The organism is Rhodococcus sp. HM1 (assembly GCF_023218075.1).
In the GTDB taxonomy this organism is placed as follows: domain Bacteria; phylum Actinomycetota; class Actinomycetes; order Mycobacteriales; family Mycobacteriaceae; genus Rhodococcus.
In genome coordinates, this window is record NZ_JALPTB010000046.1 from 1 (window position 1) to 53,288 (window position 53,288).

Sequence of the window (53,288 nt, forward strand, 5' to 3'; positions counted from 1 at the left end):
GTAGAACGGTTCGTCGCACCGGAGTTTCCGGGTCGGTACGACCTCGTCGGCGAACGTGGTGACGTCGAGCGCCGGATTGAGGGTCAGGGTGACGATGTCGGGCACGAACTGTCCTTCCGTCCGAGGTGGTGGGCTCGGGTGTCAGCCCGTTGGTGTCAGCCCAGTGGTTTGCGGAGCGCGGCCATGAACATGGCGTCCGTGCCGTGCCGGTGCGGCCACAGCTGGACGCCGGGGCCGGATCCGAGCCGCGGCACCCCCGGGACGAGTTCGCGGGTGTCGAGTTGTTCGACGTCGTGCCGGCGCACCGCGTCGGCGACGATCGCGACGGTCTCGGACACGTGCGGCGAACACGTCGCGTACAACACGACGCCGCCGGGTCGCAGCAGCCCGATCGCCGAGGCCAGCAGTTCCTTCTGCAGCCGCACGAGTTCGGCGACATCGCCGGGCTGCCGCCGCCAGCGGGCCTCGGGACGGCGACGCAGCGCGCCGAGACCGGTGCACGGGGCGTCGACGAGGATCCGGTCGTAGCCGGCGTCGAGACCGGGATCGCGGCCGTCGGCGACGTGCACCGTGACGGGCAGGCCCCGGGTGGTCTTGCGAACCAGGTCGGCGCGGTGTTCGACCGGTTCGACCGCGTCTACGGTGAAGCCGTCGAGGTCGGCGAGGGCACCGAGCAGCGCGGCCTTGCCACCGGGTCCGGCGCACAGGTCGAGCCAGCGGCCGTTGTCGTTCCCCTCGAGCGGCGCGAGCGTGAGGGCACGGGCCACGAGCTGGCTGCCCTCGTCCTGCACCGCGGCCATGCCTTCGCGGACGGCGTCGAGCCGGCCGGGGTCGCCGTGCTCGAGGTGCACCGCGTAGGGCGACCAGGGACCGACCTCGCCGCCGGTCGCGAGCGCGAGTTCCTCGGCGGTGATGACGCCGGGCCGCGCCACCAGGTGCACGATCGGCCGGGCGTCGTCGGCGGCGAGGACCTCCGCCAGTTCTCCGGCGTCGGCGCCGAGCGAGTTCGCGAACGCCTGGGCGATCCACACCGGGTGCGGGTACCGGAACGCGAGGTGTCCGACGGGATCGCGTTCCTGGTCCGGGGCGAGGTCGGCGACCCATTCGTCCTCGGTGCGCTCTCCAACCCTCCGGAGCACCGCGTTGACGAAACCTGCTCTGCCGGAACCGAATTCGGAGCGGACGAGGTCGACGCTGGTCGTGACGGCGGCGTGCGGGGCGATGCGGGTCCGCAGCAACTGGTAGGCACCGAGGCGCAGCGCGTCGAGCAGCGGGCCGTCGATCTCGTCGACGGGACGGTCGGCGGCGGCGGCGATGACGGCGTCGAGCAGACCCTGCGCGCGGGCCGCGCCGTAGGTCAGTTCGGTGGCCAGCGCCGCGTCGCGGGTGTCCAGGTGGCGCTCGCGCAGCAGTCCCGGCAGCACGAGGTTGGCGTAGGCGTCGCGCTCGCGCACCGCGCGCAGCACGTCGCGGGCCGCCAGGCGCGCCGGGTCCACCGCGGACTGCGACGGCCGCCTTGCCTGCCGCGGCTTGCTGTTGCGGTCGCCGGGACCGCGCTGCGATCGGCGGGCCGGTCTGCGGGATTCGGTCACTGTGCACGCACCTTCGGGTCGAGTCGGGCACCGCGGGCCCAGTCGGCGGCGATCATCGCCTTCTTGCCGGGCGGTTGCACCTGCCCGAGTTTCACCGCGGTCGTGGCGGTGCCGACGAGCACCCCGTTCTTGCGGATCGCGATCTCGCCGGGTTCGAGGGTCTCGTCGGTGACCGTCACCGGCCCGACCTTCACCCGCAGCTCACCGATCATCGTCCAGGCTCCCGGCGCGGGCGTGACCGCGCGGATGCGCCGGTCGACGACATGTGCGGGATGCGTCCACGTGATCCGGGCGGATTCGACGGTCACCTTCGATGCGTACGACACGCCGTCGGCGGATTGCGGGACGGCGGTGAGCAGTCCGTCCTCGAGGCCGTCCAGCGTCGATTCCAGCAGCCCCGCTCCGGAGTCGGCGAGGCGGCCGAGCAGGTCCCCGGCGGTGTCGGTGGGCCGGATCGTCTCGGTGACCACCCCGTACACGGGGCCGGTGTCGAGGCCCGCCTCGAGGCGGAAGGTGGTGGCGCCGGTGATCTCGTCGCCGGCGGCGATCGCGGCCTGCACCGGGGCCGCGCCGCGCCACGCCGGCAGCAACGAGAAGTGCAGGTTCACCCAGCCGTGTTCGGGAATGTCGAGCACGGGCTGCGGCAGCAGCGCCCCGTAGGCGACGACCGGGCAGCAGGCCGGGGCCAGTTCGGTCAGCCGGGCCACGAACTCCGGGTCCCGCGGCGAGGCCGGGGTGAGCACCTCGATGCCGTGTTCGTCGGCGAGTTGCCCGACCGCCGATCGCACCACCTTGCGGCCGCGCCCGGCAACCGTGTCGGGGCGGGTGACGACGGCGACGACCTCGTGCCGGGGCGATTCGATCAGCCGGCGCAGCGACGGGACGGCGGGATCGGGAGTGCCCGCGAAGACGACGCGCATGTCAGCGCACCGCCGGGATGCGCCGGATCGGGCGGCCGCGCCGCGGTGAGGTGAGGAACGGGACGACCGAACTTGTCACGAATGCTGCTCCCGGGATTCGACGATGGTGCACCACAGTCTAAGGACCGACCCGGTCCGGAACGGACACCCCGGCCGACACGCGGCCCGTCGGTCAGAAGTTGCTCTCCAGGATGACCTCGGGGATGCCGGTGCCCAGCGCGACCGGCACACAGGGGGCGAGACCGTAGTGGTCCGGGTCGAGGGTCTGCCGGATCAGGCTGAGCGTGAAGTTGTCGTAGGGCATGTTGAAATGTCCGGTCAGGTTCTGCGGGCACAGATCCTGGACCACCAGATTCACCGCGCCGGGCCCGTGCAGGGCGACATTGCTCGACGGCTGGATCACTTCGTCGACGCTGGTGCCGATAGTGGTGTAGTCGACGCCGGGCACGGTGTCGGTGGGGTTGTTCAACTCGGTGAGCAGTTCCGATCCCTGTGCCTGCTGCACGAGCGCGATCGAGAACTGTTCGGCGACGATGTCGGACGCGCCGGGGATCTGCTCGGCGATGGGTCCGAGACCGTAGAAGGTGCCGCCGTAGCTCGGGGAGGCCACCCCGACCCACCGCTCGACCGCGGAATCTCCCCCCAGCCGGTTGATGTAGTAGCGGGAGACGGTCGCGCCCTGCGAGAACCCGACGACGTCGACCTTCTCGGCGCCGGTCTCGGCCCGCACGAGGTCCACGAAGTCCCCGAATTGCCGTGCACTGACCCGGATGTCGCCGGTGCCGTAGTTGTCGGCGTCGGCTGCCTTCCCGTAGTTCAGCGCGTACACGCACCACCCGGAGTCGGCGAGCAGCGGCGCGAGCGCCGCGAAGTCGGTGTAGCTGTTGGAGTCGGTGCCGTGCGCGAGCACCACGGGTCGCGGGTGCTGCGCCGACGGGACGCAGTCGAAGTCGTTGCTGCCCGGTGGGGCCGCGTCGGGGTGATCGTCGGCATAGGCCGCTGCCTGGGCGGAACTCCCGGCCGGGGGTGCGGGGGCGCGGGGCACGCTCGCGGTAGATCCGTCCGGCTGGGCAGTGGCCGAACCACCGGCGATGATCAGGGCGGCGCACGCGGCCGCGAGTACTGCGCTGGTTCGTCGCCCGCCGCCCATGTTCGCGCCTTCCGACCGCTCGACGTGTCGGGATTCGCCATCGCGGCGACGGCGCAATCCTGTGAAGAGTGTAAAGGGATCCGGCTCGGCGCGGAGGTTGTGCGGACCACCGCTGCCGACCGCGTTCCCGCGGGTCACGGCCCACGTTTCGAACTCCCGCGTTCGGGTACCGCCGCAGGCATGACCGACATCGACCGCATCCGCGAACCCTGGGGCACCCGCACCCCCTACGGACCGGGCGAGCCCTGGCCGATCCGGGTGGACTGCTATCTGGCCGACGGACTGGGCGAGGACGACGTCGACAACTGGGTGCAGTCGGCGACGATTCTGCACTCGAACGGCGACGGTCTCGACATCGCCGTCAAGGACGGCCGGATCGTCGGGGTCCGCGGGCGCGCGGTGGATCGGGTCAACCACGGCCGGCTCGGGCCGAAGGATCTGTTCGGGTGGCAGGCCAATCACTCGCCCGACCGGCTGACGACTCCGTTGATCCGCCGCGACGGCGCGCTCGTGGAGACCGATTGGGACACGGCGATGGATGCCGTCGCCGAGCGCACCCGCGAGTTGCTGGCCGAGCGCGGCCCCAGTTCGATCGGCTTCTACACGACCGGGCAACTGTTCCTCGAGGAGTACTACACGCTGGCGCTGATCGGGCACGGGGGTATCGGCACCAACCACATGGACGGCAACACCCGGCTGTGCACCGCGACCGCGGCCGCCGCGTTGAAGGAGTCCTTCGCGTGCGACGGGCAGCCCGGCTCCTACACCGACATCGACCACGCCGACGTGATCGCCCTGTACGGGCACAACATGGCCGAGACGCAGAGCGTGCTGTGGAGCCGGGTGCTCGACCGGCTGGCGGGCCCGACTCCCCCGGCGGTGGTGTGCGTCGACCCGCGCGCAACACCCGTGGCGCGGGCCGCCGCCGTGCACCTCGCGCCCAGGCCGGGCACGAACGTGATGCTGATGAACGGGCTGCTGCACGAGATCGTGCGCAACGGATGGATCGACCGCGACTACATCGAGGCGCACACCGTCGGCTTCCCGGAGCTGCAGAAACAACTCGAGGACTATCCGCCCGAACGGGCTGCCGAGGTGTGCGACGTGCCGCTCGACGACCTGCTGGAGGCGGCCCGCATCCTCGGCGGCGCCGAACGTCTGGTGTCCACCGTGCTGCAGGGCTTCTACCAGTCGCACCAGGCCACCGCGGCGGCAGTGCAGGTGAACAACGTCCACCTGATCCGGGGCATGCTCGGCAAACCCGGGTGCGGGGTGCTGCAGATGAACGGCCAGCCGACGGCGCAGAACACCCGCGAATGCGGCGCCGACGGGGACCTGCCCGGCTTCCGGAACTGGGCCAACGACGAGCACGTCCAGGAACTGGGGCGGCTGTGGAACATCGACCCGATGCGGATCCCGCACTACACCGCGCCGACGCACCTGATGCAGATGCTGCGCTACGTCGAGGACGGCTCGATCCGGTTCCTCTACGTCAGCGGCACCAACCCGGCGGTGTCGCTGCCGGAACTGGGCCGCATCCGGGAGATCCTCGCCCAGGAACGGCTGTTCCTGGTGGTGCAGGACATCTTCCTGTCCGAGACCGCCCAGCTCGCCGACGTGGTGCTCCCGGCCGCGACGTGGGGCGAGAAGACCGGCACGTTCACCAACGTGGACCGCACCGTGCACCTGTCGGAGAAGGCCGTCGATCCGCCCGGCCTGGCCCGCGCCGACCTGGACATCTTCGTCGACTACGCCCGTCGAATCGGGTTGCAGGACAAGGACGGGCAACCCCTGGTGAAGTGGTCCACTCCCGAGGAGGCGTTCGAGGCGTGGAAGCGCTGCTCGGCGGGGCGGCCGTGTGACTACACCGGTATCACCTACGACCGGCTGCGCGGCGGCAGCGGCATCCAGTGGCCGTGCACCGAGGACAGTCCCGACGGCACCGAACGCCTCTACGAGGACGGGAAGTTCTGGAGTACACCGGACTATTGCGAGAGCTACGGCCGCGACATGGTCACCGGTGCGCCGCTCGAACCGACCGAGTACAAGGCCATGAACCCGCTGGGAAAGGCGATCATCAAGGCGGGCGAATACCTGCCGGCGCACGAGCTCGTGTCCGAGGAGTTTCCCTACCACCTCACCACCGGCCGCACGCTGTATCACTTCCACACCCGGACGAAGACGGGCCGCGCGCCGCAACTGCAGCAGGCCGCCCCCGAGGTGTGGGTGGAGATGTCGGCCTCCGACGCCCGGCGACACGGCTGGTCGGAGGGAGATCTGTTGCGCATCACCACCCCTCGGGGCCGGGTGGACGCGAAGCTGCGGATCTGCGGGATCCGTCCGGGGGTGTTGTTCGTGCCGTTCCACTACGGCTACTGGGACACCCCGGGCGGTCACGAACCCGGCGACGCCGAGGGCCGGGCCGCGAACGAGCTGACCCTCACCGACTGGGACCCGGCGTCCAAGCAGCCGTTGTTCAAGGGCGGCGCGGCCCGCGTGGAACGTGTCGAAGCCGGCGACGGCACACCGTCCGCCGCGCCCACGACCACCGCCTCGGAGCCGGTGGGCGCAGCCGTCCCGCAGACCGGCGGCGGCCCCGACGCGACCGCGACCGAGACGTTCGTCGAATCCCCCACAGGCGCAACGAACACCGGAGGTGCGCAATGAACAACAAGGTGGGACTTGCGATCCGGGAGTTGCACGAGTCGGAGAACGACCTGGCCGGCCGGCTGCTGCAGATCTCCGACCGGAACAAGGCCGATCACGAGATATTCCATCTGGGACAAGATCTCGCGCGATGGTCGCAGCAGCACGTCCGGGAACTCGCCCGCCTCGGGCAGGATTACGACCTCGACCTCGATGCCGAGCCGGCGGAGGACCACAGCATCCTCGCTGCCCTCCGCCGGAAGGGTAGCGAGCTGGTCGGCCGGCATCACGATCCCTCGCTGCTGTTGCTGCGGGACCTGCGGGAGATCCACCGCACGGCAGCCGGGGTCTCGCTGGACTGGGAGATCCTCGCCCAGACCGCGCAGGCGCTGCAGGACCGCGAACTGCTCGCCACCGCCGAACGCTGCCATCCACAGACCCTGCGTCAGATGCGCTGGGCGAACGCGAAGCTCAAGGAGAGCTCCGCGCAGATCATGGTGACCGGGTGAGGTGAGCGCCCCACCCCGCAGCGCAACCGAGGTCGCGTTGCGTGACCTTCGTTACGTCCCCGCGGGAACCATTCGCCGGGCGCGGTTCGTCCTATTCTGTGACGACCCTTTGTCACCGATCACAGAGAGAGCCATGCGACGCGCCAAGCGCAAACCTCGAAGACCCCGACCGCCCCACGGTGACGGATATCCCGCCACCCCAGGATCGGCATCGACGTGCTGACCGCCCTCGGAATCCTTCTCGGAATCCTCGTAGTCCTCGCGATCACCGCCCTCACCGGCTACTTCGTGGCCCAGGAATTCGCGTTCATGGCGGTGGATCGTTCCCGCCTCAAGGCACGCGCGGAATCGGGTGACGCGACCGCTGCCCGCGCCCTGGGCGTCACCCGCCGCACCTCGTTCATGCTGTCCGGCGCACAGCTCGGTATCACCGTCACAGGCCTGCTCGTCGGCTATGTCGCCGAACCGCTCATCGGCAGCGGCCTCGGCGAGTTGTTCGGCGGCGTCGGTGTTCCCACCGCCGTCGGGGTGGCCGTCGGCACCGTGCTCGCGGTGCTGTTCTCCACCGTCGTGCAGATGGTGTTCGGCGAACTGTTCCCGAAGAACCTGGCCATCGCCCGTCCCGAACCGGTCGCGCGGAAGCTCGCGCTGTCGACGACCGTCTACCTGAAGTTGTTCGGCTGGCTCATCACGCTGTTCGACGCGGCGTCGAATCTGCTGCTGCGGCTGTTGCGGATCGAACCCGTTCACGACGTGGAACATTCGGCAACCGTCCGCGATCTCGAGCACATCGTCGCCGAATCCCGCGACACCGGAGAGCTGCCGCCGGAGCTGTCGACACTGCTCGACCGCATCCTCGACTTCCCCACCCGCACCGCCGAGCACGCCATGATTCCGCGCGCCCGGGTGGATGTCGTCCACGTCGACGAACCCGTCGACCGGGTGCTCGCGACGATGAGCACCGGCCACACCCGTTACCCGGTCGTGGGTGCCTCCACCGACGACCTGCACGGTGTGGTGCACCTGCACGACCTGCTCGAACTCGACCGGACCGACGGCCCCGCCGGCTCCGTGCACCGGCCCGCGGTGATCGTGCCGACCACACTGCCGCTGCCGGACGTCCTCGCGCGCCTCGGCGAGGCCCACGAGGAGATGGCGCTGGTCATCGACGAGTACGGCGGTTTCGCGGGGGTCGTCACCGTCGAGGACATCGCTGAGGAACTGGTCGGCGAGATCGCCGACGAGCACGATCCCGAGGCCGACACCGCGGTGATCGTGCGTGCCGGCGACGGCTGGACGGTACGCGGCACCGCGCATCTCGACGAGGTCGGCCGAACGCTCGGCCGGACGCTGCCCGACGGCGACTACGAGACCGTCGCCGGGCTGGTCATCGCCGAATTCGGTGGCCTGCCCGCCGTCGGCGATCGCGTCGAGATCGCCCTGGACGCGGATCCCGCCGACCTGGTGAGTGACGATCGCCTCCCCCGCCGCACCCTGGTCGCCGAGGTGCGGGCCATCGACAAGCACGTGCCGTCCTCGCTGCACGTCACCGTCCGCACCGAGCCCGAGGTGAACATCGATGAGTAACCCCTGGATCGTGGCGGCCGCGACGGTCGCGTTGATCGCGGCCAGTGCGTTCTTCGTCGCCGTCGAGTTCGCGCTGATCGCCGCGCGACGGCACCGCCTCGAGGACGCCGCCCCGCACAGCCGTGCCGCGCGGGCCGCGTTGCGCAGCGCGACGGAACTGTCGGTGCTGCTCGCCGGCTCCCAGCTCGGCATCACGGTGTGCACCCTGGCACTGGGTGCGGTGACCAAACCGGCCGTGCATCACTGGCTGACCCCGCTCATAGCGGGTTGGGGTGCCCCCACGTGGCTGGCCGATGTCGCCGGGTTCGTGCTCGCGCTGATCACCGTGACGTTCCTGCACCTGGTGGTCGGTGAGATGGCACCGAAGTCGTGGGCGATCGCGCATCCGGAGAAGTCGGCGACGATGCTGGCGATCCCGATGCGGGTGTTCATGTGGTTCACCCGACCGGTCATCGTGCAGCTGAACCGGATGGCGAACCGGTGCCTGCGCAGGGCCGGGGTGGAACCGGTCGATCAGGTGGCCACCGGTCAGGATCCGGATGCGTTGCGGCACCTCGTCGAGCATTCGGCCACGGTGGGCACTCTCGACGAGCGCTACCACGGCCATCTGACGAGCGCCCTGGAGCTGGAAGTGCTGACGGTCGGCGACATCGTCGCCCCGAACGACCGGCCGAGCAGCGTGCCGCCGGATGCGTCGGGCGCCGAGATCCGGGAGACCGCCCGCCGAACCGGGCACCTGCGGTTGCTGGTGCGCGGCAACGGTCACGTCGACGGGGTCGTGCACGTGCGCGACAGCCTCCACGCACCCGAGGTGAGCGCGGGTGAGCTGATGCGGCCCGCGCTGACCGTCGAGGCCGCGGTCCGGGTGTACGAGGCGTTGCGGACCATGCGGGAAACCCGCAACCATCTCGCCACCGTCACCGACGATGGGCAGGTCGTCGGACTGATCACGATCTCGGACGTGCTCCAGCGTCTCCTCGTGCGCTGACGCGCCCGTGTGCCTTTGTGGCGGCCCCAACCGCCACAAAGGCACACCGTTACCCTTCCGGATGCTCCGGGTCGATGGCGCACAGTCGCAGGGCCCGGAGCTCGCCGTTCGACAGTGCGGACGGATCGACGCCCCTCATCAGCTCCCTCCACGCCGCGAGCGCGACATCCGTGACGATGTCCATGTCGGCATCGCGGAAGCGTCGACGCTTACCGTTCTCGAGCAACCGGTATACCCGCGCGGTCCGGAGCAGCAGCGTGTGTTCGAACTCGATCTGCTCGTTCCGTTTTCGCGCGGCACGCTGCGCCGACCGGGCGGCTGCCTCGGCCAGGAGTTCGGCGCACCAGTCCGGAATGGGTTCGAGGCCTCGCAACCATCGCCGCGCGGTCGCCACGTCCAGCGGTCCCTCGATCCCGTGCCACCGCATGGCAGCGGCAACCTTTGCAACCCGCAGCCCGAGTGCCTCGGCCACCGGGACCGGGCACAGTGCACGGTCGGCGCGCCTCGCCGCCTTCCGGTTCCGCACGCGTTCGTCACGACTGTCCATCGAGTTCCCCTGCAGGTCGGTCGATGCCCCAGGCATATGCCGTTCGCTCGGGCCGACGGTATCTCCCGGCTACGACACCCCGTCGCCCCGAACAGCCCGGGAACCGTAGAGGGTGTGGCCCCCGCCGCGCATCAAGCGTTTCGGTGCGCGCACGGCTGGTCCGACGCGGGCCGGAACCACGCGCTCACCCGGCCGATCAGCTCGGGATCTCCTGCCGCCGTGACCGAGCGGTCCCCGAACGCGTCCGCCCAGTCGCGCCTGCCCCGGGCGAGCGCGAGCAGCGCCGGCATCGAGGACTCCAGGTACACATAGCGACTCACGTCGAGGAGCGGGTCCGTGAGGCACCCGTACGGTGCGGCACCTCGCTGCAGCACGAGCCAGTATCGGCGGTCGTGCCGGTGGTGCAACCGCAGTTCCAGGACGACGGGCCGCTCCGGCGCACGATCTGGATCCGCCCGCTGCGCCAGCCAGCCGAGCACGATGTCCGGGTCGCGGTCCAGCATGTCGGGATCGTCCGGGAGCCAGGTCTCCGCCCACGCCCGCAGCGAGCCGAGTGTCGCCGTCAAGCCTTCCCCGACCTCCGTGAGGCGGTACGCGGGGTGCGGATCCGGGCCGGCACAACGCGACACCAGCCCAAGCGTCTCCAGGCGGCGCAACCGGTCGGCGAGCACCGAGCGCGAGATGCGACCGGGCAGCCCGGTGGCCAGTGCGTTGAATCCCTGCGGCCCGAACGTCCCCAGCTGCCGCACGATGAGCAGACTCCAGCGGTCGCCGAGGTGCTCGATGGCCTTGGTGAACGAGCAATATCCGACGAACTCGCTCGAGCCCACGACACGAGTGTCCCACCGTCGGACGCCGTCGGACGGTTCGAACTTCGAACTGGCTCTCCCCCGTCGAGGGCGCGGATTCTGACAGCAGCACGAAGTTCGCCCCAGGAGTCACGATGGCCACCCAGCTGAGCAAACCGCAGGTGCCGCGGCACCCGGATACGCTACGAGCCAGGTACAACCGGATGGTCCGGGCGGCCGGCGCCGAGGGTCGCTTCGTCCGGACGCGCACCGGTCGGGTTCACGTGATCGAGTCCGGTTGCGGGCCGCCGGTCGTTCACCTGCACGGCAACAACACCTCGTCGCTGTCCCACCTGATGCTGCTCGACCACACGACGGCAACGCACTCCTACCTCGTCGACCGGCCGGGATTCGGACTCAGCGATCCGGATACGTTCCCGCTCAGCAACTTTCGACAGTGCGCGGTCCGGTTCGTCGACGGCGTCCTCGACGAACTCCGTCTCGGGTCGGCGGTGCTGGCCGGAGCCTCGGGAGGCGGATGCTGGTCGGTCTGGTACGCCCTGGACCGCCCCGAGCGCGTGCGCGGTGTGGTCCTGCTCGGATCCGTCCCGTTGTTCCCCGGCGCCCGGATTCCGCCGGGTATCCGGCTGATGGCGACACCGATAGTGGGCTCCTTGCTCACTCGCACGGTCACACCGGGCCGTCGGATGCTGCTCCACCTGATGTCCTCGGTGGGCGAGGGCGACACCATCCTGCGGTACCCGGACCTACTCGACTCACTCGTGGACGCAGCGCACGACCCGGTCGCCACCGCCGCCAACATCGCCGAGTTCCGGGCGTTCCTGTCGCCGTTCGGTGTCCGATCCGGGACCCGGATACGTCCCGACGAGCTGCGTCGTCTGTCCGTTCCCACCCTGATGATCTGGGGTGACCACGATCCCGTCGTGCCGGTGGCCGACGCGCGGGCGGCCGCCGATCTGATTCCGAACGCCCGCCTCGAGGTGCTGCCCGCGGGACACGTCCCACAGCTCGGCCACCCCGCACGGGTGGCGGAGCTGATCGACGAGTTCACCCTGGGTGGTGTGCCTTTCTGACGGCCCCGACCGCCACAACGGCACACCGCTCAAATCCGCAGCGGATCCATCTGGACGCGCAGCGGCCCGTCGGCGCGGCGGGCGGTACGCGCGGCCTGCGCGTCCCGCAGTGCCCGACCGAGCTCCCGACCGCGGCCGCGGCCCACGCGGACGAGCATGCGGTGCACCTCGTCGGGTTCCGGATCGTCGGCCCCGAACGGCAGCCGCTGGCCGGGTGGCAGAGGCACCGGGCCGAGCACTTCGGCGCCCTCCGGCAGGACCGTCGCCTCGAGCAGCCCCGTGACCGCGGCGGCGCTGCCGTCGATCGCGGCCATGTGCACGGTCGGCGGGAATCCGACCTCGGCGCGTTCGTCGAGCTGCGACCGCGCGTGCCCGACCGGATCCCAGCGCACCAACGCCTGCACGGTCGGGATCCCCGAGTCGGCGACGACCACGACCTGACCGCCGTCGCGGAACGGACGGACCAGCGACGACGCGGTCAGCCAGCGTCGCATTGTTTCCTCGGCGGCACGCAGGTCGGCGCGGCCGAGCAGCGCCCAGCCGTCGAGCAGCAGCGCCGCCCCGTATCCGCCGGGTGCGATCGGCTCGGCGCCGACCGTCGAGACCACCAGCACCGGCCCCTCGGGCGCAGAGACCTTGACGTCGGTGCCACCGGAGGTCACCACCGGCACGCCGGGAAAGGCCCGGCCCAGTTCCTCGGCGGTCCGTCCGGCACCGACGACGACCGCGCGCAGCGACCGCGCGCCGCACACGTGACAGCGGTGGGTGGCGTCGGCGACGCCGCACCAGCGGCACGCCGGGATCGCGGCGCCGTCCGGGCCGCCTGCCGTGGGCAGCGCCAGCGGGCCGTTGCAGTGGCGGCACCGCGCCGGGGCCCGGCACTTGCCGCAGGCCAGCGCGGGGACGTAGCCGCGGCGCGGGACCTGCACGAGCACACCGCGGCCCGCGCCGAGCGCCGCGCGGGCCGCGGCGAACGCGATGGCGGGGATCCGGGCGGCCCGCGCCGCCGGGTCGCGGGCGAGCGCGTGGTCGCTGTCGGCCAGGGCCGTCACCTTCGGCGCCCACTCTCGGACGATCTCGCGGGGGGCGGTCAGGTCGTGTGCCCACCCGGAGTCGACGAGCGCCTGGGTTTCGGCGGTGCGAGCGTGCCCGCCGAGCACGACCGCGGCACCTGCGGCATGCGCACGCAGGACCGCGACCTCCCGGGAGTGCGGATACGGCGACCGGGGCTCGGCGTGCAGGTCGTCCCCGTCGTCCCAGACGACGAGCAGCCCGAGATCCGGGGTGGGCGCGAACACGGAGGCCCGGGTTCCGACGACGATTCGTGCGGTGCCGCGCAGCGTGGACAGCCAGCGCCGGTAGCGGACGGCGGGTCCGAGTCCCGCGCTGAGCCCGACGACGTGCTCGGCGCCGGCGACCGCTTCGCAAGCGGTGAGGACCCGGTCCAGGTCGCGCTGATCGGGGACGACGATCACCGCGGCACGGCCCCCGGCCGCGGTGAGCGCCGCGAGTTCGGCGAGCCGACACGGCCAGTCCTCCCCCGGGAGCGCCTGCCAGGCCGCGCGCGGCGAGCGGCCGGCAGCCAGCGCGTCCAGGAAGTGCTCCCCGAACCGGTAGCGCGCCCATGCCTGCCGGTCGACGTCCGGCGCAGCCGGCGGGGACGTTTCGACGGGTGCTTCGGCTTCGACGCGGGCGTGCCGCGGCGGCACCGCCAGGCGCAGCACGTCGGCGCGGGTGCCGGCGTAGCGGGTGGCGACCTCCTCCGCGAGGGCGGCGATCTCACCGGTCAGCACCTGTTCGGATGACACGACCCGGTCCAGCCAGCCGAGGCGTCCCGGATGGTCGCTGACGGCGGTGCGGGAGAGCAGGAAGCCGTCGACGAGCCGGCCGGAGAACCGGACACGAACGCGGACGCCCGGTCGGGCGTCCGCGTCGAGTTCACGGGGAATCAGGTAGTCGAACTCGCGGTCGAGGTGCGGAAGCGGCAGCAGCGGGAGCACCCGTGCGATCGGATCCGTCTCGGCGGCGAGCCTGTCGGCACCCACCCGTCGGTGACCTGTCGGTCAGAGACCGGCGGCGGCGCGCAGCTTCTCGGCCCGGTCCGTGTTCTCCCACGGCAGGTCGATGTCGGTGCGGCCGAAGTGCCCGTACGCGGCGGTCTGCGCGTAGATCGGGCGCAGCAGGTCCAGGTCGCGGATGATCGCGCCCGGCCGCAGGTCGAAGACCTCGTTGATGGCCGCCTGGATGCGGGCCGGGTCGGTCTTCTCGGTGCCGAAAGTCTCGACGAACAGGCCGACCGGTGCGGCCTTGCCGATGGCGTAGGCGACCTGCACCTCGAGGCGGTCCGCCAGGCCCGCGGCGACCGCGGTCTTCGCGACCCAGCGCATCGCGTACGCGGCGGAACGGTCGACCTTCGACGGGTCCTTGCCGGAGAACGCGCCGCCGCCGTGGCGGGCCATGCCACCGTAGGTGTCGACGATGATCTTGCGGCCGGTCAGGCCCGCGTCGCCCATCGGCCCGCCGAGCACGAACGACCCGGACGGGTTGACGAGCAGCCGGATGTCCGAGGTGTCGAGGCCGGCGAGGTTCGGATCTGCCAGCACCGCGTCGACGACGTGCGTGCGCAGGTCCGGGGTCAGCAGGTTGTTCAGGTCGATGTCCGCGGCGTGCTGCGTGGAGATGACGATCGTGTCGAGGCGCACCGGGGTGTCACCGTCGTACTCGATGGTGACCTGGGTCTTGCCGTCCGGGCGCAGGTAGGGCAGCACACCGGTCTTGCGGACCTCGGTGAGACGCCGCGCCAGCCGGTGGGCCAGCGAGATCGGCAGCGGCATCAGTTCCGGGGTGTCCGAGCACGCGTAGCCGAACATCAGGCCCTGGTCGCCGGCGCCCTGCTTGGCGACCTCGTCGTCGGTGAGCGTTCCGGAGCGGTGCTCGTGGGAGACGTCGACGCCGCCGGCGATCTCCGGGGACTGCGCACCGATCGCGATGTTCACGCCGCACGAGTTGCCGTCGAAGCCCTTCGACGACGAGTCGTAGCCGATCTCGAGGACGCGGTCGCGCACGATCTTCGGGATGTCGGCGTAGGCGGAGGTGGTGACCTCGCCGACGACGTGCACCTGCCCGGTGGTGACGAGCGTCTCCACCGCGACACGGGCACGCGGGTCCTCCGCGAGCAGGGCATCGAGGACGGAGTCGCTGATCGCGTCACAGATCTTGTCCGGGTGCCCCTCCGTCACGGACTCACTGGTGAAAAGCCGACCGCCGGTCTTGCTCACAGAACTCCCTCTCGACTGAAAGTGTCTAGCTCGAATGGACAGCATCTAATCACTGAACGCGGCGGCCGGGCCGGTGCCCCGCCGCAACCTCGACGCTACTGTTCCGCGCACGCGGACGCGACAGTTAAATTCATCCGCTCTTGGGCCGGTCCGCCGGGGCCAGCAGCGGCCGCAGCGCATCGAGGACCCGGCTGGCCATCAGCGACTTGGACCCGTGCGCGAGCGCCGTCTCGGATCCGTCGGCCGCGAGCAGCCACCCGTCGTTGTTGTCGACCTCGAACGCCTTGCCGTCGCCGACCGCGTTGACGACGAGCAGATCGCATCCCTTGCGTGCCAGTTTCGCACGGGCGTAGCTGAGCACGTCGCCGTTTTCGTCGCCCGTCTCGGCGGCGAACCCGACGATGACGGTGCTCGGGGCGAGGCCGCCCTCGGTGCGGGATTCGACCAGCCCGGCGAGGATGTCGTCGTTCTTGGTCAGCGCGATCGAATCGGGTTCGCCCGCGCCCTTCTTGATCTTCGTGGTCGCGAGCGTGCTGGGCCGGAAATCGGCGACGGCCGCGGACATGACAACCGCGTCGGCGCCGGCGGCGTACTTGACGACCGCCTCCTGCATCTGCGCGGCGGTCTGCACGTGCACCACGTCGACCGCGGCCGGATCGGCGAGCCCGGCGACCGCACCGGCCACCAGGGTGACGTCGGCGCCGCGCTGCGCGGCGAGCCGCGCCAGGGCGTAACCCTGCTTGCCGGAGCTGCGGTTGCCCAGGAAACGGACCGGGTCGAGGGGTTCGCGTGTGCCGCCGGCGGAGATGACCAGCTTGCGGCCGACCAGGTCGCGCGGAATCGCGTCGGCGCGTTCGAGCAGCAGCGTCGCGAGGGTGAAGATCTCCTCGGGCTCCGGGAGCCTGCCCGCGCCGGTGTCCTGGCCGGTGAGCCGGCCGGAGGCGGGTTCGACGACGACGACACCGCGGCGACGCAACGTCTCGACGTTCTCGACGGTGGCGGGGTGCTCCCACATCTCGGTGTGCATCGCCGGGGCGAAGATCACCGGGCACCGTGCGGTGAGCAGCGTGGCGGTGAGCAGGTCGTCGGCGCGGCCGTGCGCCGCGCGGGCCATGAGGTCGGCGGTGGCCGGGGCGACGACGACGAGGTCGGCTTCCTGGCCGAGCCGCACGTGCGGGACCTGCGGGACGTCGGCGAAGACCCCGGTCTGGACGGGATTGCCGGACAGCGCCTCGAAGGTGGCACGGCCGACGAACTCGAGGGCGGATTCGGTCGGGATGACCCGGACCTGGTGGCCGCTCTCGGTGAAGGCGCGGATCAGCGCGCATGCCTTGTAGGCGGCGATGCCGCCGCCGACGCCGATGACGACGCGGCGGCGGCGCTGCCCGAACTCTGAGGTGTCGAGGCTCTCCACGGTGAGCGGACTCACTCGCCTTCGGTGTGCTCGAGCAGGTCCGCGTGGATCTCGCGCATGGCGATCGACAGCGGCTTCTCCTGGAGACCCGGCTCGACCAGCGGTCCGACGTACTCGAGGATGCCGTCGCCGAGCTGGTTGTAGTAGTCGTTGATCTGGCGGGCCCGCTTGGCCGCGTAGATCACCAGCGCGTACTTCGAGGAGGCGCGCTCGAGCAGCTCGTCGATGGGCGGGTTGGTGATACCCAGCGGGGGGTCGTAGACCGGAAGCTCGTTACCCGCAATGTCGGTCGCGGCTGCCTGGATGCTGCTCACTCGGTGATCTCCTGAGTATTCGCGGGAAAGAAATAGCGGTGGCCGACCGCCGGGGGCACGGCTTCTAGGAGCGCGGCCCGGGCCCGGCGTCGGGTCCAACCAACAAGGATACCAATTCGTCGCAAGCACGGTCGACGTCGTCGTTGACGACGACGGTGTCGAACTCGTCCTGCGCGGCCAATTCGGTGCGGGCCGTCTCGAGCCTGCGGGCGACCACCTCGTCGGACTCGGTTCCGCGGCCGGTGAGCCGCTCGACCAGAACCTCCCAGCTCGGTGGGGCCAGGAAGGTCAGGACCGCCTCGGGCATCGCTGCCCGGACGGCACGGGCCCCGGCCAGGTCCACCTCGACCAGCACCGGACGTCCAGCGGCGAGCGCCTCGCGGACGGGTGCGGCCGGGGTACCCGAGCGTTGCAATCCGCCGTGGATCTCCGCCCATTCGAGCAGTTCCCCGGCGTCGATCATCCGGTCGAACTCGTCGCGTCCCACGAAGTGGTAGTCCTCGCCGTCGACCTCCCCCGGTCGCGGATCCCGGGTCGTCGCCGAGACGCTGAAGTACAGGTCCGGGACGCGGGAGCGCAGGAGGCGGACGACGGTCGACTTACCGACCGCGGAGGGGCCGGCCAGAACAACCAGCCGGCCCCTCCGCGTCACGGGCGCGCTGTCCGACACGGTTTGTGCGTCAGCAACCACGGTCTTACTCAGCGTCGAAATCGAACCTGGCGAGAAGCGCCTTGCGCTGACGGTCGCCCAGGCCGCGCAGACGGCGCGTCGGGGCGATCTCCAGCTCGGTCATGATCTCCTGAGCCTTGACCTTGCCGACCTTCGGCAGGGCCTCGAGCAGGGCGGAAACCTTCATCTTGCCGAGGATCTCGTCGTTCTCGGCGTCCTTGAGCACCTGCTTGAGGTCGGTGCCGCCGCGCTTCAGGCGCTCCTTGAGCTCTGCCCGGGCACGACGGGCAGCAGCCGCCTTCTCCAGAGCAGCGGCGCGCTGCTCGTCGGTCAGCTGGGGAAGGGCCACGGTTCCTCCGTCTCATCGTTGGCAAACAGTCTTCGACCGCTGATAACCAGCGGCGATAGCGACCGTACTCACGCGCGCCGACGATTGCGAACCCACCCCCCGGCGTTCCACTCGAAAATCCGTGCGGTAGTGGAGACGGATCCCGCAGCGCGAAACCGCCGCTCCCGCCGGTCGACGCACCGCTTCCCACCTGCGGTGACGCCGAAAAACCGCAGGTGAGGAGGCCAATGTCCGATTCGGCGACGAAGCGCGTCCCGACTCGTCGGCGAAGGGCCGCACGCCGGCTTCGAAGCCGGTCGGCCGGTTCGGAAAAATTTCTGGGGAATGCGCGTGTCGCGCCTCTCACCGACCGCGCGTGTCGCCGCTCCCACCAGCACCGGGAGAGGCGAAACCGCCCCCCAACGGGTCCTCGGACCCGACAACGGGGCCGGACCCCAGCTGGGTCCGGCCCCGCGGCGCGAGTTCCGTCAGGCCCTCAGGAAGGCGAATCCCTCGACCGCGCGGGCGACGGCGTCGCGCAGCATCGCGACGGTCGGCCCGGCCCGGAGCACCTCCCGGGAGACGTTGGGCACCACCGCGTCGAGATGGTCACCCGCCAGCCGGCGCACGTCGTCGGCGGTGCCGCCCTGCGCACCGACGCCGGGCATCAGGATCGGCCCGCGCAGCGCGCTCAGATCGGGTGCGCTCGTCAGCGTCGCACCCACCACCACACCGACAGAGCCCAGCACCGCGGCCCCGGCGTTGCGGGCGGCGGCCTCGTCGACCATCACCTGGGCGAGCGTGCGCCCGTCCGCGACCGTCGCCTGCTGCACCTGCGCGCCCTCCGGGTTGGAGGTGGCCGCGAGCACGAACACCCCGCGCCCGGTGTCCTGCGCGAGCTGCAGGGCCGGTTCCAGCGCCCCGAAGCCCAGATACGGCGAGACGGTCACCGAGTCCGAGCACAGCGGCGAGTCGTCGGACAGCCAGGTGCGCGCGTACGCGGCCATCGTGGAACCGATGTCGCCGCGCTTGGCATCGGCCAGAACGAGCGTTCCGCTCTCGCGCAGCGCCGCGACGGCCCGTTCGAGCACGGCGATACCCGCCGACCCGAACGCCTCGAAGAACGCCACCTGCGGCTTGACCAGCGCGACCTCACCGGCGAACGCCTCGACACAGCGCTCGGTGAAGGTCGCCAGGCCGGCCGCGTCGACGGTCAGCCCCCATGCCCCGAGCAGTTCGGGGTGCGGGTCGATGCCGACGCACAGCGGTCCGCGTTCGGCGAGCGCCGCGTGCAGCCGCTCCCCGAACCCGGTCACGACAGCTGCTCGCCGTCGCGCAGGCCCGCCTGCATCCGCTGGATGGACCGGACACCGATCTCCCCGCGGATCGCGGCCTCGATGCCCTGGATCGCGGCCGCGGCACCCTGCACGGTCGTCACGCACGGGATGTTCGCGGCGACCGCGGCACTGCGGATCTCGTAGCCGTCGATGCGCGGCCCGGCGTTGCCCCACGGCGTGTTGATGACCATCGCGACGTCCCCGGCGCGGATGCGGTCGACGACGGTCGGTGCGCCCTCGGGGCGATCCTCCTCGGAGACCTTGTACACGTGCTCGCACGGAACTCCGTTGCGCTGCAAGGTTTCCGCGGTACCGATGGTCGCCATGATCCGGAACCCGAGGTCGGCGAGGTGCTTGACCGGGAAGATCATCGACCGCTTGTCCTTGTTCGCGATCGAGACGAACACCGCACCCGAGGTGGGGAGCGAACCGTAGGCGGCGGTCTGCGACTTGGCGAAGGCCCGGCCGAAGTCGCTGTCGAGGCCCATGACCTCACCGGTGGACTTCATCTCGGGGCTGAGCAGGGTGTCGACCCCGGTGCCGTCGGCGCGGCGGAACCGGTTGAACGGCAGCACCGCCTCCTTGACCGCGATGGGCGCGTCGAGCGGGGCGTGGCTGCCGTCGCCCTCGGCGGGCAGCAGACCCTGGCTGCGCAGCTCGGCGATGGTCTCGCCGAGCATGATCCGCGCGCACGCCTTCGCGAGCTGCACACCGGTCGCCTTGGACACGAACGGCACGGTGCGGCTGGCCCGCGGGTTGGCTTCGAGGACGTAGAGGATGTCGTCCTTGAGCGCGTACTGGACGTTGAGCAGGCCCTTGACGCCGATGCCTTTCGCGAGCGCGGCGGTGGACCGGCGCACGTTCTCGATGTCGGAGCGGCCGAGCGTGATCGGGGGCAGCGCGCACGCCGAGTCGCCGGAGTGGATACCGGCTTCCTCGATGTGCTCCATGATGCCGCCGATGTAGACGTCGGTGCCGTCGCACAGGGCGTCGACGTCGATCTCCACGGCGTCGTCGAGGAAGCGGTCGACCAGCACCGGGCGGTCGTCGGAGATCTCGGTGGCGTTCGAGATGTAGGTCTCGAGTGCCTTCTCGTCGTAGACGATCTCCATGCCGCGGCCACCGAGCACGTAGGACGGGCGCACCAGCACCGGGTAGCCGATGCCGGACGCGATCTCCCGCGCCCCTTCGAAGGTGGTGGCGGTGCCGTACTTCGCGGCGGGCAGGTCGGCCTGCTCGAGCACCCGGCCGAACTCGCCGCGGTCCTCGGCCAGGTCGATCGCCTCGGGGCTGGTGCCGACGATCGGCACGCCCGCGGCCTTCAGGCGCCGCGCCAGGCCCAGCGGGGTCTGGCCACCGAGCTGCACGATGACACCGGCGACGGTGCCGGACTCGCACTCGGCGCGGTACACCTCGAGCACGTCCTCGAAGGTGAGCGGCTCGAAGTACAGGCGGTCGGCGGTGTCGTAGTCGGTCGAGACGGTCTCCGGGTTGCAGTTGACCATGACGGTCTCGTACCCGGCCTCCGACAGCGTCAGCGCGGCGTGCACGCACGAGTAGTCGAACTCGATGCCCTGGCCGATGCGGTTCGGGCCGGAGCCCAGGATCAGCACCTTCGGGCGTTCGGTCTGCGGCGCGACCTCGGTCTCGGCCTCCGGATCGAGCTCGTAGGTCGAGTAGTGGTACGGGGTCTTGGCCTCGAACTCGGCGGCGCAGGTGTCGACGGTCTTGTACACCGGGTGCACGCCCAGTTCGATGCGCAGGGCGCGGACGGCGTCCTCGTCGGCGAACTGCTCCGGGCGCAGCTCGGCGATCTGGCGGTCGGAGAAGCCGTGGTGCTTGGCGTAGCGCAGTTCCTGCTCGCCGAAGGTCTCGACGCCGCGGACCTCGTCGCCCAGCTCGACGATCTGCTGGATCTGATCGAGGAACCACGGGTCGATCTTGGTGGCGTCGAAGACCTGCTCGACGGTGGCGCCCAGCTCGAACGCCTTCGCCACCCCATAGATGCGTCCGTCCGTGGGGGTCGCGATCTCGGCGAGGATCGAGTCGAGGGTGCCCTCGACCTCGGGGCCGGTCCAGAAGCCGGCGCGCTTGGTCTCGAGCGAACGCAGCACCTTGCCGAACGCCTCGGTGAAGTTGCGGCCGATCGACATGGCCTCACCGACCGACTTCATGGTGGTGGTGAGGGTGCCGTCGGCGCCGGGGAACTTCTCGAACGCGAAGCGGGGGGCCTTGACCACGACGTAGTCGAGGGTCGGCTCGAAGCAGGCCGGCGTTTCCTTGGTGATGTCGTTGACGATCTCGTCGAGGGTGTAGCCGATCGCGAGCTTGGCGGCCATCTTCGCGATCGGGTAGCCGGTGGCCTTCGACGCGAGCGCCGAGGAGCGCGACACGCGCGGGTTCATCTCGATGACGACGAGGCGGCCGTCGCGCGGGTCCATCGCGAACTGGATGTTGCAGCCGCCGGTGTCCACGCCGACCTCGCGCAGGATGGCGATCGAGAGGTCGCGCATCTTCTGGTACTCGCGGTCGGTCAGGGTCATCGCCGGCGCGACCGTGATCGAGTCGCCGGTGTGCACGCCGACCGGGTCGACGTTCTCGATGGAGCAGACGATCACGACGTTGTCGCGGCCGTCACGCATGAGCTCGAGCTCGTATTCCTTCCAGCCGAGGATGGACTCCTCGATCAGGACGTTCGCGGTCGGCGACGCGGCGAGACCGCCCCCGGCGATGCGCTCGAGGTCCTCGTCGTTGTAGGCCATGCCGGAGCCGAGGCCACCCATCGTGAACGACGGGCGCACCACGACGGGGAAGCCGAGTTCGGCGACGGTCGCGCGGACCTCGTCCATGGTGAAGCAGACCCGCGAGCGGGCGGACTCGCCGCCGCACTTGGTGACGATGTCCTTGAACATCTGCCGGTCCTCGCCGCGCTGGATGGCGTCGAAGTCGGCGCCGATCAGCTCGACGTTGTACTTGTCGAGGATGCCCTGCTCGGACAGCGCGACCGCGGTGTTCAGCGCGGTCTGGCCGCCGAGGGTCGCCAGCACGGCGTCGATCGGGGTGCCGTTGGCGGCCTCGGTGGCGATGACCTTCTCGACGAACTCGGCGGTGATCGGCTCGATGTAGGTGGAGTCGGCGAACTCCGGGTCGGTCATGATCGTGGCCGGGTTGGAGTTGACGAGGCTGACCCGCAGGCCCTCCTCGCGCAGCACCCGGCACGCCTGGGTGCCGGAGTAGTCGAACTCGCAGGCCTGGCCGATGACGATCGGCCCGGAGCCGATGACCAGGATGTGGGAGAGATCTGTACGGCGTGGCATTAGGACTTGTCTCCCTCGAGCATGCTGGCGAATCGGTCGAACAGGTAGGCGGCGTCGTGCGGGCCGGCCGCCGCCTCCGGGTGGTACTGCACCGAGAAGGCGCTGCCGTCGAGCAGGCGGACCCCTTCGACGGCACCGTCGTTGGCGCAGGTGTGGCTGATCACGGCGCGGCCGAACGGGGTGTCGAACTCCTGGCCCGCCTCACCCTCGAGCGCGAAACCGTGGTTCTGCGCGGTGATGGCGATGCGGCCGGTCTCGTGTTCGACGACCGGGATGTTGATGCCGCGGTGCCCGAACTTCATCTTGTAGGTGTTCAGGCCCAGGGCGCGTCCGAGGATCTGGTTGCCGAAGCAGATGCCGAACAGCGGCAGGCCCTGTCCGAGCACCTCCTTGGTCAGGTGCACCGCCCCGTCCGCGGTCGCCGGGTCGCCGGGGCCGTTGGACAGGAACACACCGTCGGCCTTCAGGTCGAGGATGTCGTGCAGCGTCGCGGTGGACGGCAGCACGTGCACCCGCATCCCGCGTTCGGCGAACATGCGCGGGGTGTTGGTCTTGATGCCCAGGTCGATGGCCGCGACCGTGAACCGGGCCTCGCCCCCGACGGGCTCGACGACGTATCCGCTGGTGGTGGTGACCTCGCCGGCGAGGTCGGCGCCGAGCATCGACGGCTGGGACTTGACCCGCTCGAGCAGTTCCGCGTCCGAGGCGAGGGCGTCACCGGAGAAGACGCCGGCGCGCATGGAGCCGCGGGTGCGCAGGTGCCGCACGAGTGCGCGGGTGTCGATGCCGGCGATGCCGACCACACCCTGGCGGACCAGTTCGTCCTGCAGAGAGCCGGTGGCCCGCCAGCTGGAGGTGCGGCGGGAGGGGTCGCGCACGACGTAGCCGGCGACCCATATCTTCGCTTCCGCGGAGTCGCCGGTCGGGCCGACGGACTCGTTGTCTTCCTGGTTCCAGCCGGTGTTGCCGATCTGCGGTGCCGTCGACACCACGATCTGCCGGTGGTAGCTGGGGTCGGTGAGCGTCTCCTGGTAGCCGGTCATGCCGGTGCTGAACACGGCCTCGCCGAGGGTCTGGCCGACCGCTCCGAAGGTGGTGCCGCGGAAGATCCGCCCGTCCTCGAGCACCAGTACCGCGGTGCCGCCGCCGAAATTACCGCCGCTCATGCGTTCTCTCCGTTCTGCTCGACCTCACCAGAGCTGTCCGCATCAGCTGAAATCTCACGTGCTGTGATCGTCACTGTCCTGAATCTTCGTTCGTCGCGTCCACCCACGAGGGGTAAACAGTCTTGTCGTCGCCGCGGAATCCGGTGTCGATCTCGGTTCCGGAGGGCAGTTGCCATCGGATGACCAGGACGCCGTCCTTGGTCATGACCTTCCCGGCCAGGCCGCGTTCGGTGCGGATCGCGCGGATCGAGTCCTGCGGAATCCAGATCGGCGAGGCACCGTCGCGGTCGAGGAGTACTCCACTGCGGTAGCGGCTGATCTCGGCCGCGGCCCGGTATCCCAGGTCGCCGACCGCGATCCGGTCCTGCCAGCTCGGCGCCAGGGTGCTGCCCACGTACAGGCCGGTGCTGGGGGCCAGCACCTGCTCCCCCAGGTCCGCGGGCACGGCGGGAAGTTCCCCGACGGCGTCGGCCTGGCGGCGGGCGCGTCCGCGCCAACCCTTCCACATGAGCAGGACCAGCACGACCCACAGGAGCAGGAAGCCGAGGGTGATCAGAACCCGGTCCATCGCGCTACCTCCCGCCGGTCCGCGGGCGGACCGCACCGTCGCGGGCGGTGATCCTGCCGCGCAGCACGGTCGCGGTGACCTTGGCGGGCAGCGTCATCTCCTCGTACGGGGTGTTGTTCGAGATGCTCGCCAGTTCCGGTCCGCGCACCGTCCATTCGGTGTCCGGGTCGACGAGCACGACGTTGGCCGGTTCCCCGACCGCGAGCGGGCGGCCCTGGTCGTCGAGTCCGACGATCTCGGCGGGTCGCTCGCTCATCACCTTCGCGACCCCACGCCAGTCGAGCAGGCCGGGCCGGACCATCGTCTCGACGAGGATGGACAGGGCCGTCTCGAGGCCGAGCATGCCGGGCCGGGCCTGCGAGAACTCGCAGCACTTGTCCTGTTCGGCATGCGGGGCGTGGTCGGTGGCCACACAATCCAGCACACCCTCGGCGAGGCCGCGGCGCAATGCCTCGACGTCGGAACGTTCCCGCAGCGGCGGGTTGACCCGGTTGACGCCGTCGTAGGTCTCGAGCCGCGAATCGTCGAGAAGCAGGTGATGGGGAGTCACCTCGGCCGTGATCGAAATCCCCTGTCCCCGAGCCCATTTGACGAGTTCGACGGTGCCCGCGGTGGACGCGTGGCAGATGTGGACACGCGCTCCGGCGTCCCGCGCGAGCAGCGCGTCGCGCGCCACGATCGACTCCTCGGCCGCGCGCGGCCATCCGGTCAGACCCAGCCGCGCGGCGGTCGGACCCTCGTGGGCGACGGCGCCGACGGTCAGCCGCGGCTCCTCGGCATGCTGGGCGATGAGAACTCCGAGGGTGCCCGCGTATTCGAGGGCGCGCCGCATGATCAGCGGGTCGTACACGCAGTGCCCGTCGTCGGAGAACATCCGGACCCGGCCGGCGCCGGCCGCCATGGTGCCCATCTCGGCGAGCTGCTTGCCGGCGAGACCGACGGTGACCGCGCCGACCGGGTGCACGTCGACCAGCCCGACCTCCTGGCCGCGGCGCCACACGTGATCGGTGACGACGACCGAGTCCGCGACCGGGTTGGTGTTGGCCATCGCGAACACCGCGGTGTAGCCGCCGAGCGCGGCGGCGGCCGAGCCGCTGTCGATCGTCTCGGTGTCCTCGCGGCCCGGTTCGCGCAGGTGCGTGTGCAGGTCGACGAAGCCGGGCAGCAGGACCTGGCCGGTACCGTCGATCACCTCGGCATCGGCGTCGGCCTCGAGGCCGGAACCGATCGCGAGGATCTGCTCGTCGCCGAGCAGGACGTCGACCGGATCGCCCTCGCCGTAGACCAGCACGTTGCGGATGAGGACCTGCGGGGTCACCGAATTGTCTCCTGTTCCAATAGTTTCCGTCATGCCGACGCCCCTTCGGTGCCGACCAGCAGACGGAACAGCACCGCCATGCGCACGTGCACACCGTTGGTCACCTGCTGCAGCACCGCGGTCTGCGGGGCGTCGGCGACCGCGGAGGCGATCTCCATGCCGCGCAGCATCGGGCCGGGGTGCAGCACCACCGCGTCGTCGGAGAGCAGCCGCAGCCGGCGCTCGGACAGTCCGTAACCGATCGAGTACTCGCGCGCCGACGGGAAGAACCCGCCGTTCATGCGTTCGGCCTGCACCCGCAACATGAGCACCGCGTCCAGGCCGGGCAGTTCCGCGTCGAGCGAGTGCGCCACGGTCACCGGCCAGGTCTCCACCCCGACCGGCAGCAGCGTGCGGGGCGCGACGAGCACCACCTCGGCGCCGAGCATCGACAGCAGCAGCGCGTTCGAGCGCGCCACCCGGCTGTGCAGGATGTCGCCGACGATGCCGATGCGCCGCCCTTCCAGCGATCCGAGCCGCTGCCGCAGGGTCAGCGCGTCGAGCAGCGCCTGCGTGGGGTGTTCGTGGGTGCCGTCACCGGCGTTGATCACCGACGGGCCGTTGCCGTCGGCGTCGGTCGTCCAGTCCGCGATCCGGTGTGCCGCACCGGAGGCCGGGTGCCGCACGATCAGCGCATCGGCGCCCGCCGCGTGCAGGGTCAGCGCGGTGTCGCGCAGCGATTCGCCTTTGGACACCGACGAACTCGACGCGCTGACGTTGATGACGTCCGCGCTCATCCACTTGCCGGCGACCTCGAAGGACACCCGGGTCCGGGTCGAGTTCTCGTAGAACACGGTCATCACGGTGCGGCCGCGCAGTGTCGGCAACTTGCGCACCTCACGGCCGAGCAACGCCTGCTCGAACCGTTCCGCCTCGTCCAGAAGCTCGGTCGCGGAATCCCTGGTCAGATCCGCGATGGTGAGCAGGTGTTTCACAGGTTCTTGCCTCCGGAGATCTCCACCGCGTCACGTCCGTCCTGTTCGGTGAGCAGCACGCGCACGTCCTCCGTGCGGGCGGTGGGAACGTTCTTGCCGACGTAGTCGGCGCGTAGCGGCAGCTCGCGGTGCCCGCGATCGACCAGCACCGCGAGCTGGACGGCCCGCGGCCGGCCCAGGTCGCGCAGGGCGTCGAGGGCGGCGCGGACGGAGCGGCCGGAGAAGAGCACGTCGTCGACGAGGACGACCAGGGCGTTGTCCACACCGCCTTCCGGCACCGAGGTGCGCTCGAGGGGACGGTGCGGCTTGGTCCGCAGGTCGTCGCGGTAGAGCGTGATGTCGAGAGATCCGACCGGCACGCGGACCCCGGAGAACTCCTCGATGCGCTCGGCGATGCGGTTCGCGAGGGTGGTGCCGCGGGTGGGGATTCCGACCAGCACGACGCGAGGCGCTTCGCCTTCCGGGGCGTCGAGTGCGGTCTTCTCGATGATCTGGTGGGAGATGCGGGCCACGGTGCGTCCGACGTCCGCGGCGGACAACAACTCGCGGGCGGGCGCTCCGGTTCCGGATGCCGATGGATCGGTGGATGCTGACGAGCCGTCCTCGGACATGGCCATACAGCGACCTCCTTCTCCGCCTCGCTGGACGGATCGTTAAAGGATGCCTGACGTTCAAACAGCCTATCAGCGGCCGAGAGGCGTCACGGCAAGGTTGACGGTGAAGCGCGACACACGGGCACCGACGACGAAGGCGGGTCCGGACGAAATCGTCGATCTCGTCCGGACCCGCCTGCGCTGCATCGGTGTCCTACTGTTCCGAACCGGGTTGTTCGGGAGTGCCGGGTTGTTCGGCAGCGCCGGCCTGCTTCGCGTGCACCGACGTCGCTGCGGCCGCGGCACGCACCTGGTCGGCGACGGCGACGAGCTGACCGAGCACGCCGTTGACGAACGCCGGCGAATCGTCGGTCGACAACGACTTCGCGAGTTCGACGGCCTCGTCGACGGCCACGACCGGCGGCACGTCGGTGGCGTGGAACAGCTCCCAGGCGGCGATCCGCAGGATCGCGCGGTCCACCGCGGGCAGCCGCTCGAGCGTCCACTCGTGCAGGTGGTCGGCGATGAGCTGATCGAGCTCGTCGAGGTGCTCGGCGACACCGCGCACCAGGGTCCGGGTGTACGGCGCGACCGGGGCCACCTGGTCGTCGGTGAGCGCCAGCGCCACGCGGTCCGCGGCGAGGTCGATCGGGTCGGTGTCGCGGGCTTCGGCCTCGAACAGCAGGTCGACGGCGCGCTTACGCGCCTTGTGCCGGGCTCCGAGTTTCTTCTGCGTTCCGGACACTCAGGAGTTCACTCGCCCGAGGTAGCTGCCGTCACGGGAATCGACCTTCAGCTTGTCGCCGGTGTTGATGAACAGCGGGACCTGGATCTCGGCGCCGGTCTCGAGGGTCGCGGGCTTGGTGCCGCCGGTGGAGCGGTCGCCCTGCAGGCCCGGATCGGTGTGCTGGACGACCAGCTCGATCGTGACGGGAAGCTCGACGAACAGCGGGGTGCCCTCGTGGGTCGCGACCTGCACGGCCATGTTCTCGAGCAGGAACTTCGCCCCGTCACCGAGCGTCTCGGGCGAGATCGAGATCTGGTCGTAGGTCTCGCCGTCCATGAAGACGTAGTCGGTGCCGTCGTTGTACAGGTAGGTCATGTCGCGGCGGTCGACGGTGGCGGTCTCGACCTTGACACCGGCGTTCCAGGTCTTGTCGACGGTCTTACCGGAGAGCACGTTCTTCAGCTTCGAGCGCACGAACGCCGGACCCTTGCCGGGCTTGACGTGCTGGAACTCGATGATCTGCCAGAGCTGACCCTCGATCTTCAGCACGAGCCCGTTCTTGAAATCACTGGTATCGGCCACTTACTTCGCGTCTCCTAGAGTCGAGGAACCGCCCTTATACGACGGTCAATGTCTTGTCGGTCAGCGTGAGCAGTTCCGGTGCCTGCTCGCGCACCACGAGCGTGTCCTCGATCCGCACGCCTCCGCGCCCGGAGAAGTACACGCCCGGCTCGACGGTTACCGTCGCACCGGCGACAAGTGTACCGGTCGCCGCGGCACCGATTCCCGGCGCTTCGTGGATCTCGAGCCCCACCCCGTGACCGAGGCCGTGCAGGAAGAGTTCTCCGTACCCGGCGTCGGCGATCACCGATCGGGCCGCCGCGTCCACCGCGGCACATTCGATGCCCGGCGCGAGCGCCTCCCGGCCGGCCTGCTGGGCACGCAACACCAGGTCGTACAGCTCGCGCTGCCAGTCCGCGGCCTTGTCGAGCACGTAGGTGCGGGTCATGTCGGAGTGGTAGCCGCCGACCTGCGCCCCGAAGTCGAGCTTGACGAAGTCGCCGGAGGCCAGCACCGCGTTCGTCGGCCGGTGATGCGGGATCGCCGAGTTGGCGCCCGCGGCGACGATCGTCTCGAAGGAGATGCCGTCGGCGCCGTGGTCGAGCATGCGGGACTCGAGGTCGCGGCCCACCTCCTTCTCGGTGCGGCCGGGGCGCAGGCCCCCGGCGGCGATCAGGTCCGCCAGCGCCCGGTCCGCCGCGGTGCACGCCGCGCGCAGCAGCCCGATCTCGTGTTCGTCCTTGACCGCCCGCAACTGCTCGACGAGTCCCGGCGCAGCGGTCAACGTCACCTTGCTGCCGAGCCCGGACCAGCGAGCGTGTTCGTCGACGGTGACCGTGTGGCTTTCGAAACCCCAGCCTGCCGCGTGTGTCCCGGCGGAGGCGATGAGGTGGTCGGCACTGGCGCGTGCGATGACCGCGCGCAGGTCCGGGACCTGTTCGGCGATCTGCGTGACGTACCGGCCGTCGGTGCAGACGACGGTCCGCGATTCGTCGGCGTCGTCGGTGCTGACCAGGAGCGCGGCGTTGGACCCGGTGAATCCGGTGAGGTAGCGGATGTTGAGCAGGTTCGTCACCAGCAGCGCGTCGAGTCCGCGGTCGGCGAGGACGGCGCGCAGCGCGGCGCGGCGGGAGGCATGATCGGCGGCCATCGAACCAACCTACCCCGACGATTCGTGGCCGGTCACAGGACGACGGGCCGGTTTCGGGTGTGGGCCGAGACACACTTTTGCCGTGACAGACGTTACTCTCGGATACATGAAACCCTGGTTGACTCGCGGGCTCGGCCTGACCCTCGTGCATGTGCTCGTCCGCGTCCTGCTGGGCGCGGCGCTCGTCCAGTGGCCCCTGCAGGGATCGGTCCTGAGGTGGGGTGGTCTGCTCGTCGTGCTGTTCGCGGCCCTGATCTGGGGCGGCATCGACGGGATCCGGGATCGGCGCGCGAATCCCGATCCGGATCGCGGCGCGGATCTGACGATGCTGTGGCTGAAGGCGGGCGCGGTCACGGGTCTGCTCGGCGGGTTCCTCACGTGGCTCGTCGATGCGGTCACCGCGATCCCGGTCGGTGTCAAGTCGCTGTTCTTCGAGCTCACCTCCGGCGCGGCGTTCACCGTGCTGCTGGTGTTCCTGCCCGCGATGGCGGCCGTGACCGTCGGCCGCTTCCTGGTGCGAGACGAGCAGGCGAGGCCGGTCGAGCAGCCCGCCGCGGAACCGGCGCCGGTGGGGGCTGCGGTCGGGGCCGACAGGGCGTGGAGCAGCGACGACTCCCCCACCGAGGTGTTCCCGGCCGTCGACCCGAAACGGGACGGCACGGCCTGACCGGCATACATCGGCTCTCCCACTTTCCGCGGGCCGCCGCGACCACGATGGTCGCGGCGGCCCGCGGCCGTCCGCACCGGTCGCACCGGTCGCACCGCTGAGTTTCCGGCTCGGGACGGGTCTGTCCTCATGCGACCCCACCGCTCCGAGAACCGAGGTGCCCGATGACCGAAATGCTCGATCTCGATCCCGCCGCCCGCACGATGACCCGGGTGATCGCCGGGATCCGCGACGACCAGCTCACCGCCCGCACACCGTGCCGGGACGCCACGCTCGGCGACCTCCTCGACCACGTCGGCGGCCTGTCCGTGGCGTTCACCGCCGCGGCGACCAAGGAGTTCGGGGAGATCACAGCGCGTCCGCCGGCGCCGAGCGCCGCCAACCTGGGCGACGACTGGCGCACGCGCATCCCCGCGCAGGTCGCGGCGCTCGCGCAGGCGTGGCACGATCCCGCCGCGTGGACCGGAACGACGCAGGCCGCCGGGCTGGACCTGCCCGGCCGGATCGCGGGACTCGTCGCGCTCGACGAGCTCGTGATCCACGGTTGGGACCTCGCGGCCGCGGCGGGCCTGCCCTACACCTGCGACGATGCGGCGGTGGCGGCCTGCACGGCGTTCGCGTCGACCGTCACCCCGGAGCAGCGGGCCGAAGGTGGCCTGTTCGGTCCGGTGGTGGAGGTTGCGGAGGATGCGTCCGCGCTCGATCGGCTGCTCGGGCTCACCGGCCGTGACCCGTCCTGGACGCCACCGCGCAACGGCTGACCCGGGCCGACCTGCATCACCCGCTGTGAGCTGTCACAATTGATGGCCATGAGCGCTAAGACCAAGAACTCTGCCGCGCTCGCGTTGGGCGCGCGGGTGACGATTCGATCCGGCTCCGGCCACGCAGCACCGGAACACGGTGCGATCGTCGCCGACTACGGCGAGGCCGCGGCGCTGGTCGCCGACGACCTCGGCCGCGACTGGGCCCCGGTGCGCCGGTGGGCGGTCGCGCTCGACGACGGTCGGCTCGTCTTCGCCGACGACGCAGACCTCGAGCTCGAGACCTCCCCGAAGGGCGCCGGCACCGCGTCGTAGGCCCCGGCGCGCCCGCCCTCGTGGGTTCGGATCGGCGGTGCTCTACGAGGTGTGCATACGGCGTAGGGGTGGCACGATCGATTGTGGAGATCGTGACGTCGACGTGACGTTCGGCTCCCGAACAGGAAGTTGGGCAAGATGGCGCAGGGCACCGTGAAGTGGTTCAACAGCGAGAAGGGTTTCGGATTCATCGCTCCCGATGACGGGGGCGCCGATCTTTTCGTCCACTTCTCCGAGATCCAGGGCAGCGGCTACCGCTCGCTGGAAGAGAACCAGCGGGTGGAATTCGAGGTCGGGCAGGGACAGAAGGGGCCGCAGGCCCAGCAGGTCCGCGCCCTCTGACAAGTCCGCGAACGCCGAAATTCGGGGTGCATCCCACGTGGGTGCGCCCCGATGGCGTTGCGCCCCGGCGATCTAGGGGGCCAGCGGCACGAACGGCAGAATTTCGTCCCCGTAGGGTCCGACCGTTCCCGCACTGGCCTCGGGCACCTCGTTCCACGCCCCGGGCAGGTCACGCAGCGGTTCCGACACCACGAGGCGCGCCCTCGGTCCGAGTTTCGCGAGCACCTCCACCTCCGGGTGCAGGGCACGCAGCGTCGTCATGTCGGTGGAGTAGTACAGCGACCGCGACTGCACCTGGCTCGAATAGCGGAAGAACCACATCGAGGTTCCATCCGATGTCGCGACCGTCATCTGCACCGGGTTCTCGATGCCGTGCGCGCGGGCGGTCTTCTCGACGAAGCCGACCGCCCGGCCGACGGCGCCGAGCGGGTCGTCGGTCAGTCCGAACGTCAACGCGAGGTAGAACAGCGCCTCCGAATCGGTCGATCCCATGATCTCCGTGTACAGCTCCGCCTCCACCGCGAGCAGCAGTTCCCGCTTGATCTTCCGGTAGTCCACGATCTCGCCGTTGTGCATCCACAACCAGTTGCCGTACCGGAACGGATGGCAATTGCTGCGCTGGACCGGCGATCCCGTCGACGCACGCACGTGCGCGAAGAACATGCCGCTGCGGATCTGGCTGGCGAGTTCCCTCAGATTGCGGTCGTTCCAAGCAGGTTCGATGCTCTTGAACAGCGCCGGCCGGGGCCCTTCTCCGTACCAGCCGATGCCGAACCCGTCCCCGTTCGTGGTCGTCGCGCCGAGCTGCGAGTGCAGACTCTGATCGATGAGCGAGTGCACCGGCCGGAACAGCAGGTCCTCGGCGAGGATCGGCTCACCGGAATATGCCATCCATCTGCACACATCTCCATTGAAACAGAGTGCTCCGCGCCGACCCCGCGTTTCCGAGCGCCGACCCCGGCTTTTCCGAGCGCGACCCCCGGCTTTTCCGAGCGAACGGTACATTCGGTCGATCTGCGGGCTGTTGCGAAATAGCCGAAAGTCCGCGACCGCGAACCACAGCGCCGGTCCCGGGGCGGGGTCTCCCGCCCCGGGACCACCGCTTCACACGACGGCCGGCAACCCGCCCCCACCGACCATGGTGAGGATCTTGCCGATGTTGTGCACCGCAGCATGGAAACTCCACTCACCGCGGGCCCGGGTCAGTCCCCGCCCGGTGAACCGCCGGAACCTCAGATTGTGTTTGGCATGCCCGAACGGGGTCTCCGCAATGTGAGAACGCTTGCGGTAGGTGGCAATTCCCTCCTCGGTGCGCAACCGGTGGGCCATCGCCTCGACCGGTCCGGCATCGGCGGGCGGCGGCCCGGACGCGGGTGTGTGCCGGGTCGCGTGTTCGAGGTGACGGGCCTTGCCGCGGGCGATCAACCGGTCCGGTCCCGGCGCGGTGATGTTGGCCTCGGAGAAGTACCCGGCATCGGCGAGCAGCACCCCGATCCGATCCCCACCGCCACCATCACCGTCGTTGGTGTCGCTGCGGGCGGCGGTGATCTTCTCGGCGGCGGTCACCGCGGCCTGCATCATCGGCACGAACGTCGGCGCATCGGTGGGATTGGCGGCCACCGACACCGCCATGATCAACCCGTCACCGCTGGTAACGGCCTGACAGTTGAACCCCTGCAGCCAGCCACCACCGCGCAGCGGTTGCAGCCCGGACTCCGGGTCGGTGGTGTTGACCATCCGCTCGGTTCGATCCGTCGGCAGCATCCGGCCGTGCGGCCGCAGCCTCGGCCGCGGCCGTGACGCGAGCCAGACGTGCCCGAGCCTTGATCACTTTCGGGTCCTGCTCGGCCGGCCGGATCACCCAGCCACCACACCGCTGCCCGTTCGCTGCGGCCTCGGCGAGGCGCTGCCGATACCGGTCTGTTTTCGCAGCATGGGCAGCCAGTGTTTTCTCCAGGGCCAGTTCCGCGGCGGCCACCGCCGCGCCGGCCGGTGGGGACCCCATCGGCATCTGCCCGTCGCGTGCCTGCTCGAGATACAGGCGTGCGGAGCTGTCCTTGTCCGCTCGGGCCTGCGCTTCGGCGGCGCGGGCCCGGTCGAGTGCGGCGATCGCCTCGCTGATCCGCGCTGCCCGCGACCGCGGATCGGTCAACGACGGCGGGACCGAACCCGGGCCGTGGCGCTCGTCGTCGAGTGGTTCGTCCTCGGCGGCATCGGTGGCCGCGTGCGCGGCCACCGCGGCCGCCGCCAACGCCCGGGCGTGGTCGGCGGCTTCGGCGCGTACCGCCGATTCGGTGCGATTGGCGCCGGCCGAGGCGTTCGAAGCGATCTTGACCGAGTCCAACGCGATCGTTTCCAGCCGGCCCAGCCCCAGGGCTGCGGCCAGCAGCAGAACCTGCGTGAACAACTCCTCGCACGCGGTGGCGTGGGTCTTGCGGAACCGGGAGATCGTCACGTGATCGGGGATGTCCTGGGCGCAGATCACCCGGTAGGCGACGTCCTCGGCGCACAGTCGTTCGATGCGGCGGGAGGACCGTTCGCCGCGGGACCATGCCCACACCAGCAGGGTCAGCAGCATGTCGGGGTGGTAGCCGGCCCGGCCGGCGCCGCCGGTCTTGGCGTTGCGGTGGAATGCGGTGGTGTCGATCCGGTCGATGATGTCGATGACCGTCCACACGGGATGATCGGCGCCGAGCCAGTCGCGCATGTCCGGTGGGATCAGGAACTGTTGATCGCGGTCGACGGGTCGACATCCTTTGGCCACCAACAGATTCTACACAAAGCCGCAGGTCGGCCCCGCCACGTCACGGCGAGACCGACCCGCGATTCTGCAACAGCCCGTCTGAGGAGACGAACGGTACATTCGCTCGGATAGGACGCCGGGACCCGAGGCCGGAACCACGCTCCTGCAACGTTTCACCGAACTCCCCCGCGAACCCGGCGCCCGGCGTGCCTAATGGGATCACACCGTCGACGACGCGGGGGTTCGCATGTCGAAGAAGTCGGAGCAACGCACTGCCCTGGTTGTATCCGGTGCCGGCGCGCGAGGTGCGTACGAGGCGGGTGCCGTCCAGGCCCTGCTTCCCGTACTCGCACCCGACGAGGTGGTTCCGCCGATCCTGGTCGGGACCAGCGCCGGGGCGTTGAACGTGGCCGGCTTGGCGGCCTATGCCGATCTCGGCGGCGAGCAGGCAGCCAAGGAGGTGGTCGCGGCGTGGAGCGGGGCCGAGCTGACGGACGTGTTCTCCCCGATCGGCACTCTGCTGCGGACCGGCGGTTCGACGCTCGGCAGGCTGATCGGGCTTCCGGTTCCTCCTCCCGCCGGGCTTCTCGACACGTCGCCGATGCGAGCGTCGCTCGAGGCACTGGTTCCCTTGGATCGGCTTCACGAGAACATCCGCGCGGGCAAGGTCCGAGCGGTGGCCGTGGCCACGACCTCGCTGGCCACCGGAGGAACCGTGGTGTTCGTCGAGCACGCCGACGACGTATGTCTTCCCGGCTACGACGCGCACCGCAACATTCGATATGTCTCGACCACCCTCGGCGTCGATCACCTGCTCGCGTCCGCTGCGATCCCGATCCTCTTCCAACCTGTCGAGATCACCGGCGAAAACCGGGGTTTGTACATCGACGGCGGTCTCCTGCTCAACACACCCATCAAACCGGCTCTCGAATTGGGAGCAGAGCGGATCGGAGTGGTCGCGTCCCATCCGCAGGAGCGGCTGCCACTGCCCTCCGGGTCCCCCGCCCAGGCAAATCCGCCCGACATCCTCGGCACCGCCGCGCTGTCGCTGCGCGCAATCCTCACGGACCGCATGATCGACGACCTGTGGACGCTGCGTAACCGCAATGGCACGAAAGGCTACCGCGCCGTCGATGTCGTCTTCGCCGGGCCGACCCTGCAGGAGACCAGCAAGATCGACCGTCTCGCAAAGGACGCGTTCGACTCGATGCTCGGCCTGTGGGGCCGTGTCCGCCACCCGATGGAGACAACCCTGATGAGTTTGATGAGCGACGTTCGACCTGGCCACGACGAGCTGCTGAGCTACACCATGTTCGACTCGAAATTCACCGGGCCCGCCGCGGACCTCGGCAGCAAGTGCACGCCGCAATCCTCGTGACACAGGCCGACTTCTCGTGAAACAGCCCGGCGATACTCACCGAACGACGAGTGAAGTTCACCGACCCGGCCCGGTCGAATACGACCCTGCAGGTCCACGGTTCGGGCGCGCCGGTGCACTGGTTGCTCGCACACCCGTCGAATGATCTCGCCATCCGACGAGCACCTTGTGCAGAGTCTCGGCGCCGTGCAACGGTTCCGGAGCTGCAGGCAGGTCGGCGGGGTAGATGAGAAACGGCGTGCTCTGCGGTCCGCCCATGCCGCCGTGCGAGCCGACCTGCTCCTCGAACGCCGCGACCTCGTCGGTTTCCGGCCAGTACATGCCGCCGACCATGATGTCGGCCACGTTGTCGAAGGCGTCGGTGCGTCGGATCTTCGCCAGCGCATCGGGGCCCATCACCGCGAGAGGGTCCCGGCCGGTGACTTCGCCGGTCGTCACGTCGACCTTGCCGCCGGACCCCAGCACCACGGATCCGCCGGGTGCGGCGACGAGCAGGAACCCGATTCCGGGATGCTCGCGAAGCGCGGTGAGCAGCCCGGGATGGGCGGCCTCGATGGCGTCGACATCGGCGCGTCCCGGCAGGTGCGGAAAGTAGATCAGACCGAGGTTGCCCGAGCCGAGCACGATCGGCTCGCCCGTGGGAGGACGCGCCTCCTCGTCGGCTGCCGACGCGTGCATGCTGGCCGCCGCGTAGGCACGGCCCTCCGCCCCGGGCTTGGGGGAGGCGGTGGCAGCGCGCTCGTGCCGGTGCCGACCTTCCGCGGACGGCTCGCCCTGCGTGGTCAGCCGGGCAACCAACTCCCCCAGGGTCTCCCCGTAGCGTTGCCGGAAGGTGGCGCCCTGACTCTGCCCGTGGTCCGACAGCACGACGACGCGGTAGCGCCGGTCCGCCTGCTCCGTCACAGCGAGCAGCATCTCGACGATCTCGTCGAGCTTGGTCAGCACCGCGAGGGTCTCGGGCCGGGAGATTCCGGAGTGGTGCGAGACTTCGTCGTATCCGATCAGGTCGACGTAGACGATGCTGCGCCCCTTGATCAGATCCCCGACCACCGCGGCGGCGGTGACGTCGGTGGCGAGGACGGTCGCGAAGGCCCGCACGAACGGATACACCCCTCCCCGCGAGACCCGCGGCTGGATGTCCTTCCGCTTCTGCCGCAATGCCTGACGCAGCTCCCGCTGGAGTTCCGCGAACATTCGGATGAACGTGCGCAGCGCGCTCGCCGGGTCGGCGAAGTAGTCGCTGTAGCCGGCGCCGGCGCCGAGACGGGCACCGCGCATGCGGCTGACGACGAGCACGTTGTCGTGCGCACCGCCGGTGAACAGGTTGCCGCGGCTCGCACCGTCGTGCGCGAGCAGACCCGGAATCTCGGCCCGTTCGAGTTCGCGCTGCTCGTTGTCGGCGGGGTTACTGAACACCGAGATGCGCCCGGTCGTCTTGTCGTACCAGCGGAAAGCCGGCACGTTGTGGTTGGAACCGTGCAGCACCGCCAGCTGGGTCGCCCCGGTCTGGCTGCTCCAGTCGGTGTGCCACGGGACCAGCCGGTGGGTCTCGCGCACCAGCTTCGCCAGCCCGGGCGTCACGCCGTCGGCGATCGCGCGCCGCAACACGTCGTAACCCAGCCCGTCGATCTGGATGCACAACAGCCCCGGATCCGCGTCCACGAGAGCAGCGTTGCGTCGCAAGCGGAACCGGTTCCGGCGCACCTGCATCAACCGGTACGCGGTATCGGAGCGGGACGCGATCGCACCCGAGACCACAGAGGTGACCAGCGAGACCACCGCTGCCAGAACGACCGCATCGCGCGGCTCGTCCACCGTGGCGACCGGCACCAGGTTCAGCGTCAACAGCATGATCGCGCCGCCTGCGAGGAACACCCCGACGAACAGCAGCACGGGGCCGATCCACGACATGAAGCGCATCGTCAACGGCCACAGTGCCGCGTTGAGGATGCCGAACACCAGCGCGACCACCAGCGCGGCAGGAAGCGTCGGCAGCGGAGCAAAGCTCGACGGATCCAGGGTGACGCCGCGGAGGATGCGGTCCAGCACGAGAACCGCGAACGCCGACGATCCCCAGAGCACGAGGAATTCGACGAGTATCCGCAACACCCCGCCCACCGTGCGCATCGCACTCCCTCTCGTTGTCTGGAATCGTAAGGGGCGTGAGCGCGCCGCCGGGTGGGAATACCGCCGCGTCCGGGATGCGCTGGCTCGGGCACGCCAGCACGCTGATCGTGGACCGCGGTACGGTCGTCCTGACCGATCCGGTGCTCACCGACCGCGTCGCCCACCTGCGCCGCCGGCGGGGGCCCACCCCCCTCGGCTTCCGCACGCGCCACCCGGACGTCGTCCTGCTCTCGCATCTGCACGCCGACCACACCCATCTACCGTCGCTGCGGCTGCTCGACCCGGACGTTCCGATCGTGGTCCCGTGGCGGGCGATGGACGGCCTACCCGCGTTGCGCCGCTTCGGCGACCGCCTGGTGCCCCTGCGGCCCGGCGACGAAACACGCATCGGCGCGGTCACCGTGCGCGCCGTGCCCGCACATCACGACGGTCGACGCTGGCGACGTGGACCGCAGCTCGCGCCTGCGGTCGGATACGTGGTCGAAGGCGACCGGCGGACCTACTTCGCCGGCGACACCGATCTGTACCCGGGGCTGGAAGACCACGTCGGCCCGGGGGTGGACCTCGCGCTGCTACCCGTCGGGGGCTGGGGTCCCACACTCGGCGACGGTCACCTCGACCCGCCTCGAGCCGTGGTCGCCGCGCGGCTGGTGGAGGCAGCCCTGGCGGTGCCGATCCACTACGGCACGCTGTGGCCGATCGGCTTCGACGCCGTGCGCCCCCGGTCGTTCTTCGGACCCGGCGCCGAGTTCGTCCACCATGCCGAGCGCGCGGGGCTCATGGCCGTGGAGTTGCGTCCGGGTGACGCGCTCGGCGGATCGGACGGCGGGCACGGTTCGTCCGGAACGCATCGCCGCTAGGCCGTGTTTCAAAAGCCCGCTGCCTCACAACCACTGACCGATCGCAGCGACCTGGACGGTGGCCAGGTACCGCACCGCGAGCTTGTCGTAGCGCGTGGCCACCGCCCGGAACTGCTCGAGTTGGTTGATTCCGCACTCGACCGCATGCCGTTGCCGGTACACGTCTCGATCGAACGCCGGAGGTCGCCCACCACCGGAACCTCGGTTGCGGCGGTGGGCGAGCTGGTCGGACGGGATCGCGATCGTGGCCTTGATCCGTCGTCGCCGCAGATAGAGGCGGTTCGCGCGAGAACTGTAGGCCTTGTCCGCCAGCACCCGCTCCGGACGTGTCCGCGCCCGGCCGCGTGCTGATGCGCCCGCATGACGGTCGAATCGACGCTGACGTCCCAGACGATCCCGCCGGATGCGTCGGCCACGGTCTGCAGTGCGGTCAGGACCCGGGCGCACACTCCGCCGCGTTGCCAGCGCCGGAACAGGCCGTACACGGTTTGCCAGGGCGCTAAACCCAGATACCGGAGACCTCACTCATTCCACGACTGCGACACCCCTTTCCGGCGGGAACGCGGTTCAAGATCACTTTTGAAACACGGCCTAAGCCCTACCGGCGCCGGGGTCGGCGCCGGCGGGGCTTGGGTGAGGTGGTGTCAGTAGAGGTTGTCGAGCTTGTCGAGATCGGCACCTTTGGTTTCGCGGCTGGTGGCCACGGCGAGCACGGCGATGGAGTGGTGGCGCTCGTTCACTCGCAGGAACCGGATCTTCAGACGTGCACCGTTGATGGTCTCGTCGATGTAGTCCGACAGGCGGGCGTCGAAGACCGTGTCGTAGTAGCCCCGGAGTTGATGGGGTCGGGTGGAGGTGATCGCCACGTGTCCCAGTCCTGCAGCGCCGGTGACGAATCCGGCGGTGCTCATCACCAGCGGTTCGGTGGTGTGGCGGGGCCGGGTGAAGATTTCCTGGGCGATGCCTTTCGGGCCGGGGAACCGCAGCAAGCGTTCGACCCCGCGCAGCGCGGTCTCCTCGTCGGTGCCGTCGGTGACCGGGACTCCGCGATTGCGTACCCGTGCCACGACCCGGTCGAACGATTCGTGATCGTCGATCTGCCAACCGAGGGCGGTGACGTCCTCGGCCGGCCCGCGCTGGAGCAGGAAGCGGCATTGGTGGTCGTCGAGCCGAAACCGCATGGCCTGGTTCGACAATCGGTCGACGTGCATGCCGATGGCGTCGCGGCCGAAGCGGTGCCAGTCGGTGAACTTGTCGGTTTCGATGACGATGTAGCCGAGGTGGACGGATCCGAACAGGGTGTCGATGCTGGTCATCGGGCGCTCCCGGTGAGGAAGGCCGCGGTGACGGCGTTGAAGAAGCCGGCGCGTTCCCACTGCACCCAGTGCCCGATGTTGGCGGTGAGCAGCAGGTCGCAGTTCGGCAAGGTCTTGGCCAGGGTCGGGCCGCCGCTGGGACGGTTGACCTTGTCGTCGGCGCCCCAGATCACCAGCGTCGGGGTCTGCAGGGTGCGCAGTCGGCGGTCGCGGGTGAAGTCCATGCGCCACAACGTGTGCAGGGCCCCTGGTCCGGAGGGGCGCTGCAGCGGCGGAGGCGCGATCACGCCGGGGTCGATGCTCGACCGGTAGCGTTCGTCGATCACCTCATCCGGGATCGCGGTGCCATCGAAGACCAGATAGGTGCGGATGAAGGTGGCGAGTTTCTCGCGCGAGGGCCCCTCACCGGTGTAGTAGGACAACAACGCGCGCAGTCCGGGGGTGGGCAGGGCCCGGGTGGTGCCGATACCGCCGGGGCCCATGAGGACCATCTTCTCGACCCGCTCCGGGCTGTCGAGCGCCAGACGCAGCGCGCACGCTCCGCCGTAGGAGTTGCCGACCAGGTGGGCGCGGTCGAGGTCGAGGTGGTCGAGCAGACCGCGGATGTGGTCGGCGAGATAGCCGAAGGGGTCCGACCCGTCCACTCCCTTGCTGGAGCGTCCGTAGCCGGGCAGGTCCGGCACGATCACCCGGAAATGTTCGGAGAGCGCGTCGATGTTGCGCGAGTAGTTCGCCACACCGGAGGCGCCGGGCCGCCGCCGTGCAGCAGCAACACCGCCGGTCCGTGTCCGGTTTCGGCGACGAGGATGTCCTTCCCGTCGACGGAGACGGTGCGTTCGGTCAATGCAGCGCGGGTCATACGAGGGTCTCCATGTCGTCGGAACAGGTCGGGGCGGTGGTCTTCATGCCGGCCGGGGGTGGAGGCAGAGGACTGTCGGCGCCGGCAGCGGCGTAGATGACCTTGTCGGGGCGCAGCGCGAGGGCGGTGGCGCCTTTGTTGCGCATCCACTGCATCAGGGAGCCGTCGATGTCGACGAGGGCGTCGGGGGCCGGTGCGGTGCCGGGGCCGGTGATCCGTACGACCGGCACGCCCACGGTGTGCCAGCCCGGCCAGGATCCGGCGGCGCCGAGGTGCTATTGATGGATCGATCGGCGGCGGCGGCGGCGAACCGACCACATCAGAATCCCCGGGCCGTGGTCGTGTCCGCGGTGCGTCCTCGATCGCTGGGGGTGTTACCGGACACGGACTGGCAGCGGATATCCGTGGCGGCTGTGATCGACTCGCACCCACCGCTCGAAGTTTGGGAGCAAACCGAGTGGGTATGTGAAGGCGGTGACGGCGAACGAGCATCTGCAGGCAGGGCACTCCGGCACGGCGGGTGAGCAGGTCTCGGTGCTGCTGATCGCGGATCCGGGTGAACCCGCGGCTCTTGCCGAACGCATCGCAGAGTACCTGCCGGAACGCCTGCGCAGCCCTGACCGGGTCGAGCGTCGGTGGACGACCTGCGTGCGCCGGAAACCCTACATCCCCGACGAGCAAGCGGATTTCGCCGAGGTCATCGACACGGTCGATCCGTCCTCCGAAGAGGAAGACATCGTCGTGTACCTCACCGATCTGCCGCGCCGCGAGGACACCTTGCCGGTGGTGGCCGACGTCAGCGCCGACCACAAATTCGCGCTCATCTCCGTCGCCGGAGTGGGCGGCGTCCACATCGAGCGCCGCGTCCGTACCGTCACCGAACTCGCGATCGCCCGCGTCCTCGGCGAGCCAGAACTCATGCCCACCGGCGCGGACCGGCGGTTCCCGTCTGCGCAGATCAAGGGCGGGATCCGGTACTTTGCGCCCACGGGACTGCGGCGACTGCGGTTGTTGTCGGGGATGGTGCGGGCCAACCGGCCGTGGCGGCTGGTCACCGGCCTGTCGAAGGTGCTTGTCGGTGCCTTCGCCACGGGTGCGATCGCGCTGGCCACCAACACGATCTGGTTGTTCGCCGACACCATGGGCCCATGGCGTATGAGTGCGGCCACGGTCCTGTCGATCGTGGCGATGATTCTCTGGCTGATCCTCGATCACGAACTCTGGGAGCGACCGAAGTCGCCGGAGGAGCGTGATCGTTCGGTGCTGTACAACACCGCGACCGTAGTCACCCTGGTCATCGGCGTGATCGTCCTCCACTTGGCCCTGTTCGGCCTGCTGCTGTTCACCGCGTGCCTGACTCTTCCCCCGGAACTGTTGTCCCGCATTCTCGGGCACGGGGTGGGTTTTTCCGACTATCTCACGCTCGCCTGGCTCCTGGCGTCCATCGCGACCATCGGTGGGGCACTCGGGTCGGGTCTCGAGGACGACGCCGCCGTCAGAGAGGCGGCATACGGAGTCCGGCAGCGGCAACGCATCGAGAACACGCAACAACCGTCGAACGAGGCGGGATGATCGCAGCGACCGGTGAGGGCTGGCCGGTCCAGGTTTGTGGTTTTGAGTCCTTGCATCCCGCGGGGCTGCCACTTCCTCAGCCACCTACCCTCTCACTTCCTCAACCCTGTGCGCGGTTCGCTGGTGGGCGGTGAGCAGAAGGTGAGGTCGAGGTCGCGGTTGTCGCGGGCGACACCGGGGGTGTGATCGTGGGCGACGTCGTTGTCTCCGAGCTACCACACGCGGACACCACGATTGCCATTGCGAACACAGCCGCACCCCCCACAGTCTTCACGACCACTACACCGCAACTCACCCCGCGCGTTACCACCGAGGCGCTCACCGCGCCGCTCACACAGCGCTATCTCACGCAGGGCGGTGACACCGCCGACCTCGGCGAGTGCATCCCGGAACCAACGTTGCTGCTCGATGAGCAGGTGATTTCCTGGACCCGACGGCCACGATGTCGGAAGGCGCGACGATCCTCGAGTTGATGCTTCCGGCATACATTCTCGGCACGGTCGTGCTGGCCGCGCCGCTCTTCGCATTGGTGCTCGCTCGCCGAACTGCCGAAACCGAGGTCAACGAAGCGATCGCCACGTGGAGCTCAGAAATCAACGATGCTGTCCCCTACCCAGGCGACCGAGAGGAGGCCACAGTCGGACTTGATACTCGTCGTGATGTTCCGCGTCTACCTGCCGACCCCCTTCGCAAGGGAACTGAGCACGTAGTGCCACCCGAGCGAGTGCGGTAACCGCCTCTCTGGTGAAGGACCCGCCGTTCGGCGGTTCCTTCACCAGACTCCCGGCACACGGGTGGCAGTCGAGCGAACCGTATGGCCTTACATGTGGGTGCCGGCACCTACCGCCCACACCGGCGGCCCTACAGATCACGCACGATACACAAAGGCCAGTTCCGCTTCGAGTATTCTTCGCGGGCAGTGACATTCGCCGAGTTGACTGCTGTCACTGGTGATCAGTGTGCGATGTACTTCGTGTCGAGGTACTCGCCGATGCCTTCGACGGATCCTTCGCGGCCGAAGCCGGATTCCTTCACCCCTCCGAAGGGTGCGGCCGCGTCGGCGATGATGCCTCGGTTGATCCCGACCATGCCGGTCTCGAGTGCGTTGGCGACTCGGGACGCTCGGTCGAGATTCTGGGTGTAGAAGTACGCTGCGAGTCCGTATTCGGTGTTGTTCGCCGCCGCGATCGCTTCGTCCTCCGTGTCGAAGGTGGTGATCGCGGCAACCGGACCGAAGATCTCCTCACGCAACAGACGCGCGTCGGGACTCACGCCGTCGAGAACTGTCGGGGCGTAGAACGTTCCCGGCTCGTCGGGACGGCCACCGCCGAGGCGGATACGTGCACCCTTCGCGACGGCGTCTTCGACCAGAGCATCGACGGTGGCGCACTGTTTCGCGGTGATCAGCGGTCCGATGTCGGTTCCCGCTTCGAGGCCGTGCCCCGTGCGCAATGCACCGATGCGTGCCGTGAACTTCTCGCCGAATTCTTCTGCGACGCTCCGTGCGACGTGGAATCGGTTGGCCGCTGTACATGCTTGGCCGCCGTTGCGGAATTTTGCTGCCATCGCGCCGTCGACCGCTGCATCGACGTCGGCGTCGTCGAACACGAGGAACGGGGCATTGCCTCCGAGCTCCATCGACGTCCGCAGAAGACGGTCCGCTGATCGACGAACCAGCAGCTTGCCGACACCAGTGGACCCGGTGAACGTGATCTTGCGCAGATCGGCGCTGTCGATCAGTGGTCCGGTCAGTGCCGCGGCATCGGAGGTGGGCAGAATCGACAACACACCATCGGGCAGACCCGCATCTGCGAAGATCTGGCCGACCAGCAGCATCGTCAGTGGCGTTTCGGCCGCGGGCTTGACGATGATCGGACAGCCGGCGGCCAGTGCGGGACCGATTTTGCGCGTGGCCATGGCCAGCGGAAAGTTCCAGGGGGTGATGGCCAGTACCGGCCCTACCGGTTCTCTGGTGACGACAATGGTGCCGGTTCCCGACGGGGACGGCGAGATTCGCCCGTTGATACGGGTCGCTTCCTCAGCAAACCAGTGCAGGAATGATGCGCCGTATTCGACCTCCCCATACGCTTCGTGGAGCGGTTTGCCCATCTCGAGAGTGATGGTGCGCGCGAAGTCGTCTGCCCGTTGGTGGATGAGTTCGAATGCGGTGCGCAAGATTTCGCCGCGTCGACGCGATGGGGTCCGCGCCCAGTCCCTTTGCGCGGTGGTGGCGTGTTCGAGAGCTCGGAGTCCGTCTTCAGGTGCGGCGTCGGCGACGTGTGCAATCGCGATACCGGTCGCGGGGTCCTCCACGGAAAAGGTGGTGCCGGTAGACGAATCGACGAGCTTTCCACCGATCCAGAGTTGGGTCGGGACGCCCGCGGGGAGAGTATGGGTCATGGCTCCTGCCGAGTGTGTGGAGGTTCGACGCCGCGCCGCCTAGTCGGCGACACAGGGCATCGGAGGCGATTCCGTCGCTCGGGTGTGGCCACCTTCATTCAGCGATCACACCCGAGCGAGCGGCGGATGCTACCTGGTGGTGACGGTCTTGCCGGCCTTGTCCTGAAGGACTTCGAGAGCCCGGATGAGGTAACCGCGGAAGACAGCGTGGTTTTCGCTCATCGGGAAGTGGCCGATCTCCTTCATTTCGATGAACTCGGCGTTCGGGATCTGCGCCGCGGTGCGTGCACTGTCCTCGGGGGTGGTGAGGTAGTCGTAGTCGCCGGTCAGCATCACGACCGGGCACCGGTCACCGTCGATGTCTGCGAGCTTTCCGCGCAGGTCGTGATCGACCGAGTAGAAGTGCAGGTCACCGCGGAAGGACTCGGAGCCCTGGCTGTAGTAGAACCAGGTCTTCCAGCGGTCCGTCTCCGGCGACTGCGGGGCCATGAGGTCCCATACGCCGCTGGCGCAGACCTGTGCTGCGTTGGCGTGTGGATGCTGCCACCAGTCGAGGTAGAAGCCGGGCGAGTAGTCGGCGCCCTCGACGGGAATGACGCCGGCGAAGCGGTCGGGGTGACGAAGCGCAAGCTGCAGTGCGATGTTCCCACCGAAGGAGGAGCCCATGAAGATGGGGTTCTCGAGTTCGAGCGCGTCGCACAGCGCCACGATGAAGTTGGCGAAGTGGTCCGCGGAGAGCTGGTACTCCTCGGTCCACCATTCGGTGTTCTCCGGCGGATCCGACTTGCCGTGCCGCGGCAGGTCGTAGGCGATGACACGGTAGTTCTCGGTGATCTCCTCGTCTTCGAGGAGACCGCGCCACTGGTGGTTGTGGCATCCGGCGGTGTGCTGGCACACGAGGGGTTGCCCGGTGCCGTTTTCGAGGTAGAAGACCTTGTACAGCAGTCCGTCGACGTCGACGTCGACGTAGTGGCCGGTGACCGGGGAAATCTTGCTCATCAGTGTTCCTTACGGCTCAAAGGGGGTGGGAGGATCAGACCGGGACGCCGACGGTGCGCAGAAGCTCGATCTGGCGGGTGAGACACCGCAGGTTCTGCATCAGCACCAGAATGTCGCCTTCGAGCTTCATGTCGCGCTGGAAGCTCGCCGCCCAGATGCCGTGGTACATCGGGGCGGGCACCGGGACGCCGAAGTTGCGCCAGGTGTCCGCGCTGGCACGCAGCGCGAACTGATACGGCACATCCAGCGGACCGGGGTCGATCGCGATGTCCACCACGTTGCCGCGGCTCATCTGGACGACGAACGTGTGGTCGGTCATGTCGAGCAGGTACGAGCAGGTGAAGTACTTGCCGTGCGCCTGGATCTCGGGGTCGGCGTTGTTCGCCTCGGTGAACGAGGCAGCCCAGTCGGCCGTGTCGAGGGCACGCGTAGTGACGGTCATGTGGGATTCCTTCGATGAGGGAGACAGCGAGGCCGAGTGCGAGCACTCGCTCCGGTATGCCGACCCGAATCCGAGAAAGTGCTGCACTCCCGGATGCCGCGCCGGCCATGACAGCCATCACACCTCGTGTCCGCCGGGTGCGTCCAATACCTATCCGGCCCGGATCGATAGGCAACGACTACTGGTCTCCTCCGGCGGCATTGTCTAGCCTCGGAACCATGCAACCCCAGCTCGACCTGCGACTTCTGTCCTATTTCGTGGCAGTTGCCGAAGAGCTGCACTTCGGGCGCGCAGCCGCCCGCCTGCACATCGCTCAACCCTCCCTGAGCGTGCAGATCCGCAAGCTCGAGCAGAACCTCGGCGCAGTGCTACTGCTGCGCAGCAGCAGACATGTCGAACTGACCCCCGCCGGCCAGATCCTGCTCGACGAAAGCCGCCGACTACTGGCGAACGCCGAACGAGCCGTCAACCTCACCCGCGAGGCCGCCCACGGGGTCAGTACCCGCAAACTGGTCATCGGCTTCCAAGGCAACGCAGCTGCCGAGCTCACACCCCACATCCTGAGCACATTCCAGTCACTGCATCCGGACATCCAGGTCCAGATGCATTCCTACGACTTCTCCGACCCGTATGTCGGGTTGGCCGACGGATCCTCCGATGTAGCCTTCGTCCGGCCCCCGCTGCTGATGCAGGACTGGTTGAGCATGGAAACCCTGTTCGTCGAACCCCGCGTGATGGTCGTGTCCGCCAATCACCCGCTCGCCCAGCTACCCGAGGTGAGCGTCCAACAGGTCACCAACGAGTTCTTCGTCGCACGGAAAGCACCGGAGAACTGGCGAAACTACTGGCTGGCCACCGAATCACGACAAGGCGAACCCGTCCGGGTCGGCGCAGACGTCGCCACCGTCGACGAATGCTTCGAAGCGATTCTCGCCGAGCGCGGCGTCGCATTCTCGCAAGCATCGACGCAACGCTTCTACAGCAGACCGAGCCTGGCCTTCGTTCCGGTGACCGACATCCCGCCCACCGCGCTGTCCATCGCCTGGCGCACGGATGTCGTGTCGAAGGCCGTACGCGATTTCATCGACACAGCCCGTGCTGTGGCCTCACTCCACACCGTGCCCGGAGCATGGTCCACCCGGCCTCACAACTCGATCACCGATGTCGCCCACCGCACGATAGGCTGATCGTTGCGATGATTCCCCGCCTGGTCTCGAGCGAGGTCACCGGTACCGCCGCCGGCGCATCGAACGCCTTCTGGCAGATCGCCAGCACCCTCGTCCCCCTCGCGATCGGCGCGGTCTTCTCGGCCACCGGGTCGTTCCTCGCCGCGTTCGCGGCCCTCGCCGTCGGACCGATGATCGGCGCAGTCATCCTGTACTTCGTCGACGAGAACGGCGGAAAGATCACCGCCGCCGACGCGGAACCGGAAACTCCCGACACCACCACCTCCTGATCCCCACAACCGACGACACGACGGCCTCCTGAGGGAGACCGTCGTGTCGTTGATTGTGCAGTACACACGGACGTGACCGCCTGCGCGGATCACTGGATGTCCTTGTGACACAAAGGCACACGCGAACCCGAGCGCAGTCGAGCAACAGGCACGGGCCTGGGCGTGCCCTGTCCGGGCCGAGGTGACATCCCGAGCGTCGGTGGCCCTACGACAGCCGGCCGTTCACCCGGCGGGGGATACCCCACGGGTTCGCGTCGACGAGAGCAGGAGGGAGGTGCTCTTCGGGCACCACCTGGTAGGCGCCCGGACGCAGGACAACGCAGCAGCAGCTATACGATCCACTCGTCGGACGCCGCGAACCGATCACGTCGACGTGCCATCCTGTCGCCGACGAGATCGACCGAATAAAGACCCGCAGGCGGAACGCTGAAAGGCAATGTGCTGCTCGGCATTCCCACGCTTTCCAGTTCCTTCGGCGCCACGAGACGGACAAGGCGCGGAGGTCGCCGGGCGGAGACTCACAGAACGACGCCCTGGCGGAGAATTCGTCTCCACACTCGAGACCGAGCCGGTGTATCTCCAAAATGACGCATCTGCGACCAGGCCGATACCGGCCTCATCGCCGACATCGACGATCGGTACAACGCCTGCCGTATCCAGAAGCGGCTCGGCCGGCGGTCGCCGGTCGATCAGCGGAGGCTTCGCAGCCAGAGATTTCGCCGATGCACTGCTGCTCGTGGCACGTCCTCTCCACCGCCACAGGTGTCCAGGTCGGCACGCGAATCAGCCTGAATCACTGCCCTGACCTGGCGCCCTCAGATCTGGATTCTCAGTGACGATGTCGAGAAGAACGTCGATGATGGCCCGCACCCGCGCCAGGCGGGCCAGTTCTCGCGGAACAACCAACCAATAGGTTCTCTCGGCCACGAACTTGTCCGGGAGAACGGCCACGAGATCGGGGTCGGCATTACCGATGTAGGTCGGGAGCGGAGCGATACCCACTCCATGCCTGACGGCCTGATAGTGGCCAGTGATGTTGTTCGTCTGGACATGCGCGCGATTTTCGGGCAGTAGACGTTCGAGTCGACGTAGAGGCTCGACGTCCAAGATGGCGTTCACGTACCACACCAACGTGTGGTCCTCGAGGTCGTCGAGGGACTCGATCGCACTGTGCGAGTCGAGGTAGCTACGCGATGCATAAAGACGCAGGTCGTAGTTGGCCAGCTTACTGACGGACACCGATCGCGGGGACGGCCGTTCGAGAGTGACCGCGAGGTCGAAATCTCGACCCGTCACCAGGTCGTGCGTGGTCGACGTACGCAGCTCGGTGAACAGGTGAGGGTGTCTGTCGCGCACCATACCCAGTCCCGGAACCAACACATAGGCGCCGAAGCCGTCCGGGGTGAGGATCCGGACAGTGCCGTGAAGACTGCCGGATCCAGCGGACGATGTCGCGTCGAGTGCGGCCAAGAGGGTCGATTCGACCGATTCTGCGTACGGAACGAGGCGCCGGCCGGCCTCGGTCAGTTGCCAACCCGTCGATCCCCGGTCGAAAAGTCGTGCTCCCATATCTTTTTCGAGTCTGGTGATCCTGCGCGACACCGTGGTCTGATCGACGTCCAGCCGTTTGGCCGCTTCCACGATCCGCCCGGTCCGTGACAACTCCAGCAGAAAACGCATGTTATCGGCTGTGAACATCTCACTCCCTCGCTGCTGCAAAATTGCAGTTCTCACTGCGAAGATACTCGTTGACCGCGGCATCTCTGCACCGACAGACTCGAGAAAACCCCCACAGTCGCAGGAAGCGAATAGTCATGACCGTCATCCCACACTGGTTGGACAACAAGCCATTCACCGGCACGAACGGCACATCTGCCCCGGTCACCAACCCCGCCACCGGCGCAGTGACTGCAGAAGTTGCGCTTGCGAGCGCCGACGACGCCCGCGCGGTGATCGAGGCGGCCGCGGCGGCGTTTCCCGCGTGGCGTGATACCTCGATTGCCAAGCGCACACAGATTCTGTTCGCGTTCCGTGAACTACTCAACGCCCGCAAGCAGGAACTGGCTGCGATCATTACCTCCGAGCACGGCAAGGTGCTCTCCGACGCGCTCGGCGAGGTGTCCCGCGGCCAGGAGGTCGTCGAGTATGCCTGCGGCATCGCCCACCTTCTCAAGGGCGGGATGACCGAGAACGCGTCGACCAAGGTCGACATGGCGTCGATCCGCCAGCCCATCGGGCCGGTCGGAATCATCTCACCGTTCAACTTTCCCGCCATGGTTCCGATGTGGTTCTTCCCCATCGCGATTGCCGCCGGAAACACCGTGGTCCTCAAGCCGTCGGAAAAGGTTCCCACTGCAGCGCTGTGGATCGCCGAACTGTGGGCCGAGGCGAGCCTACCCGCCGGCGTGTTCAACGTCCTGCAGGGTGACAAGACAGCGGTCGACGAACTACTCACCAATCCGGCGATCAAGGCCATTTCTTTCGTCGGTTCAACCCCCATCGCGAGGTACGTCTACGAGACCGCAACCGCCCACAGCAAGCGCGTCCAGGCGCTCGGCGGCGCGAAGAACCACGCCGTCGTCCTGCCGGACGCCGACCTCGATCTGGCCGCTGACGCGATGGTGAACGCGGGCTTCGGCTCCGCCGGTGAGCGCTGCATGGCGATCTCCGCATTGGTGGCGGTCGGGGACATCGCCGATGAGCTGGTTGCAAAGATCAAGGATCGCACAGTGAGCCTGAAAACGGGCGACGGCACAAAGGACTCGGACATGGGCCCATTGGTGAGCAAGGCGCATCGCGACAAAGTGTCCTCCTATATCGACGCCGGCGAAGCTGCCGGCGCCTCCGTCGTAGTCGACGGCCGGGCCGTGAAGGCCGACGGCGGAAGTGACGGATTCTGGCTCGGACCGACCCTTCTGGATCACGTCACCACCGACATGAGCGTCTACACCGATGAGATCTTCGGCCCCGTCCTGTCCGTCGTACGGGTCGAGACCTACGACGAAGCCCTCGAACTGATCAACTCCAACCCCTATGGCAACGGCACCGCCATCTTCACCAACGACGGCGGCGCAGCCCGCCGCTTCCAGAACGAAGTCGAGGTCGGCATGGTCGGCGTCAACGTCCCCATCCCCGTCCCCACCGCGTACTACAGCTTCGGCGGCTGGAAGAACTCCCTCTTCGGCGACACACACGCCCACGGCACCGAAGGCGTGCACTTCTTCACCCGCGGCAAGGTCGTCACCACCCGCTGGCTCGACCCCAACCACGGCGGCATCAACCTCGGCTTCCCTCAGAACGACTAAGGACGGCACCATGAGTATTCAGATCGCCTTCCCACGGTTCATGCGAATCGGCGGGGGCACCCTCGACGAAATCGGCGACGTGATCCGCCAACTCGGATTGCAGCGCCCGGTACTGGTGACCGACAAGTTCCTGACCTCGACAGGTGCGTCCGAACGGATCCTGAGCCTCCTGCGCGAAGCGCGCACCACACCAGCCCTGTTCGACGACACCGTTCCCGACCCCACCACCGACTCCCTCGAAACGGGACTCGCCCTACTTGCCGAGCACAACGCCGACTCGGTCATCGGATTCGGTGGCGGCAGCCCGATGGATACCGCCAAGGCACTGGCCGTCCTCGGGGTCCGCGGAGGCCGGATGCGGGACTACAAGGCCCCGCACGTCTACACCGGACCAGCGCTTCCCGTCGTCGCAATCCCGACCACCGCCGGCAGCGGCTCGGAGGCTACACAGTTCACCGTCATCAGCGACAGCGCCACGGACGAGAAGATGCTCTGTCCAGGCCTGTCCTTCCTTCCCATCGCAGCAATCGTGGACTTCGAACTGACAGTGTCCATGCCCCCTCGCCTGACTGCCGACACGGGAGTCGATGCACTTACCCACGCAATCGAGGCGTATGTGAGCCGAAAAGCCAACCCCTTCTCCGACGGCCTCGCACTCGCAGCCGTGCGCACGATCGGCCAGAACCTGCGCGCCGCGTACGAAGACGGCGAGAACAAGCAGGCACGAGAAGCCATGATGCTCGCCGCCACCCAGGCCGGTATGGCGTTCTCGAACGCGAGCGTGGCCCTCGTTCACGGAATGAGCCGACCCATCGGCGCGCACTTCCATGTCGCGCACGGGCTGTCCAACGCCATGCTGCTTCCGGCGATCACCGCGTTCTCCGTCAAAGGCGCCGCATCACGGTACGCAGACTGCGCCAGGGCCCTCGGTGTGGCCACCGAATCCACCGGTGACGGTATCGCTGCGCAGTCCCTCGTCGACTCCCTCGTCGAACTGTGTCGCGACCTGGCTGTTCCCACTCCACGCGACCACGGCATCGACCGCGTTCGCTGGAACGATCTGATCCCACTGATGGCGCAACAGGCGCTCGATTCGGGTTCGCCGGGCAACAACCCGGTTGTGCCCTCTGTCGACGAAATCGCCGAACTGTACGCAGAGGTCTACGGATAGCGTTGATTCGATCCGCGCCCCGCACGCTGCGATGAGTCGGGGGTGAGAGCTCGAGCGGCAGGACCTTTCGGTCCTGCCGCTCAGCCGCACCCCGACCGCCGGCGAACACGCTCCGCAACGATGTCACCCTCGTCATGAACCCATGCACTCAGTCATGACGTGAAAGTCCGGATACAGCATGGAGATACGCGGAAGCTGCACCCTCGATCCGCGTACCCTCAACGATCATCGGCCAGGGCCCGTCCATACTGCTGGCGACGGCAGCGCGGCTGAGGTGACGCTCCCAGAACGCAGCGGACCCGAACTCCGAACGCCACTGCAACGCCGGCAGGGTAAGCCGGTGGAGGGTGTGCTCGTGGGTCGTGCCCATCGCGCCGTGCACTTGGTGGGTGTTGCGCACCACCACGGCCAGCGCCTGTGAGACCACGCTACGGGCCACCGCGACACGAAAGGATGAGAAGTCGCCGGCGAGGTCGTCGGTAAGAGCGTCTGCGAGAGCCGTGTCGACGGCGGCACGTGCGAGGACGGACTCGGCTGCAGTGTCGACCACGAGATTCTGCACGGACTGGAACCGCGCCAGGGGTCGGCCGAACTGAGTGCGGTCGGTGGTGTGTGCAATCGCCGAAGCCAGCATGCCCTCCATGGCGCCGACGGACTGGATCGCACGGATGAGGGCGCCGCGCAGGACGTAGTCCTCGACGACATGGGTGGCCACAGGTGACCAGGTGACGTTACCGTCGACCCGGACCGACCCGAGGGGCACCTCGGAGATACCCTCGACCGCCTTGACGGTCAGCCGATCGGTGGGCACGTCCGCGACCTCGTAGCCCGCATCGGCCCAGCGTACGCAGACAACGGACCCGGTGGCACCGGCCCAGGGCACACGCCGCGCGAGGCCGTCCGCCCTCAGGACGGCGACGGTCGCTGTGTCCTGCGACGAGTCGTCGATGCCAGCCGCGCGCCGCAAGGGCCCCGCCAACAGATCGGTCTCGGCGAAGGGCACGGCCACGCCGCCAGCGGCGGTGGTTCGCAATAGAGC

The 53,288-nt window shown here is 68.8% G+C and carries 47 protein-coding genes and 4 pseudogenes; 16 read left to right on the top strand and 35 right to left on the bottom strand.

Going from position 1 to position 53,288, the window contains the following annotated elements; all coding sequences use genetic code 11:
* The 4 genes and pseudogenes from M1M07_RS21560 to M1M07_RS21575 all read right to left on the bottom strand — a co-directional run.
* Positions 1-105: pseudogene (locus tag M1M07_RS21560) on the bottom strand (1-phosphofructokinase family hexose kinase); the annotation flags it as partial.
* 50 nt (positions 106-155) lie between these two features.
* Entirely contained in the window at positions 156-1,592 is a 1,437-nt protein-coding gene (locus M1M07_RS21565; protein ID WP_197253113.1) for a transcription antitermination factor NusB, read from the bottom strand.
* Positions 1,589-2,512 carry a methionyl-tRNA formyltransferase gene (gene fmt / locus M1M07_RS21570; protein ID WP_197253112.1) on the bottom strand — a complete coding sequence of 308 codons (924 nt, stop codon included), beginning with the start codon at positions 2,510-2,512 and terminating at the stop codon, positions 1,589-1,591. The genes M1M07_RS21565 and fmt overlap by 4 nt, the downstream gene beginning before the upstream one ends.
* A 172-nt stretch (positions 2,513-2,684) precedes the next feature.
* Positions 2,685-3,662 (bottom strand): triacylglycerol lipase, encoded by a 978-nt coding sequence (locus M1M07_RS21575; protein ID WP_197253111.1) that lies wholly within the window; start codon positions 3,660-3,662, stop codon positions 2,685-2,687.
* A 180-nt stretch (positions 3,663-3,842) separates the two neighbouring features.
* Between M1M07_RS21575 and M1M07_RS21580 the strand changes: the two genes are divergently transcribed.
* From M1M07_RS21580 to M1M07_RS21595, 4 genes are all read left to right on the top strand, one after another.
* Complete coding sequence (locus M1M07_RS21580) at positions 3,843-6,329, top strand: molybdopterin oxidoreductase family protein (RefSeq protein ID WP_197253060.1); 2,487 nt, start codon at positions 3,843-3,845, stop codon at positions 6,327-6,329.
* A complete protein-coding gene (locus M1M07_RS21585; protein WP_248675499.1) occupies positions 6,326-6,817 on the top strand; it encodes a type I 3-dehydroquinate dehydratase in 492 nt (163 codons plus the stop codon). The genes M1M07_RS21580 and M1M07_RS21585 overlap by 4 nt, the downstream gene beginning before the upstream one ends.
* Before the next feature lie 216 nt (positions 6,818-7,033).
* Positions 7,034-8,404: a hemolysin family protein gene (locus M1M07_RS21590; protein WP_248675500.1), complete on the top strand. Its 1,371-nt coding sequence runs from the start codon at positions 7,034-7,036 to the stop codon at positions 8,402-8,404.
* Positions 8,397-9,392 carry a hemolysin family protein gene (locus tag M1M07_RS21595; RefSeq protein WP_248675501.1) on the top strand — a complete coding sequence of 332 codons (996 nt, stop codon included), beginning with the start codon at positions 8,397-8,399 and terminating at the stop codon, positions 9,390-9,392. The genes M1M07_RS21590 and M1M07_RS21595 overlap by 8 nt, the downstream gene beginning before the upstream one ends.
* Before the next feature lie 49 nt (positions 9,393-9,441).
* Here M1M07_RS21595 and M1M07_RS21600 read toward each other — a convergent pair whose 3' ends face one another.
* Together M1M07_RS21600 and M1M07_RS21605 are read right to left on the bottom strand one after the other, a co-directional pair.
* The gene (locus M1M07_RS21600; protein ID WP_248675502.1) at positions 9,442-9,939 is read right to left on the bottom strand and encodes a hypothetical protein; all 498 of its coding nucleotides are present in this window, start codon (positions 9,937-9,939) and stop codon (positions 9,442-9,444) included.
* 131 nt (positions 9,940-10,070) lie between these two features.
* Positions 10,071-10,769, bottom strand: a complete 699-nt coding sequence (locus tag M1M07_RS21605) for a helix-turn-helix domain-containing protein (protein WP_248675503.1) — start codon at positions 10,767-10,769, stop codon at positions 10,071-10,073.
* Between the two features lie 113 nt (positions 10,770-10,882).
* Between M1M07_RS21605 and M1M07_RS21610 the strand changes: the two genes are divergently transcribed.
* A complete protein-coding gene (locus M1M07_RS21610) occupies positions 10,883-11,821 on the top strand; it encodes an alpha/beta fold hydrolase (RefSeq protein WP_248675504.1) in 939 nt (312 codons plus the stop codon).
* Between the two features lie 29 nt (positions 11,822-11,850).
* Here M1M07_RS21610 and M1M07_RS21615 read toward each other — a convergent pair whose 3' ends face one another.
* The 16 genes from M1M07_RS21615 to M1M07_RS21690 form a co-directional block, all read right to left on the bottom strand.
* The gene (locus M1M07_RS21615; RefSeq protein ID WP_197252832.1) at positions 11,851-13,866 is read right to left on the bottom strand and encodes a primosomal protein N'; all 2,016 of its coding nucleotides are present in this window, start codon (positions 13,864-13,866) and stop codon (positions 11,851-11,853) included.
* A gap of 18 nt (positions 13,867-13,884) precedes the next feature.
* The gene (metK, locus tag M1M07_RS21620) at positions 13,885-15,099 is read right to left on the bottom strand and encodes a methionine adenosyltransferase (protein WP_197252831.1); all 1,215 of its coding nucleotides are present in this window, start codon (positions 15,097-15,099) and stop codon (positions 13,885-13,887) included.
* Between the two features lie 130 nt (positions 15,100-15,229).
* A complete protein-coding gene (gene coaBC, locus M1M07_RS21625; protein ID WP_248675505.1) occupies positions 15,230-16,528 on the bottom strand; it encodes a bifunctional phosphopantothenoylcysteine decarboxylase/phosphopantothenate--cysteine ligase CoaBC in 1,299 nt (432 codons plus the stop codon).
* Positions 16,525-16,827, bottom strand: coding sequence for a DNA-directed RNA polymerase subunit omega (gene rpoZ / locus M1M07_RS21630; protein WP_197252830.1), 303 nt, complete (start codon positions 16,825-16,827; stop codon positions 16,525-16,527). Before rpoZ ends, coaBC begins: the two co-directional genes overlap by 4 nt.
* Positions 16,828-16,891: 64 nt before the next feature.
* Positions 16,892-17,518: a guanylate kinase gene (gmk, locus tag M1M07_RS21635; protein WP_197252829.1), complete on the bottom strand. Its 627-nt coding sequence runs from the start codon at positions 17,516-17,518 to the stop codon at positions 16,892-16,894.
* 4 nt (positions 17,519-17,522) lie between these two features.
* Complete coding sequence (mihF, locus tag M1M07_RS21640; protein ID WP_068158315.1) at positions 17,523-17,846, bottom strand: integration host factor, actinobacterial type; 324 nt, start codon at positions 17,844-17,846, stop codon at positions 17,523-17,525.
* Positions 17,847-18,313: 467 nt separating this feature from the next.
* Complete coding sequence (gene pyrF / locus M1M07_RS21645; RefSeq protein ID WP_197252828.1) at positions 18,314-19,141, bottom strand: orotidine-5'-phosphate decarboxylase; 828 nt, start codon at positions 19,139-19,141, stop codon at positions 18,314-18,316.
* Positions 19,138-22,479, bottom strand: coding sequence for a carbamoyl-phosphate synthase large subunit (gene carB / locus M1M07_RS21650; RefSeq protein ID WP_248675506.1), 3,342 nt, complete (start codon positions 22,477-22,479; stop codon positions 19,138-19,140). Before carB ends, pyrF begins: the two co-directional genes overlap by 4 nt.
* A complete protein-coding gene (carA, locus tag M1M07_RS21655; RefSeq protein ID WP_197251531.1) occupies positions 22,479-23,645 on the bottom strand; it encodes a glutamine-hydrolyzing carbamoyl-phosphate synthase small subunit in 1,167 nt (388 codons plus the stop codon). Before carA ends, carB begins: the two co-directional genes overlap by 1 nt.
* A gap of 70 nt (positions 23,646-23,715) precedes the next feature.
* A complete protein-coding gene (locus M1M07_RS21660; protein ID WP_248675507.1) occupies positions 23,716-24,213 on the bottom strand; it encodes a transporter in 498 nt (165 codons plus the stop codon).
* Between the two features lie 4 nt (positions 24,214-24,217).
* Entirely contained in the window at positions 24,218-25,564 is a 1,347-nt protein-coding gene (locus tag M1M07_RS21665; protein ID WP_248675508.1) for a dihydroorotase, read from the bottom strand.
* Positions 25,561-26,505, bottom strand: a complete 945-nt coding sequence (locus tag M1M07_RS21670; RefSeq protein WP_197252146.1) for an aspartate carbamoyltransferase catalytic subunit — start codon at positions 26,503-26,505, stop codon at positions 25,561-25,563. The genes M1M07_RS21665 and M1M07_RS21670 overlap by 4 nt, the downstream gene beginning before the upstream one ends.
* Positions 26,502-27,116, bottom strand: coding sequence for a bifunctional pyr operon transcriptional regulator/uracil phosphoribosyltransferase PyrR (gene pyrR / locus M1M07_RS21675; RefSeq protein ID WP_231610489.1), 615 nt, complete (start codon positions 27,114-27,116; stop codon positions 26,502-26,504). The genes M1M07_RS21670 and pyrR overlap by 4 nt, the downstream gene beginning before the upstream one ends.
* A 196-nt stretch (positions 27,117-27,312) precedes the next feature.
* The gene (nusB, locus tag M1M07_RS21680; RefSeq protein ID WP_248675509.1) at positions 27,313-27,843 is read right to left on the bottom strand and encodes a transcription antitermination factor NusB; all 531 of its coding nucleotides are present in this window, start codon (positions 27,841-27,843) and stop codon (positions 27,313-27,315) included.
* A complete protein-coding gene (gene efp, locus M1M07_RS21685; protein ID WP_197250271.1) occupies positions 27,844-28,407 on the bottom strand; it encodes an elongation factor P in 564 nt (187 codons plus the stop codon).
* A 34-nt stretch (positions 28,408-28,441) separates the two neighbouring features.
* Complete coding sequence (locus tag M1M07_RS21690) at positions 28,442-29,536, bottom strand: Xaa-Pro peptidase family protein (RefSeq protein WP_248675510.1); 1,095 nt, start codon at positions 29,534-29,536, stop codon at positions 28,442-28,444.
* A 106-nt stretch (positions 29,537-29,642) separates the two neighbouring features.
* Here M1M07_RS21690 and M1M07_RS21695 point away from each other — a divergent pair, with 106 nt between their 5' ends.
* The 4 genes from M1M07_RS21695 to M1M07_RS21710 all read left to right on the top strand — a co-directional run bounded on the left by M1M07_RS21695 (position 29,643) and on the right by M1M07_RS21710 (position 31,621).
* Positions 29,643-30,203 (top strand): B-4DMT family transporter, encoded by a 561-nt coding sequence (locus M1M07_RS21695; RefSeq protein WP_197250269.1) that lies wholly within the window; start codon positions 29,643-29,645, stop codon positions 30,201-30,203.
* A 164-nt stretch (positions 30,204-30,367) separates the two neighbouring features.
* Positions 30,368-30,964: a TIGR03086 family metal-binding protein gene (locus tag M1M07_RS21700; protein ID WP_197250268.1), complete on the top strand. Its 597-nt coding sequence runs from the start codon at positions 30,368-30,370 to the stop codon at positions 30,962-30,964.
* A gap of 42 nt (positions 30,965-31,006) precedes the next feature.
* Positions 31,007-31,279 carry a hypothetical protein gene (locus M1M07_RS21705; protein ID WP_197250267.1) on the top strand — a complete coding sequence of 91 codons (273 nt, stop codon included), beginning with the start codon at positions 31,007-31,009 and terminating at the stop codon, positions 31,277-31,279.
* A gap of 138 nt (positions 31,280-31,417) precedes the next feature.
* On the top strand, positions 31,418-31,621 hold the full coding sequence (locus M1M07_RS21710) for a cold-shock protein (RefSeq protein ID WP_068158269.1): 204 nt from the start codon (positions 31,418-31,420) through the stop codon (positions 31,619-31,621).
* Positions 31,622-31,693: 72 nt separating this feature from the next.
* Here M1M07_RS21710 and M1M07_RS21715 read toward each other — a convergent pair whose 3' ends face one another.
* From M1M07_RS21715 to M1M07_RS21725, 3 genes are all read right to left on the bottom strand, one after another.
* Positions 31,694-32,512, bottom strand: coding sequence for a class II glutamine amidotransferase (locus M1M07_RS21715; RefSeq protein WP_197250266.1), 819 nt, complete (start codon positions 32,510-32,512; stop codon positions 31,694-31,696).
* A 213-nt stretch (positions 32,513-32,725) separates the two neighbouring features.
* Positions 32,726-33,358 (bottom strand): transposase, encoded by a 633-nt coding sequence (locus M1M07_RS21720; RefSeq protein ID WP_248675511.1) that lies wholly within the window; start codon positions 33,356-33,358, stop codon positions 32,726-32,728.
* A complete protein-coding gene (locus tag M1M07_RS21725) occupies positions 33,264-34,385 on the bottom strand; it encodes a transposase (protein WP_248675512.1) in 1,122 nt (373 codons plus the stop codon). The genes M1M07_RS21720 and M1M07_RS21725 overlap by 95 nt, the downstream gene beginning before the upstream one ends.
* 226 nt (positions 34,386-34,611) lie before the next feature.
* On the opposite strand from M1M07_RS21725, the gene M1M07_RS21730 reads away from it, so the two are divergent.
* Positions 34,612-35,742: a patatin-like phospholipase family protein gene (locus M1M07_RS21730; protein WP_248675513.1), complete on the top strand. Its 1,131-nt coding sequence runs from the start codon at positions 34,612-34,614 to the stop codon at positions 35,740-35,742.
* 57 nt (positions 35,743-35,799) lie between these two features.
* Here M1M07_RS21730 and M1M07_RS21735 read toward each other — a convergent pair whose 3' ends face one another.
* Complete coding sequence (locus M1M07_RS21735) at positions 35,800-37,869, bottom strand: phage holin family protein (RefSeq protein ID WP_197255892.1); 2,070 nt, start codon at positions 37,867-37,869, stop codon at positions 35,800-35,802.
* A 35-nt stretch (positions 37,870-37,904) separates the two neighbouring features.
* Between M1M07_RS21735 and M1M07_RS21740 the strand changes: the two genes are divergently transcribed.
* Positions 37,905-38,729, top strand: coding sequence for an MBL fold metallo-hydrolase (locus M1M07_RS21740; protein WP_197255885.1), 825 nt, complete (start codon positions 37,905-37,907; stop codon positions 38,727-38,729).
* Between the two features lie 24 nt (positions 38,730-38,753).
* On the opposite strand, the pseudogene M1M07_RS21745 reads toward M1M07_RS21740, so the two are convergent.
* From M1M07_RS21745 to M1M07_RS21760, 4 genes and pseudogenes are all read right to left on the bottom strand, one after another.
* Positions 38,754-39,074: pseudogene (locus tag M1M07_RS21745) on the bottom strand (transposase); the annotation flags it as partial.
* Positions 39,075-39,439: 365 nt separating this feature from the next.
* A pseudogene (locus M1M07_RS21750) lies at positions 39,440-40,045 on the bottom strand (extradiol ring-cleavage dioxygenase); the annotation flags it as partial.
* Positions 40,042-40,904, bottom strand: a pseudogene (locus tag M1M07_RS21755) (alpha/beta fold hydrolase). The pseudogenes M1M07_RS21750 and M1M07_RS21755, both read right to left, overlap by 4 nt.
* A complete protein-coding gene (locus M1M07_RS21760) occupies positions 40,901-41,134 on the bottom strand; it encodes a hypothetical protein (RefSeq protein ID WP_197255881.1) in 234 nt (77 codons plus the stop codon). The pseudogene M1M07_RS21755 and the gene M1M07_RS21760 overlap by 4 nt, the downstream one beginning before the upstream one ends.
* A gap of 244 nt (positions 41,135-41,378) precedes the next feature.
* Here M1M07_RS21760 and M1M07_RS21765 point away from each other — a divergent pair, with 244 nt between their 5' ends.
* Positions 41,379-42,476, top strand: a complete 1,098-nt coding sequence (locus tag M1M07_RS21765) for a hypothetical protein (RefSeq protein WP_248675514.1) — start codon at positions 41,379-41,381, stop codon at positions 42,474-42,476.
* Between the two features lie 954 nt (positions 42,477-43,430).
* Here the strand turns inward: M1M07_RS21765 and M1M07_RS21770 are convergent.
* From M1M07_RS21770 to M1M07_RS21780, 3 genes are all read right to left on the bottom strand, one after another.
* Positions 43,431-44,876 carry an NAD-dependent succinate-semialdehyde dehydrogenase gene (locus tag M1M07_RS21770; protein ID WP_248675515.1) on the bottom strand — a complete coding sequence of 482 codons (1,446 nt, stop codon included), beginning with the start codon at positions 44,874-44,876 and terminating at the stop codon, positions 43,431-43,433.
* A gap of 129 nt (positions 44,877-45,005) precedes the next feature.
* Positions 45,006-45,875: an alpha/beta fold hydrolase gene (locus M1M07_RS21775; protein ID WP_197255877.1), complete on the bottom strand. Its 870-nt coding sequence runs from the start codon at positions 45,873-45,875 to the stop codon at positions 45,006-45,008.
* 34 nt (positions 45,876-45,909) lie between these two features.
* Positions 45,910-46,317 (bottom strand): hypothetical protein, encoded by a 408-nt coding sequence (locus M1M07_RS21780; protein WP_197255876.1) that lies wholly within the window; start codon positions 46,315-46,317, stop codon positions 45,910-45,912.
* Positions 46,318-46,535: 218 nt separating this feature from the next.
* Between M1M07_RS21780 and M1M07_RS21785 the strand changes: the two genes are divergently transcribed.
* Positions 46,536-47,504 (top strand): LysR family transcriptional regulator, encoded by a 969-nt coding sequence (locus M1M07_RS21785; RefSeq protein ID WP_197255875.1) that lies wholly within the window; start codon positions 46,536-46,538, stop codon positions 47,502-47,504.
* 8 nt (positions 47,505-47,512) lie between these two features.
* Entirely contained in the window at positions 47,513-47,773 is a 261-nt protein-coding gene (locus M1M07_RS21790) for a hypothetical protein (RefSeq protein ID WP_231611425.1), read from the top strand.
* Positions 47,774-48,556: 783 nt separating this feature from the next.
* Here the strand turns inward: M1M07_RS21790 and M1M07_RS21795 are convergent.
* On the bottom strand, positions 48,557-49,471 hold the full coding sequence (locus M1M07_RS21795; protein ID WP_197255874.1) for a LysR family transcriptional regulator: 915 nt from the start codon (positions 49,469-49,471) through the stop codon (positions 48,557-48,559).
* Positions 49,472-49,587: 116 nt separating this feature from the next.
* Between M1M07_RS21795 and M1M07_RS21800 the strand changes: the two genes are divergently transcribed.
* Positions 49,588-51,078, top strand: a complete 1,491-nt coding sequence (locus M1M07_RS21800; RefSeq protein ID WP_197255912.1) for a CoA-acylating methylmalonate-semialdehyde dehydrogenase — start codon at positions 49,588-49,590, stop codon at positions 51,076-51,078.
* Between the two features lie 10 nt (positions 51,079-51,088).
* Entirely contained in the window at positions 51,089-52,249 is a 1,161-nt protein-coding gene (locus tag M1M07_RS21805; RefSeq protein WP_197255873.1) for an iron-containing alcohol dehydrogenase, read from the top strand.
* A 148-nt stretch (positions 52,250-52,397) separates the two neighbouring features.
* Here M1M07_RS21805 and M1M07_RS21810 read toward each other — a convergent pair.
* Positions 52,398-53,288 (bottom strand): acyl-CoA dehydrogenase family protein (locus M1M07_RS21810; RefSeq protein WP_248675516.1); only part of this gene is annotated, 891 nt, incomplete at its 5' end.

Coding starts and splice junctions, on each gene's coding strand:
- fmt (WP_197253112.1), bottom strand. CDS start 2,512: ATGCGCGTCGTCTTCGCGGGCACTCCCGATCCCGCCGTCCCGTCGCTG.
- M1M07_RS21575 (WP_197253111.1), bottom strand. CDS start 3,662: ATGGGCGGCGGGCGACGAACCAGCGCAGTACTCGCGGCCGCGTGCGCC.
- M1M07_RS21580 (WP_197253060.1), top strand. CDS start 3,843: ATGACCGACATCGACCGCATCCGCGAACCCTGGGGCACCCGCACCCCC.
- M1M07_RS21585 (WP_248675499.1), top strand. CDS start 6,326: ATGAACAACAAGGTGGGACTTGCGATCCGGGAGTTGCACGAGTCGGAG.
- M1M07_RS21595 (WP_248675501.1), top strand. CDS start 8,397: ATGAGTAACCCCTGGATCGTGGCGGCCGCGACGGTCGCGTTGATCGCG.
- M1M07_RS21600 (WP_248675502.1), bottom strand. CDS start 9,939: ATGGACAGTCGTGACGAACGCGTGCGGAACCGGAAGGCGGCGAGGCGC.
- M1M07_RS21610 (WP_248675504.1), top strand. CDS start 10,883: ATGGCCACCCAGCTGAGCAAACCGCAGGTGCCGCGGCACCCGGATACG.
- carB (WP_248675506.1), bottom strand. CDS start 22,479: ATGCCACGCCGTACAGATCTCTCCCACATCCTGGTCATCGGCTCCGGG.
- carA (WP_197251531.1), bottom strand. CDS start 23,645: ATGAGCGGCGGTAATTTCGGCGGCGGCACCGCGGTACTGGTGCTCGAG.
- M1M07_RS21660 (WP_248675507.1), bottom strand. CDS start 24,213: ATGGACCGGGTTCTGATCACCCTCGGCTTCCTGCTCCTGTGGGTCGTG.
- M1M07_RS21665 (WP_248675508.1), bottom strand. CDS start 25,564: ATGACGGAAACTATTGGAACAGGAGACAATTCGGTGACCCCGCAGGTC.
- pyrR (WP_231610489.1), bottom strand. CDS start 27,116: ATGTCCGAGGACGGCTCGTCAGCATCCACCGATCCATCGGCATCCGGA.
- M1M07_RS21690 (WP_248675510.1), bottom strand. CDS start 29,536: ATGGCCGCCGATCATGCCTCCCGCCGCGCCGCGCTGCGCGCCGTCCTC.
- M1M07_RS21695 (WP_197250269.1), top strand. CDS start 29,643: ATGAAACCCTGGTTGACTCGCGGGCTCGGCCTGACCCTCGTGCATGTG.
- M1M07_RS21700 (WP_197250268.1), top strand. CDS start 30,368: ATGACCGAAATGCTCGATCTCGATCCCGCCGCCCGCACGATGACCCGG.
- M1M07_RS21705 (WP_197250267.1), top strand. CDS start 31,007: ATGGCCATGAGCGCTAAGACCAAGAACTCTGCCGCGCTCGCGTTGGGC.
- M1M07_RS21710 (WP_068158269.1), top strand. CDS start 31,418: ATGGCGCAGGGCACCGTGAAGTGGTTCAACAGCGAGAAGGGTTTCGGA.
- M1M07_RS21715 (WP_197250266.1), bottom strand. CDS start 32,512: ATGGCATATTCCGGTGAGCCGATCCTCGCCGAGGACCTGCTGTTCCGG.
- M1M07_RS21720 (WP_248675511.1), bottom strand. CDS start 33,358: ATGGTCAACACCACCGACCCGGAGTCCGGGCTGCAACCGCTGCGCGGT.
- M1M07_RS21730 (WP_248675513.1), top strand. CDS start 34,612: ATGTCGAAGAAGTCGGAGCAACGCACTGCCCTGGTTGTATCCGGTGCC.
- M1M07_RS21735 (WP_197255892.1), bottom strand. CDS start 37,869: ATGCGCACGGTGGGCGGGGTGTTGCGGATACTCGTCGAATTCCTCGTG.
- M1M07_RS21770 (WP_248675515.1), bottom strand. CDS start 44,876: ATGACCCATACTCTCCCCGCGGGCGTCCCGACCCAACTCTGGATCGGT.
- M1M07_RS21775 (WP_197255877.1), bottom strand. CDS start 45,875: ATGAGCAAGATTTCCCCGGTCACCGGCCACTACGTCGACGTCGACGTC.
- M1M07_RS21780 (WP_197255876.1), bottom strand. CDS start 46,317: ATGACCGTCACTACGCGTGCCCTCGACACGGCCGACTGGGCTGCCTCG.
- M1M07_RS21785 (WP_197255875.1), top strand. CDS start 46,536: ATGCAACCCCAGCTCGACCTGCGACTTCTGTCCTATTTCGTGGCAGTT.
- M1M07_RS21790 (WP_231611425.1), top strand. CDS start 47,513: ATGATTCCCCGCCTGGTCTCGAGCGAGGTCACCGGTACCGCCGCCGGC.
- M1M07_RS21795 (WP_197255874.1), bottom strand. CDS start 49,471: ATGTTCACAGCCGATAACATGCGTTTTCTGCTGGAGTTGTCACGGACC.
- M1M07_RS21800 (WP_197255912.1), top strand. CDS start 49,588: ATGACCGTCATCCCACACTGGTTGGACAACAAGCCATTCACCGGCACG.
- M1M07_RS21805 (WP_197255873.1), top strand. CDS start 51,089: ATGAGTATTCAGATCGCCTTCCCACGGTTCATGCGAATCGGCGGGGGC.